General features: G+C 67.6%; 51 protein-coding genes and 1 pseudogene (2 of these 52 running past the window's edge). 23 read left to right on the top strand and 29 right to left on the bottom strand.

Features of this window, described 5'->3' with window-relative positions; genetic code table 11:
* The 9 genes in view from H2037_RS03200 to H2037_RS03160 are tightly spaced (at most 11 nt apart) and all read left to right on the top strand, a layout consistent with a single transcriptional unit that may run on beyond the window.
* On the top strand, positions 1-3557 hold the 3' portion of the coding sequence (locus H2037_RS03200; protein ID WP_292117616.1) for a nitrate reductase subunit alpha. It extends 175 nt beyond the left edge of the window; the window shows 3557 of its 3732 coding nt (coding positions 176-3732); the start codon falls outside the window, past its left edge; it ends in the stop codon at positions 3555-3557.
* Positions 3554-5080 carry a nitrate reductase subunit beta gene (narH, locus tag H2037_RS03195; RefSeq protein ID WP_292117613.1) on the top strand — a complete coding sequence of 509 codons (1527 nt, stop codon included), beginning with the start codon at positions 3554-3556 and terminating at the stop codon, positions 5078-5080. Before H2037_RS03200 ends, narH begins: the two co-directional genes overlap by 4 nt.
* A 2-nt stretch (positions 5081-5082) precedes the next feature.
* Complete coding sequence (gene narJ / locus H2037_RS03190) at positions 5083-5793, top strand: nitrate reductase molybdenum cofactor assembly chaperone (RefSeq protein WP_008262296.1); 711 nt, start codon at positions 5083-5085, stop codon at positions 5791-5793.
* Between the two features lie 11 nt (positions 5794-5804).
* Positions 5805-6524, top strand: coding sequence for a respiratory nitrate reductase subunit gamma (gene narI / locus H2037_RS03185; protein ID WP_008263174.1), 720 nt, complete (start codon positions 5805-5807; stop codon positions 6522-6524).
* A complete protein-coding gene (locus H2037_RS03180) occupies positions 6521-7633 on the top strand; it encodes a peptidylprolyl isomerase (protein WP_292117608.1) in 1113 nt (370 codons plus the stop codon). The genes narI and H2037_RS03180 overlap by 4 nt, the downstream gene beginning before the upstream one ends.
* 1 nt (position 7634) lies before the next feature.
* Positions 7635-8858, top strand: coding sequence for a hypothetical protein (locus tag H2037_RS03175; protein ID WP_292117606.1), 1224 nt, complete (start codon positions 7635-7637; stop codon positions 8856-8858).
* A gap of 4 nt (positions 8859-8862) precedes the next feature.
* Positions 8863-9444, top strand: coding sequence for a hemerythrin domain-containing protein (locus H2037_RS03170; RefSeq protein WP_287926171.1), 582 nt, complete (start codon positions 8863-8865; stop codon positions 9442-9444).
* Positions 9441-10124: a carbonic anhydrase gene (locus H2037_RS03165; RefSeq protein ID WP_008258838.1), complete on the top strand. Its 684-nt coding sequence runs from the start codon at positions 9441-9443 to the stop codon at positions 10122-10124. The genes H2037_RS03170 and H2037_RS03165 overlap by 4 nt, the downstream gene beginning before the upstream one ends.
* Positions 10121-10714, top strand: coding sequence for a molybdenum cofactor guanylyltransferase (locus H2037_RS03160; protein ID WP_292117604.1), 594 nt, complete (start codon positions 10121-10123; stop codon positions 10712-10714). The genes H2037_RS03165 and H2037_RS03160 overlap by 4 nt, the downstream gene beginning before the upstream one ends.
* A gap of 21 nt (positions 10715-10735) precedes the next feature.
* Here the strand turns inward: H2037_RS03160 and cobA are convergent, their stop codons facing one another.
* The 10 genes from cobA to H2037_RS03110 all read right to left on the bottom strand — a co-directional run bounded on the left by cobA (position 10736) and on the right by H2037_RS03110 (position 24202).
* Entirely contained in the window at positions 10736-11584 is an 849-nt protein-coding gene (gene cobA, locus H2037_RS03155; protein WP_292117601.1) for a uroporphyrinogen-III C-methyltransferase, read from the bottom strand.
* 14 nt (positions 11585-11598) lie between these two features.
* Complete coding sequence (locus tag H2037_RS03150) at positions 11599-14199, bottom strand: nitrate reductase (RefSeq protein ID WP_292117599.1); 2601 nt, start codon at positions 14197-14199, stop codon at positions 11599-11601.
* Complete coding sequence (nirD, locus tag H2037_RS03145; RefSeq protein ID WP_008260425.1) at positions 14171-14485, bottom strand: nitrite reductase small subunit NirD; 315 nt, start codon at positions 14483-14485, stop codon at positions 14171-14173. Before nirD ends, H2037_RS03150 begins: the two co-directional genes overlap by 29 nt.
* Positions 14486-14502: 17 nt before the next feature.
* Positions 14503-16992, bottom strand: a complete 2490-nt coding sequence (gene nirB / locus H2037_RS03140; RefSeq protein WP_050771652.1) for a nitrite reductase large subunit NirB — start codon at positions 16990-16992, stop codon at positions 14503-14505.
* Between the two features lie 241 nt (positions 16993-17233).
* Entirely contained in the window at positions 17234-18370 is a 1137-nt protein-coding gene (locus H2037_RS03135; protein WP_008259029.1) for a CmpA/NrtA family ABC transporter substrate-binding protein, read from the bottom strand.
* Positions 18367-18960: an ANTAR domain-containing protein gene (locus H2037_RS03130; RefSeq protein WP_008262932.1), complete on the bottom strand. Its 594-nt coding sequence runs from the start codon at positions 18958-18960 to the stop codon at positions 18367-18369. The genes H2037_RS03135 and H2037_RS03130 overlap by 4 nt, the downstream gene beginning before the upstream one ends.
* Positions 18961-18998: 38 nt before the next feature.
* Positions 18999-19991, bottom strand: coding sequence for an SAM-dependent methyltransferase (locus H2037_RS03125; RefSeq protein ID WP_292117590.1), 993 nt, complete (start codon positions 19989-19991; stop codon positions 18999-19001).
* Positions 19991-21676 (bottom strand): nitrate ABC transporter ATP-binding protein, encoded by a 1686-nt coding sequence (locus H2037_RS03120; protein WP_287926152.1) that lies wholly within the window; start codon positions 21674-21676, stop codon positions 19991-19993. Before H2037_RS03120 ends, H2037_RS03125 begins: the two co-directional genes overlap by 1 nt.
* Entirely contained in the window at positions 21673-22770 is a 1098-nt protein-coding gene (locus H2037_RS03115; RefSeq protein WP_287926149.1) for an ABC transporter permease, read from the bottom strand. Before H2037_RS03115 ends, H2037_RS03120 begins: the two co-directional genes overlap by 4 nt.
* A gap of 22 nt (positions 22771-22792) precedes the next feature.
* On the bottom strand, positions 22793-24202 hold the full coding sequence (locus H2037_RS03110) for a CmpA/NrtA family ABC transporter substrate-binding protein (RefSeq protein WP_292117585.1): 1410 nt from the start codon (positions 24200-24202) through the stop codon (positions 22793-22795).
* Between the two features lie 380 nt (positions 24203-24582).
* Here H2037_RS03110 and H2037_RS03105 point away from each other — a divergent pair, with 380 nt between their 5' ends.
* Positions 24583-24990 (top strand): ribonucleotide reductase subunit alpha, encoded by a 408-nt coding sequence (locus tag H2037_RS03105; protein ID WP_292117582.1) that lies wholly within the window; start codon positions 24583-24585, stop codon positions 24988-24990.
* An 11-nt stretch (positions 24991-25001) separates the two neighbouring features.
* On the opposite strand, the gene H2037_RS03100 is transcribed toward H2037_RS03105, so the two are convergent.
* On the bottom strand, positions 25002-25736 hold the full coding sequence (locus tag H2037_RS03100) for a Crp/Fnr family transcriptional regulator (RefSeq protein ID WP_292117581.1): 735 nt from the start codon (positions 25734-25736) through the stop codon (positions 25002-25004).
* A gap of 137 nt (positions 25737-25873) precedes the next feature.
* Here H2037_RS03100 and H2037_RS03095 point away from each other — a divergent pair, with 137 nt between their 5' ends.
* From H2037_RS03095 to H2037_RS03085, 3 genes are read left to right on the top strand one after another with little or no spacing between them, the layout of a single operon-like run.
* Positions 25874-28126: a TonB-dependent receptor gene (locus tag H2037_RS03095; protein ID WP_292117579.1), complete on the top strand. Its 2253-nt coding sequence runs from the start codon at positions 25874-25876 to the stop codon at positions 28124-28126.
* Positions 28127-28147: 21 nt separating this feature from the next.
* Positions 28148-28591, top strand: coding sequence for a hypothetical protein (locus H2037_RS03090; RefSeq protein WP_287926132.1), 444 nt, complete (start codon positions 28148-28150; stop codon positions 28589-28591).
* Between the two features lie 50 nt (positions 28592-28641).
* Positions 28642-29115, top strand: a complete 474-nt coding sequence (locus H2037_RS03085) for a hypothetical protein (protein ID WP_287926129.1) — start codon at positions 28642-28644, stop codon at positions 29113-29115.
* 72 nt (positions 29116-29187) lie between these two features.
* Here H2037_RS03085 and H2037_RS17395 read toward each other — a convergent pair.
* The 5 genes and pseudogenes from H2037_RS17395 to H2037_RS03065 all read right to left on the bottom strand — a co-directional run.
* A pseudogene (locus tag H2037_RS17395) lies at positions 29188-29406 on the bottom strand (chorismate mutase); the annotation flags it as partial.
* Between the two features lie 31 nt (positions 29407-29437).
* Complete coding sequence (locus tag H2037_RS03080) at positions 29438-30319, bottom strand: U32 family peptidase (protein WP_292117572.1); 882 nt, start codon at positions 30317-30319, stop codon at positions 29438-29440.
* Between the two features lie 5 nt (positions 30320-30324).
* A complete protein-coding gene (locus tag H2037_RS03075) occupies positions 30325-31320 on the bottom strand; it encodes a peptidase U32 family protein (RefSeq protein ID WP_292117570.1) in 996 nt (331 codons plus the stop codon).
* Positions 31317-31832 carry an SCP2 sterol-binding domain-containing protein gene (locus tag H2037_RS03070; RefSeq protein ID WP_166619152.1) on the bottom strand — a complete coding sequence of 172 codons (516 nt, stop codon included), beginning with the start codon at positions 31830-31832 and terminating at the stop codon, positions 31317-31319. The genes H2037_RS03075 and H2037_RS03070 overlap by 4 nt, the downstream gene beginning before the upstream one ends.
* Positions 31829-32341 carry a 6-carboxytetrahydropterin synthase gene (locus H2037_RS03065; RefSeq protein WP_040349654.1) on the bottom strand — a complete coding sequence of 171 codons (513 nt, stop codon included), beginning with the start codon at positions 32339-32341 and terminating at the stop codon, positions 31829-31831. The genes H2037_RS03070 and H2037_RS03065 overlap by 4 nt, the downstream gene beginning before the upstream one ends.
* Positions 32342-32504: 163 nt before the next feature.
* Between H2037_RS03065 and H2037_RS03060 the strand changes: the two genes are divergently transcribed.
* The gene (locus tag H2037_RS03060; RefSeq protein WP_292117565.1) at positions 32505-33605 is read left to right on the top strand and encodes an FAD-binding oxidoreductase; all 1101 of its coding nucleotides are present in this window, start codon (positions 32505-32507) and stop codon (positions 33603-33605) included.
* On the opposite strand, the gene nirK is transcribed toward H2037_RS03060, so the two are convergent.
* The 5 genes from nirK to H2037_RS03035 form a co-directional block, all read right to left on the bottom strand.
* The gene (gene nirK / locus H2037_RS03055) at positions 33599-34600 is read right to left on the bottom strand and encodes a copper-containing nitrite reductase (RefSeq protein ID WP_292117563.1); all 1002 of its coding nucleotides are present in this window, start codon (positions 34598-34600) and stop codon (positions 33599-33601) included. The genes H2037_RS03060 and nirK overlap by 7 nt on opposite strands.
* 94 nt (positions 34601-34694) lie before the next feature.
* Positions 34695-36050, bottom strand: coding sequence for an oxygen-independent coproporphyrinogen III oxidase (gene hemN / locus H2037_RS03050; RefSeq protein ID WP_154725577.1), 1356 nt, complete (start codon positions 36048-36050; stop codon positions 34695-34697).
* 14 nt (positions 36051-36064) lie between these two features.
* The gene (locus tag H2037_RS03045; protein ID WP_154725596.1) at positions 36065-36751 is read right to left on the bottom strand and encodes an alternative oxidase; all 687 of its coding nucleotides are present in this window, start codon (positions 36749-36751) and stop codon (positions 36065-36067) included.
* A gap of 39 nt (positions 36752-36790) precedes the next feature.
* The gene (locus tag H2037_RS03040) at positions 36791-37480 is read right to left on the bottom strand and encodes a helix-turn-helix domain-containing protein (protein WP_154725576.1); all 690 of its coding nucleotides are present in this window, start codon (positions 37478-37480) and stop codon (positions 36791-36793) included.
* Between the two features lie 102 nt (positions 37481-37582).
* Entirely contained in the window at positions 37583-38026 is a 444-nt protein-coding gene (locus tag H2037_RS03035; RefSeq protein ID WP_292117559.1) for a pseudoazurin, read from the bottom strand.
* 170 nt (positions 38027-38196) lie between these two features.
* Here H2037_RS03035 and H2037_RS03030 point away from each other — a divergent pair, with 170 nt between their 5' ends.
* Together H2037_RS03030 and fixJ are read left to right on the top strand one after the other, a co-directional pair.
* A complete protein-coding gene (locus H2037_RS03030) occupies positions 38197-39714 on the top strand; it encodes a PAS domain-containing sensor histidine kinase (RefSeq protein ID WP_008258641.1) in 1518 nt (505 codons plus the stop codon).
* On the top strand, positions 39677-40315 hold the full coding sequence (fixJ, locus tag H2037_RS03025; RefSeq protein ID WP_232216245.1) for a response regulator FixJ: 639 nt from the start codon (positions 39677-39679) through the stop codon (positions 40313-40315). Before H2037_RS03030 ends, fixJ begins: the two co-directional genes overlap by 38 nt.
* Here fixJ and H2037_RS03020 read toward each other — a convergent pair.
* On the bottom strand, positions 40290-40700 hold the full coding sequence (locus H2037_RS03020) for a response regulator (RefSeq protein WP_008262946.1): 411 nt from the start codon (positions 40698-40700) through the stop codon (positions 40290-40292). The two genes, fixJ and H2037_RS03020, sit on opposite strands and share 26 nt — an antisense overlap.
* A gap of 587 nt (positions 40701-41287) precedes the next feature.
* Here H2037_RS03020 and H2037_RS03015 point away from each other — a divergent pair.
* The gene (locus tag H2037_RS03015) at positions 41288-42115 is read left to right on the top strand and encodes a cyclic nucleotide-binding domain-containing protein (RefSeq protein WP_008259927.1); all 828 of its coding nucleotides are present in this window, start codon (positions 41288-41290) and stop codon (positions 42113-42115) included.
* A 38-nt stretch (positions 42116-42153) separates the two neighbouring features.
* On the opposite strand, the gene H2037_RS03010 is transcribed toward H2037_RS03015, so the two are convergent.
* Positions 42154-43332: an NnrS family protein gene (locus H2037_RS03010; protein ID WP_292117551.1), complete on the bottom strand. Its 1179-nt coding sequence runs from the start codon at positions 43330-43332 to the stop codon at positions 42154-42156.
* A 271-nt stretch (positions 43333-43603) separates the two neighbouring features.
* Between H2037_RS03010 and H2037_RS03005 the strand changes: the two genes are divergently transcribed.
* Genes H2037_RS03005 through H2037_RS02990 form a run of 4 tightly spaced genes read left to right on the top strand, consistent with a single transcriptional unit; the run spans position 43604 to position 46908 of the window.
* Positions 43604-45328, top strand: a complete 1725-nt coding sequence (locus tag H2037_RS03005) for a ribonucleoside triphosphate reductase (protein WP_292117549.1) — start codon at positions 43604-43606, stop codon at positions 45326-45328.
* 31 nt (positions 45329-45359) lie between these two features.
* A complete protein-coding gene (gene nrdD, locus H2037_RS03000) occupies positions 45360-45539 on the top strand; it encodes an anaerobic ribonucleoside-triphosphate reductase (protein ID WP_008261541.1) in 180 nt (59 codons plus the stop codon).
* Positions 45532-46179, top strand: coding sequence for an anaerobic ribonucleoside-triphosphate reductase activating protein (locus H2037_RS02995; RefSeq protein ID WP_292117544.1), 648 nt, complete (start codon positions 45532-45534; stop codon positions 46177-46179). The genes nrdD and H2037_RS02995 overlap by 8 nt, the downstream gene beginning before the upstream one ends.
* A gap of 51 nt (positions 46180-46230) precedes the next feature.
* Positions 46231-46908: an NnrU family protein gene (locus tag H2037_RS02990; protein ID WP_292117541.1), complete on the top strand. Its 678-nt coding sequence runs from the start codon at positions 46231-46233 to the stop codon at positions 46906-46908.
* A 482-nt stretch (positions 46909-47390) separates the two neighbouring features.
* Here the strand turns inward: H2037_RS02990 and H2037_RS02985 are convergent, their stop codons facing one another.
* The gene (locus H2037_RS02985; protein ID WP_292117538.1) at positions 47391-47531 is read right to left on the bottom strand and encodes a hypothetical protein; all 141 of its coding nucleotides are present in this window, start codon (positions 47529-47531) and stop codon (positions 47391-47393) included.
* 263 nt (positions 47532-47794) lie between these two features.
* On the opposite strand from H2037_RS02985, the gene H2037_RS02980 reads away from it, so the two are divergent.
* Positions 47795-47983 carry a hypothetical protein gene (locus H2037_RS02980; RefSeq protein ID WP_292117536.1) on the top strand — a complete coding sequence of 63 codons (189 nt, stop codon included), beginning with the start codon at positions 47795-47797 and terminating at the stop codon, positions 47981-47983.
* Here H2037_RS02980 and H2037_RS02975 read toward each other — a convergent pair.
* Genes H2037_RS02975 through H2037_RS02960 form a run of 4 tightly spaced genes read right to left on the bottom strand, consistent with a single transcriptional unit; the run spans position 47972 to position 54983 of the window.
* Positions 47972-50497, bottom strand: coding sequence for a prolyl oligopeptidase family serine peptidase (locus tag H2037_RS02975; RefSeq protein ID WP_292117533.1), 2526 nt, complete (start codon positions 50495-50497; stop codon positions 47972-47974). The genes H2037_RS02980 and H2037_RS02975 overlap by 12 nt on opposite strands.
* A 6-nt stretch (positions 50498-50503) precedes the next feature.
* A complete protein-coding gene (locus tag H2037_RS02970) occupies positions 50504-53437 on the bottom strand; it encodes a TonB-dependent receptor (protein WP_292117530.1) in 2934 nt (977 codons plus the stop codon).
* Between the two features lie 57 nt (positions 53438-53494).
* Positions 53495-54478: a FecR domain-containing protein gene (locus H2037_RS02965; RefSeq protein ID WP_292117527.1), complete on the bottom strand. Its 984-nt coding sequence runs from the start codon at positions 54476-54478 to the stop codon at positions 53495-53497.
* 13 nt (positions 54479-54491) lie between these two features.
* On the bottom strand, positions 54492-54983 hold the full coding sequence (locus tag H2037_RS02960; protein ID WP_292117525.1) for an RNA polymerase sigma factor: 492 nt from the start codon (positions 54981-54983) through the stop codon (positions 54492-54494).
* Positions 54984-55444: 461 nt separating this feature from the next.
* Here H2037_RS02960 and H2037_RS02955 point away from each other — a divergent pair, with 461 nt between their 5' ends.
* The gene (locus H2037_RS02955) at positions 55445-56359 is read left to right on the top strand and encodes a HEPN domain-containing protein (RefSeq protein WP_292117523.1); all 915 of its coding nucleotides are present in this window, start codon (positions 55445-55447) and stop codon (positions 56357-56359) included.
* Between the two features lie 110 nt (positions 56360-56469).
* On the opposite strand, the gene H2037_RS02950 is transcribed toward H2037_RS02955, so the two are convergent.
* Positions 56470-56935 carry the 3' portion of a hypothetical protein gene (locus H2037_RS02950; RefSeq protein ID WP_292117522.1) on the bottom strand. The gene runs 20 nt beyond the window's last position, so only the last 466 of its 486 coding nucleotides appear in the window; its start codon lies off the right edge, out of view — the gene reads right to left on this strand; the stop codon is at positions 56470-56472.

The following is a 56935-nucleotide window of genomic DNA, read 5'->3' as shown; positions in this document are numbered from 1 at the left end:
CCTGGAAGATCTACGTCAAGGGCGGGATCGTCACCTGGGAGACCCAGCAGACCGACTATCCTCGCACCCGACCGGGCCTGCCCAATCACGAACCCCGGGGCTGCGCGCGCGGCGCCAGCTACAGCTGGTATCTCTATTCGGCCAACCGGGTGAAATATCCGCTGATCCGCTCACGCCTGCTGCGGGTATGGCGCAAGGCCCGCCGGACGATGGAACCGGTCGCGGCCTGGGCCTCGATTCAGAACGATCCCGCCGCGCGCAAATCCTACACCAGCATGCGCGGGGCCGGCGGCTTCGTGCGGGCCGACTGGGAAGAAGTCACCGAGATCATCGCCGCCGCCAACGCCTATACGGCCAAGCGCTGGGGTCCCGACCGGGTGTTCGGCTTCTCGCCCATCCCGGCCATGTCCATGGTGTCCTACGCCGCCGGCGCCCGCTATCTGCAACTGCTGGGCGGGGTCACCGGCTCCTTCTATGACTGGTACTGCGATCTGCCGCCGGCTTCGCCTCAAACCTGGGGCGAGCAGACCGACGTGGCCGAAAGCGCCGACTGGTACAACTCCAGCTTCATGCTGCTGTGGGGGTCGAACGTCCCCCAGACCCGCACCCCGGACGCCCACTTTTATACCGAGGCCCGCTATCGCGGCGCCAAGTCCGTCGTCATCTGCCCCGACTATTCCGAAGCGTCGAAATTCTCCGACCTGTGGCTTCCCGTCAAACAGGGCACCGACGCAGCCTTGGCCATGGCCTTCGGCCACGTGATCCTCAAGGAGTATCATATCGATAAGCAGGTACCGTATTTCCGCGACTATCTGCGCAAATACAGCGACCTGCCGATGCTGGTCCGCCTGGTCCCCCAGGCGGGCGGCTATGTGCCGGAACGCCTGGTGCGGGCGTCGGACTTCGTCGGCGATCTCGATCAGGCCAATAACCCGGACTGGAAAACGGTCGCCATAGACGAGGCTACCGGCGAGATCGTGGTCCCGAACGGCTCGATCGGCTTCCGCTGGGGCGAGGACGGGCGCTGGAACCTTGAAGAGCGGGAGGCCGCTGGGCGCGAGACCACGCTGAAGCTGGGTCTTAAGAACGCGCACGATGAAATCGCCGGCGTGCGCTTCCCCTATTTCGCCAACACCGCCAGCAACGGCTTTGCCTCCACCGACCACCCTGACGTCCTGACGCGCAACGTCCCGGTCCGCCGGGTCAAGCTGAAGGACGGCGAGGCGCTGGTCGCCTGCGTCTATGACCTGTTCCTGGCCAACTACGGCGTCGACCAGGGCTTCGGCGGCGATTGCATGCCGCGCTCCTACGACGACCTGGAGCCCTATTCCCCGGCCTGGGCCGAGGCCATCACCTCGGTCCCGCGGGATCAGATCATCGCCACGGCGCGCGGCTTCGCCACCAACGCCGAAAAGACCAACGGCAAGTCAATGGTGATCATCGGCGCGGCGATGAATCACTGGTTCCACATGGACATGAACTACCGCGGCGTCATCAACATGCTGGTGATGTGCGGCTGCGTCGGTCAATCCGGCGGCGGCTGGGCCCACTATGTCGGTCAGGAAAAGCTGCGGCCGCAGACCGGCTGGGCGCCGCTGGCCTTCGCCACGGACTGGATCCGTCCGCCGCGTCAGCAGAACTCGACCTCCTTCTTCTACGCCCACTCCGATCAGTGGCGCTACGAAACCGTGGGGGTCGACGAACTGCTGTCGCCGACGGCGCCGGAGGGGCCGTGGAAGGCCTCGATGATCGACTTCAACGTCCGGGCTGAACGCATGGGCTGGCTGCCCTCGGCGCCGGCGCTGAAGACCAACTCGTTGGACCTGGTCAAGGCCGCCGAGGCGGCGGGCGTCGATCCCAAGACCTACACGGTGAATGGCCTCAAGGACCGCTCGATCGAGCTCTCCTGCATGGATCCGGACGACCCGGCGAACTGGCCGCGCAACATGTTCATCTGGCGCTCCAACCTGCTGGGCTCGTCGGGCAAGGGGCACGAGTATTTCCTCAAACACCTGCTCGGCGCCTCGCATGGCGTTCAGGGCAAGGATCTGGGCGAGGCCGGACAGGTCAAGCCTGTCGACGTGGTCTGGCATGACGCGGCGCCCGAGGGGAAACTGGACCTCCTTGTCACGCTCGATTTCCGCATGTCGACCACGGCGGTCTATTCCGACATCGTTCTGCCGACGGCCACCTGGTACGAGAAGAACGACCTCAACACCTCCGACATGCACCCGTTCATCCACCCGCTGTCGGCGGCGGTGGACCCGGCCTGGGAATCGAAATCGGACTGGGACATCTTCAAGACGATCGCCAAGAAATTTTCGGCGGTCGCGCCTGAGGTGCTGGGCCGCGAGCATGACGTGGTGCTCACCCCGATCCAGCACGACAGCCCCGGGGAAATGGCTCAGCCCTTCGAGGTCCAGGATTGGTACCTCGGCGAGTGCGAGGCCATTCCGGGCAAGACCATGCCCCAGATCACCGTCGTCGAGCGGGACTATCCGAACCTCTACAAGCAGTTCACCGCCCTCGGCCCGCTGCTGGAGACGCTCGGGAACGGCGGCAAGGGCCTGGGTTGGAAGACCGGTCACGAGGTCGACGAACTGCGCGCCCTCAACGGCGCCGTGCTTGAACCGGGACTGACCGAGGGCATGCCGGGGATCGACAGCGCGATAGACGCTTGCGAGACCATTCTGATGCTGGCGCCGGAGACGAACGGCGAGGTGGCGGTCAAGGCCTGGGCGGCGCTCGAGAAACAGACGGGGCGACAACACGCTCACCTGGCGCTCGCCAAGGAGGACGAGAAGATCCGCTTCCGCGATCTGCTCGCCCAGCCTCGCAAGATCATCTCTTCGCCCATCTGGTCGGGCATCGAGAGCGAGACGGTCTGCTACAACGCCGGCTACACCAATGTGCATGAGTTGATCCCCTGGCGGACGCTCACCGGCCGCCAGCAGCTCTATCAGGATCACCTCTGGATGCGGGCCTTCGGCGAAGCGCTGTGCGTTTACAAGCCGCCGGTCGATCTGAAGACGACGCATGTGAAGGGTCTCAAGCCCAACGGCGAGACCGAGATCGTGCTCAACTTCATCACCCCGCACCAGAAATGGGGCATCCACTCGACCTATTCAGACAATCTGCTGATGCTGACGCTCAATCGCGGCGGCCCAGTGGTGTGGATTTCTGAAGTCGACGCCCGCAAGGCCGGGATCGTCGACAACGACTGGATCGAAGTGTTCAACGCCAATGGCGCCCTGACGGCCCGGGCCGTGGTGTCCCAGCGGATCCGCGAAGGCACCACCTTCATGTACCACGCTCAGGAAAAGATCGTGAACACGCCCGGTTCGGAGATCACCGGCCGGCGCGGCGGCATCCACAACTCCGTGACCCGCACCGTCCTCAAGCCGACCCACATGATCGGCGGTTACGCTCAACTCGCCTACGGCTTCAACTACTACGGCACCGTCGGCTCCAACCGGGACGAGTTCATCGTGCTGCGCAAGATGAAGAAGGTGGACTGGCTCGATGAGCCTCTGAAATCCAAGGAGTTCGGCCAATGAAGATCCGCGCACAGATCGGCATGGTGCTGAACCTGGACAAATGCATCGGCTGTCATACCTGTTCCGTCACCTGCAAGAACGTCTGGACCAGCCGCAAGGGCGTGGAATACGCTTGGTTCAACAACGTCGAGACCAAGCCGGGCATCGGTTATCCCAAGGAATGGGAAAACCAGAAGAAGTGGAACGGCGGCTGGCGGCGCAAGCCCAACGGCAAGATCGAGCCCCGCATGGGCGCCAAATGGCGCATCCTGGCCAAGATCTTCGCCAACCCCGACCTGCCCGAGATCGACGACTATTACGAGCCGTTCGACTTTGACTACGGTCATCTCCAGACGGCGCCGGAAATGAAGCATTTCCCCACCGCCCGGCCCCGGTCGCAGATCACCGGCAAACGGATGGAGAAGATCGAATGGGGCCCCAACTGGGAGGAAATCCTGGGGGGCGAGTTCTCCAAGCGCTCGCAGGACGTCAATTTCGAAGACGTCCAGAAGGAGATCTACGGCCAGTTCGAAAACACCTTCATGATGTATCTGCCGAGGCTGTGCGAACACTGCCTCAACCCCGCGTGCGTAGCCGCCTGCCCTTCCGGCGCCATCTACAAGCGCGAGGAGGACGGTATAGTTCTGATCGATCAGGACAAATGCCGCGGCTGGCGGATGTGCGTCTCGGCCTGCCCCTACAAGAAGATCTATTACAACTGGGACTCGGGAAAATCCGAGAAATGCACCTTCTGCTTCCCCCGGATCGAAGTGGGCCAGCCGACGGTCTGTTCGGAGACCTGCGTCGGCCGGATCCGTTATCTGGGCGTCTTGCTCTATGATGCGGACCGCATCGAGGCGGCTGCTTCAACCCCGGACGAGAAGGATCTGTACCAAGCCCAGCTCGACCTCTTCCTGGATCCGCACGATCCGGGGGTGATCGCCCAGGCGCGGGCGGACGGCGTGCCCGAGGCCTGGCTCGAGGGCGCGCGGCGCAGCCCGGTCTACAAGATGGCCATTGACTGGAAGGTGGCCCTGCCGCTGCACCCCGAATACCGGACCCTGCCGATGGTCTGGTACGTGCCGCCCCTCTCCCCGATCCAGAACGCGGCCGCTGTCGGCGCCCTGGAGATGGACGGCGACATGCCGGACGTGGAGGCGCTTCGCATCCCGGTCAAATATCTCGCCAACCTGCTGACCGCAGGCGTCGAGGAACCGGTGACCCTGGCGCTTCGCCGCATGCTGACCATGCGCGCCTATATGCGCGCCCGGACGGTGGACGGCCGCATCGACCACGGGCTCGCCGAGACGGTCGGCCTAACGGCGGCCCAGATCGACGACATGTACAAGATCATGGCCATCGCCGACTACGAGGACCGGTTCGTCATTCCCTCGACGCACCGCGAGACGGTCGAAGACGCCTATGACCTGCGGGGCAACTGCGGCTTCACCTTCGGCAACGGCTGTTCCGGCGGCCGCACCGAACTGGGGCTATTCGGGCCCGACAAACGCTCACGCGCCAAACCCACAGCAGAGGTGGCCTGACCATGGCTTTGACCTATCGCGCCCTCGCCCTTCTGCTGACCTATCCGACGGCGGATATCCAGACCGCCGCCCCGGCGATCATGGCCGCCATCCGCTCGGAAGGCCTGGTCCCGCCGCCCATCGTCAGCGCCCTGGACAAGCTGGCCCGCAAGCTGGAGCACGAGGATCTGTACGAGCTTCAGGAGGGGTTTGTTCACCTCTTCGACCGAACGCGCTCCCTGTCGCTCAATCTCTATGAGCATATTCACGGCGAGAGCCGCGACCGGGGCCAAGCGATGGCGGCTCTGATCGAGCTCTACGGCTCTTACGGCCTGGAGCTGACCGCCAATGAGCTGCCGGACCATCTGCCGGTGTTCCTGGACTTCCTGTCCACCCTGCCGGACGAGGACGCCGCATCTCTGCTCGGCGAAGGCGCCCATGTCCTGGCGGCGCTGGCCGAGCGGCTTCACAAGCGCGAAAGCCCCTATCGCGCCGTGTTCGGTGCGCTGGCGGCCATGACGGGCGCCGTGCCGGATTCCGACGCGGTGGCCGCCTTGATGCAGGAGCCGGACGACGATCCGGACGATCTGGAGACCCTCGACAAGGCCTGGGAGGAGACCGCCGTCACCTTCGGCCCCGCCGAGGCCGGGTGTCCGAAGGCCGACGCCATCCTGTCCGCCATGAACGCCGCCCCGTCCCCTGACAATAGTCGCCGCGCCGACGCTGCGGCCTGAGGATCGAGACCATGGACCTGAATTTCATCGCCTTCGGCGTCTATCCCTATATCGCTCTGGCCGTGCTGGTGATCGGCTCGGTGCTGCGGTTCGATCGTGAACAATACACCTGGCGCACCGGCTCCTCCCAGCTTCTGCGGCGCAGACAGCTGATGGTGGGCTCGGTTCTCTTTCACGTCGGAATCCTGGCCATCTTCGCGGGCCATTTCGTGGGTCTGCTGACCCCGATCGCCGTCTGGGACTTCCTGGGCGTCAGCCATGGCTTCAAGCAGATGCTGGCGATCGTGGCCGGCGGCCTGGCCGGCTCGGCCTGTCTGGTGGGCGGCCTGTTGCTGCTCCACCGGCGCCTGTTCGATCCGCGAATCCGCCAGACATCCAGCTTCGGCGACATGGCCATACTGATCATCCTCATGACCCAGCTCTGCCTCGGGCTGGCGACCATTCCCTTGTCGCTGGGCCACCGCGACGGGCATGAGATGGTCAAGTTCATGAGCTGGGCCCAGGGCATCTTCACCCTTAATCCGAACAGCGCGAACTTCATCGCCGATGTCCACTGGATCTTCCGGGCGCATCTGACGCTGGGTCTGACGATCCTGCTGGTCTTCCCTTTCACACGGCTCGTCCACATGCTGTCCGCGCCGGTCTGGTATCTCAACCGCCGCGGTTGGCAGCTTGTTCGCAGCAAACGCCGCATGCCCGTGACGCGCCGCATCGGAGGCTCCGCACGATGAGCGCTATGATCGTCATCGACGGCGTGGCCCTGCCAGAGCGTCTGGTCGCCGAGGAGGCCCAGCACCATCCTGCGCCGAACGCCGAGGAGGCGCGCAAGGCGGCGGCCCACGCCCTGGCCATCAAGGCCCTGCTGCTGGACCGGGCCGATCAACTGGGTCTGACCCCGGCCCCGGAGTGCGATGAAGACGGCCGCGAGGAGACGCCCGAGGAAGCCCTGATCCGCGCGGTCCTGGAGGCTGAAATCCTGGTGGACGCGCCCAGCCGTGACGAATGCCGTCGCGTCTATGACCATGCGCCGAAACGGTTTTGCACACCGGCCCTGACCGAGGCCTCCCACATCCTGTTGGCGCCCCGGACTCAGGACGAGGCCGCCTGGGCCGAAGCGCAGGCGGCGGCCAAGGCTGCGATCACGGAGTTGGCCGCTTATCCGCATCGGTTCGCCGACCTGGCCCAGCGCCTGTCCGACTGCCCGTCCAAGGGTGTTGGCGGATCCTTGGGTCAGATCTCGTCGGGCGATCTCGCCGCCGAGGTCGAAGCGGGTCTCGATGCGCTTCAGGACGGCGAAACAGCGTCCGAACCGGTCAGGTCGCGCTTCGGCTGGCATGTCCTGCGCCTGGATCGGCGCATAGAGGGCCGCCAGTTGCCGTTCGAGCACGTCCTGCCGCGCATCGCCCTGCACCTGGAAAGCCGCGCCTGGACGGCGGCCGCCGCCCGCTATGTCTCCGGTCTGGCCGCTGAGGCCCGCGAAGGCGGTGTGAGGCTGAGCGTGACCGAGGACGGCGCCGTCGCTTCAGCGGCCCTGTCCTTGGGCGACCTTCTGAACGACCAGTCCGCCGTGACGGCGCGGCTGGAAGCCTGGCTCGTCGAAGCGGATCCGGGCCTGGCCGCCCGAGCCCGCGACACGGCGGCCCAGGCGGGCGTGGCGACCGCCGAGTTCGTCCAGGGGGAAATCACCAACTTCATCCGCGAGGCCGACGACGAGGGATGGACCCGGTTGATCTCCGCCGCCCAGGGCGCCGATGACCCGGCCCTGGCCTGCGTCCGCGCCATTCTGAAATCGAAACTGGTGGAGCCTGCACGCACCTTCACCCTGATCCGGAGACATTGACATGGCTTTGACCGGACGCGCCTGGGCCGTCGGCCTGCTGATGACGGCGGCGCCCGCCGTGGCGCAGGCCCAGTCCCCCGCAGCAGCGGCGGCCGCCTCCAGTCCGGCGGGCGACATCCTGTTCGATAGCCGCCTGCGCTATGAAGACGTCGGCCAAGACGGGCTCGACGACGCCACGGCCTTGACCCTGCGCGCGCGCCTCGGCTGGCGAAGTCCGGTCTATTCGGGCTTTCGCCTGTTGGTCGAGGGCGAGGCGGTCACCGCCTTGGTCGACGACTATAACGACACGATCCACGGCCCTGCGCACCGAGCGGTCGTGGGCGATCCGGAGGCCCTTGAGCTGAACCGGCTGCAGATCGCCTGGACCGGCCTGCCCGACACCGAGGTGGTCTTCGGCCGCCAGCGGATCGTGCTCGGCGCCGCCCGCTTCGTCGGGAATGTCGGTTTCCGCCAGAACGAACAGACATTCGACGCCGTCAAGGTGACGACCAAGGCGTTCGAGCCCCTGACCGTCACCTGGGCCTGGATCGACAAGGTTCATCGCGTCTTCGGCGACGACAGCCCTGTCGGGGAATGGCGCTCGGACAGTCATTTGATCAATATCGAGGCCCCCACTCCGGCGGGACGGCTCACGACCTATGGCTATCTACTGGACTTCGCCGACGCGCCCGCTCAATCCTCGGCGACCTGGGGCGCACGACTGGAAGGGAGCCGGCCCCTGTCTCCTGAATGGTCTGCCCTTTACGCCCTCGAATACGCCCGCCAGTCGGAATACGGCGCCAATCCAGCCCGGTTCGATCTCGATTACGGGCAGATCTCCGCAGGACTAAAGCGCGGCCCTGTGACGGGAACGCTGGCGCTCGAGCGGTTGGATGGCGACGGCGTCCAGGCCTTCCAGACGCCCCTGGCCACCCTGCACGCCTTCCAGGGCTGGGCCGACGTCTTTCTGACCACGCCTCCCAACGGTCTGCGCGACGTTTCCGCCACCATCAGCTACACAGTGGCCCGACCGCCGCTGGGACGCAGCGCCGTCTTGACCGCCGCCTGGCGCGACTTCCAGGACGCAGACGCCTCGGTCCGCTACGGCCGGGAGCTCGACGTATCGGCCAGACTGACGCTGGACGCGCGGTGGGCGCTGGAGGTGAAGGCCGCCCATTTCGATGGAAGCCAGGTCGCCTTCGCCGACCGCGACAAGGTCTGGGCCGCCGTCGACTACCGGTTCTAGATCCATGACGGGACAGGACGCGCGGACAAGCCAGACCTCTCTGATCGAACGGCTGCCTCCCGAGCTGGTCCATGAACCGTTGAACTGGTTGTTCGCCGAACACTATCGCCATCGCCAGCTCTGCCAACTGATCGAGCGCGTCGGAACCGCGACCGTCCTGCTGGGCGACGAGGCGCAGGAAATCCTGGACTTCCTGCGCCACGACATGCCGCTGCACGTCATCGACGAGGAGGACGACCTTTTTCCGCTGCTGCGTCGGCGGTGTCAGCCCGCCGACGAACTCGACGCGGTCCTGGGCGCCCTGTCCGCCGAACATCGCGACGACCTGACCCACGCGCAGACCTTGATCGACCGGCTGCAAAAGGCCTTGATGGACGGTCGGGCGCCTGGCCATGATTTGCAGACGCGACAGCTGTTCGTCGATTTCGCCGCGCGTGAACGTCGCCATATTGCGCTGGAGAACGCCGTGGTCCTGCCCATTGCCCGCCTGCGGCTGACGGCGGCGGACCTCCGATCGCTCAGCATCCGTATTGCGGCGCGCCGGGGCGTCCTGCTGGAGACGCCCATGGGCGAGACCGCATCATGATCGAGGATCTGCTTCGCAACAATCTGGCTTGGGCGGCGACGCGAACCCGACTGGATCCAGAGTATTTCCGTCGCCTGTCGGCGCAACAGTCGCCGGAATATCTTTGGATCGGCTGCTCCGACAGCCGGGTGCCCGCCAATGAGGTGGTCGGACTGCAGCCGGGCGAACTGTTCGTCCATCGCAATGTCGCCAATCTGGCGCCGGCCCAGGACATGAACCTGCTCGCCGTACTCCAGTTCGCCCTGGAGTCCCTGAAGGTCCGGCATATCATCGTCTGCGGCCATTACGGGTGCGGCGGGGTTCGCGCCGTACTCGACGGCCAGAGGCACGGGGTGCTCGATCATTGGATGCAACGCGTCCAGAGACTGTGCGAGGACCACGCCACAGACCTAGAGGCCATCCATGACGCCGAGACCCGCGTGAACTTCATCTGCGAGAAGAACGTCCTGGCTCAGGTCCGTGCTCTGTCGCGCAATCCCTTCGTCACCGACGCCTGGCGACGCGGCCAGGTCTTGTCGATTCACGGCTGGATCTATTCCATACGCGACGGACTGGTGCGCGATCTCGAGACGACGGTCAGCAGTCCCGCCGAGGCCGCAAGTCTGACCGCGCCGCCGGCGCTCGTGCCTCGCACCCGGCGCGCCAAGCCGCCCCGGCCCCGTCCGCGCGAGGTCCCATGAGCCCCGTCGTTGTCGCGGTCCTGGCCGGCGGGGCCGGCCGAAGAATGGGGGGCGACAAGCCGCGTCGGCGGCTGAACGGGCTGCGCCTGCTCGACCATGCGCTGAACAAGGCTCACGCCCTGGCCGGGACGGTGATCCTGGTGGTGCGCGATCCCGCTCAGGCGGACGGTTTCGTCGAGACGATCGTGCTCGACGCGCCGGATATCGACGGCCCCCTGGCGGGCCTGTTCGCGGCCCTGGTCTGGGCGGCGGACGCCGGCTTCGACCAGGTTCTGACCCTGGCTTGCGACATGCCCCGCGTGCCGGGCGATCTGCTATCGCGGCTCCAGTCCGCCCTGACGGCCGAGTCGGGCGTGGCCGTGGCCGCAAGCGGGGGCCGGCTTCATCCGGTCTGTGCTCTGTGGCGCACCACCGCCGTCACGGTCCTAAGGCGCCGGGCCGACGAGGGCCGGCTGTCCCTGCAGGGCCTCAGCGAGGCCGTGGGCCGCGTCATCGTGGACTGGCCTGCGGAGGACGACGACGCCTTCGTGAACATCAATACGATTGACGACCTGGCCCTGGCTGAAGCCGCCCTGCCCGAACACGGCTGATCCAGACGGACACACGGTCGGTCACCACGGCCGCGCCGAACCGGCTGCGGCGACGTCGGCGCCGACGGGCGTTTCCGCCACAGCGGCTTGCCGACCAACGGCCTGGCCGATCAGCATCAGGGTCGGCGCGTCCTCCGCCAGGGCGCCGACGGTCAGGGGCAACAGGTCCAACCGCGTGAACAGCAGTTTCTCGTCCGCCAGGCTGACATTGACGGCGACCAGCACGGGCGTATCTCCCGCCATGCCCTCCGCCATCAGGCGCCGCTTCAGTTCCGGCGCGGCGGCTCGTCCCATATAGACGGCCAGGGTGGCGCTGGGATCGGCGAGCGCGGCCCAGTCCATGTCGAGGGCTTCTCCGGCGCGGGCATGGGCTGTGACGAACTGAACCCGCCGCGCCACGCCCCTCAAGGTCAGAGAGACGCCGGCGCGGGCGGCGGCGGCGCTGGCCGTCGTAACCCCCGGCGCCACATGGACGCGCACCCCATGCGCCTGAAGATGAGCCATTTCCTCGGCGGACCGGCCGAACATCGACGGGTCGCCGCCCTTCAGCCGCACCACCCGTCGGCCTGCCAGGGCGGCCGCCAGCAGCAGATCGTTGATGCCGCCCTGGGGCTTGGAATGGGCGCCGGCCCGCTTGCCCACGCAAACGCGTTCGACCGCATCGGGAATGAGCGCCAGAACCCCCGGCCCGACCAGGGCGTCATAAAAGACGACGTCGGCGGCGCGGATCAGGCGTTCGGCCTGTCGGGTGATCAGGTCGGGATCGCCCGGCCCGGCTCCGACCAGCCAGACCTCGCCCCCGATGGACCCGCCGGCCTTGATAGAGGTTCGACGGGGAAAGGCGGCGTGAGACGGATCTGTGCGGGTCATGGACGGTCGCCCTCCTAGGCGGCAAGCAGTCTGGCGATGGCGGGGCGGCACGAGCCGCAGTTGGAGCCGGCGGACAGGGCCGCGCCGACCTCGGCCACGCTCGTCAGCCCCTGTTCGGCGATGGCGGTCAGGATGGTCCGGGCGCCCACGTCGAAACAGGCGCAGACGACCGGCCCGCGATCCACGGCCGCCCCCGGCGCTCGCCCGGCCAGGAGCCCGGCGGTCTCAACCGTCTCCGACAGCTGGGCCAGCAGCCAGTCCCGCGCCGGAAGTCGCCCGTCGCGCGCGACAAACAGCGCGCCCTGAAGCCGCCCGTCCTTCAGGACGCCGATCCGCAAGGTCCCGCGCGCCGGGTCCACGGCCGTCATCCGCTCCCCGTCCGGCAGCAGGGCCTCCAGGGCGTGCGGATCGCCGTTCCCCGCCAGTTCGAACAGTCGGCCGCCGGGGGCCGTCACCGCCGCCCACCAGACACAGTCCGGCTGAACCCCGGTCTCCCCCCGCAGGATCAAGAAGGCGCGCCAGTCGGTGTGAAGCCGGGTCACGGTCATGGCCGTTCGTTTGAACCCCGGCTGGCCCGACACGGGGTCCGCCGCAGGATCGGCCAGCCGCCCCGTCCGCCCCCCCGACGCCGTCCGGTCCGTCCAGTGGATCGGCGCGAAGGCCTCGCCCGGTCTCTGGGCGTCGGTGATTGCAAGACGGAAGACGCTCTCGCCCTGCGCCGTCCGCACGACGGCCAGATCCCCGTCAGCCAGGCCGAACCGCGCCGCGTCGTCGGGGTGTAGCTCGACCAGGGGTTCGCGACGGTGCTGGGACAGGCGCGGCGACAATCCGGTGCGGCTCATCGTATGCCACTGATCCCGATAGCGTCCGGTGTTCAGGATCAGGTCGTGGTTCACCAGCGGCTGTTGGCGCACCGCCACCAGACGGGCCCGGCCGTCCGGCGTCGAAAAAGAACCGTCCGCGAAGACGCGATCGGCGCCCCAACGGACGGGCGTCATCCGGTCATAGGCCGCCGCCTCCAGGCCGATCAGCGGCGACAGGTCCAGACGCCGACGCCCGTCGTTCTCGAAGGCGGTCAGTCGGCAATGTTCGTCGAACACCTCGGCCGGCGTGGTCCAGGCGAAACCGGACCCGTGCCCCATCCGACGCCCCACGTCCGCGAGGGTCCGCCAGTCGGGCCGCGCCTCGCCCGGCGGAGGGAAGAAAGGTCTCTGGCGGCTGATCATGCGCTCGGAGTTGGTGACCGTCCCGTCTTTCTCCCCCCAGGCCGCCGCAGGGAACCGCACATGGGCCAGGCGGCCGGTGTCGGTGTCGGCCATCACGTCCGAGACGACGACGAAGGGACAGGCCGCCAGGGCGTCGCGGACCGCGCCGGCGTCGGGCATGCTGACGGCCGGATTGGTGGCCATAATCCACAGGGCCTTGAGCCGACCGTCGCCGGCGGCCCGGAACAGATCCACGGCCTTCAATCCGGGGACGGCCGCCAGGGCCGGGGCGCCCCAGAACCGCCCGACGCGATCCCGATGGTCCTCGGCGAAATCCATATGGGCGGCCAGGGTGGAGGCCAGCCCCCCGACCTCGCGCCCGCCCATGGCGTTCGGTTGTCCGGTGATGGAGAAGGGCGCCGCGCCGGGCTTTCCGATCCGACCGGTCGCCAGATGAAAATTGATGATGGCGTTGGCCTTGTCGGCGCCCTGGGTCGACTGGTTCACGCCCTGACTGAACAGGGTGACGGTGCGGGGATGACGGGCCGCCAGATCGAAGAAGGCGTCGAGGACGACAGGATCGAGACCGCAGGCCGCCGCGGCGGCGCCCGGGTCCGCGTCCTCCGCAATCCCCTCCCAAAAGCCTTCAGCGGTGAGGACATGGGCCGCGATATAGGCCTCATCGACCTGCCCTCGTGCACGAAGCGCCGCCAGAAGACTGTTGAAAAGTCTGACGTCTGTTCCGGCGCGAAGGGGCAGATGCAGATCCGCCATCTCAGCGGTCTCGGTGCGGCGCGGATCGATGACGACAAGCTTGACGCCGCTTCGCGACCGGGCCGCCTCGATCCTTTGCCAGACCACGGGATGGCACCAGGCGGTGTTGGAGCCGACCAGCACGATCAGATCGGCCGCCTCCAGGTCCTCGTAACAGGCCGGCACGACGTCCTCGCCGAAGGCCCGCAGATGAGCCGACACCGCGCTGGACATGCAAAGTCTTGAATTGGTGTCGATATTGGCCGAGCCGATAAACCCCTTCATCAGCTTGTTGGCCACATAATAGTCCTCGGTCAGAAGCTGGCCCGAGACATAGAAGCCGACGCTGTCAGGGCCGTGCTCGGCGACGGCGGTCGCGAAACGGTCCGCCACCAGATCCAGCGCCTCGTCCCAGGCGGCGCGCCGGTCGCCGATCATCGGGTGCAGCAGCCTGCCGTTCAGTCCGACCGTCTCGCCCAGATGTGTGCCCTTGGAACACAGCCGCCCCCTATTGGCGGGGTGGTCGCGGTCGCCCGCGATGTCCACCGTGCGCTCGCCCGTGACGCGCGCGACCACGCCGCAGCCGACGCCGCAATAGGGACAGGTGGTGCAGACGGGCCGGGTCACCTCAGGCGAGGACCGGGCTGGACGTCGCAATCAGCACCCGCCCGGCTTCGATCCTGACCGGGATCGTCGGGGTGCAGCCGCGATCCGGCGCCTGCGCTTCGCCGGTGGCCAGGGCGATGCTCCAGTTGTGCAGCGGGCAGGCGACGCTGTGGCCGTGGACGATACCCTGGCTCAGCGGGCCACCCTTGTGGGGGCAACGATCGATCAGGGCGAAGACGGCGCCGTCGCCTGTGCGGAACACCGCGATCGCGTCTTCACCCACCGTAACCGTGCGGGCGCCGCGCAGGGGGATCTCCTCGACGGCCCCCGCATCCATCCATCGCTCCGCCCGCATCACGCCGTCTCCGCCAGGACCAGGGGTTGGTGAAGTTCGCGATCGACCCCGCTCACTCGTGCGGCCCAGGGATCCTCCTGGCTGAAGCTCTGGGCGTAGAGGAAGCGTGCGGCCAGGGCGTCGCGCCCCTCGGCGTCCTCGACGATCCGGGCCTTGATCCACTCCAGTCCGACGCGTTCGATCCAGGGCGCGGTGCGCTCGAGATAGCGGGCCTGTTCGCGGTAAAGCTGGATGAAGGCGGCGCAATAGTGCAGCGCCTCGGCCTCGGTCGCGACCTTGCACAACAGATCGGTGACCCGAACATGGATGCCGCCGTTGCCCCCGACATGGAGTTCATAACCGCTGTCGACGCAGATGACGCCGAAATCCTTGATGGTGGCCTCGGCGCAGTTGCGGGGGCAGCCCGACACCGCGATCTTGAACTTGTGGGGCATCCAGCTGCCCCAGGTCATGCGCTCGGCCTGGATGCCCAGACCGGTGGAGTCCTGGGTGCCGAACCGGCACCAGTCCGACCCGACGCAGGTCTTCACCGTGCGGAGTGATTTGCCGTAGGCGTGGCCCGACACCATGCCTGCGGCGTTCAGATCCGCCCAGACCGCCGGCAGATCCTCCTTCTTGATGCCAAAGATATCCAGCCTCTGGCCGCCGGTGACCTTGACCAGGGGGGCGTCGTATTTCTCGACCACATCGGCGATGGCGCGCAGTTCGCGCGGATTGGTGACCCCGCCCCACATCCGCGGCACCACCGAATAGGTCCCGTCCTTCTGGATATTGGCGTGCAGACGTTCGTTGACGAACCGGCTTTGCTGGTCGTCCACATAGTCTCCGGGCAGGGCGCACAGCAGATAATAATTCAAGGCCGGACGGCACGACGAACAGCCGTCGGGCGTCGTCCAATGGAGTCTTTGCATGACCTCAGGGATTGTCCGCATCCCTTGGGCCACGATCTCCCGACGCACGTCGTCGTGACCGAAGCTGGTGCATTTGCACAGGGTCCGAACGGCGCGCTCGCCCGCATAGTCGTCGCCCAGGGTCACCGCCAGCAGGGTTTCCACCAGACCGGTGCAGGAGCCGCAGGAGGCCGACGCCTTGCAGCCGCCGCGAATGGCGTCCAGCGTCGCCGCGCCGCCCTCGATTGCGGCGACAACCGTCTTCTTGGACACGCCGTTGCAGCCGCAGATCTCGGCTTCGTCCGAGAGGGCTGCAACGGCCGCCCTAGGGTCCGGCGGCCCTCCTCCCAGGGCGAAGGCCTGACCGAAGATCAGCATGTCGCGGACCGACGAGATGTCCTCGCCCCGTTTCATCAGGTCGAAATACCAGCCGCCATCGGCGGTGTCGCCGTACAGGACCGCGCCCGCGATCCGGTCCTCGCGCACCACCACCCGCTTGTAGACGCCGCGCGACGCGTCCCTCAGGACGATGTCCTGCGCCCCCTCGCCGCCCGAAAAATCCCCAGCGGAAAACACGTCAATGCCGGACACCTTGAGCTTGGTCGAGGTCACCGAGCCACGATAGCCCGTATGACGATCCGTCAGTCCATCGGCCAGGGCGCGACACATGTCCCACAGGGGGGCGACCAGGCCATAGACCTGACCGGCGTGTTCGACGCATTCTCCGACGGCCAAAACCGCCGGGTCGGAGGTGACCATATGGTCGTCCACATGAATGCCGCGCCCCACGGCCAGTCCGGCCGCACGCGCTAGACTTATATTGGGTCGGATGCCGACCGCCATGACGACGAGGGACGCCGGGATCAGCCGACCGTCCTTCAGTCGCACCCCCTCGACGCCGACGTCGCCGACGATCTCCGCCGTATCGCCGCCGGTCAGGATGGTCTGCCCCCGGGCCTCCAGCGCCGACTTCAGCAGCCAGCCGGCGGCCTCGTCCAGCTGCCGTTCCATCAGGTTCGGCATCAGATGGATGACCGTCACCTTCATGCCCCGCAGGCTCAAGCCGTGCGCCGCCTCCAGGCCCAGAAGGCCGCCGCCGATGACAACCGCGTCCCCGCCCTGCTGCGCGGCGGCGACCATCCGGTCGACGTCGGCCATGTCGCGGAAGCTGATGACGCCGTCGAGGTCGTGACCCGGCACGGGGATGATGAAGGGGTCCGATCCGGTGGCGATCAGCAGACGATCATAGCCGACGGTGCGGCCTGACTTCGCGGTCACGGTCCGGGCGGCGCGATCGATCGCCTCGACGGGATCCGACACGATCAGTTCGATGTCATTGTCGGCGTACCAGGCGCGGTCGTTGATGACGATCTGATCGAAGGTCTTCTCGCCCGCCAGCACGGGGGACAACATGATCCTGTTGTAGTTCACATGGGGTTCGGCCCCGAAGATGGTCACCCGGTATCGGTCTGCGTCGCGCGCGAGAATTTCCTCCACCGCCCGGCAGCCGGCCATGCCATTGCCGACGACGACCAGATGCTCCCGGGTGTCCCGGGTCGCGCCCGTGGACCGCGCCAAGACCTTTGCAAAACCGTCCATTCGACGCCCCAAACGAAAAAAGCCGCCATGCAGACGCTGGTTTCCCAGCGCCTGCATGGCGGCTTTGCCAAATCTCGATCACCCCCACCGATCCGGTCAGGGCGCGAAAACCGGGACTCCCCATCGATGGAGGGTTCCGACCAATCCGAGGCGTCCTTGCCTCAGTTCGATGAGGTTGACTCGTTTCTCCCTGCTCGGCAAGGGGTCATTTTGCATCGCACAAAGAGGTTTTTGTCCGCGATCAGGCGGCGGCCTCGGCGAAGCTTTCGACATAGGCCTCGATCCGGTCGGGATCGAAGGGCCGGCCGTCGAAGAAGTTCCCGACCGCTCCGGCCCCGTCCCCGCCTGGAACGGCGCGACGATACAGGTCCGGACGGAAGACGGCCGCAGAGGCCGCGCGCGCCGTTTCGGACGCCTCGATCATGCCCCAACGCACGAACTGCGAGTAGATCCACAGGCCATGATCGATCGCCGGCGCGGTGGCGGCTTCGCGGTGCAGCATGAGGAAGTCCGCCTCGGCCACGGGCGCTTCCCCCTGGCCGAGCACCAGTCGCCCGGCCAAGGCGCGCTCGATCACCGCCGCCGACTGGTTCACATAATTGGGCGCCGCCAGCAGTCGGGCCAGGGCGGGGCGATTTTCCGGCGCGTCGCACCAGGCGGCGGAGCGGTCCAAGGCGATCAAGAGCCGGTTCAGAACCTCCGGATTGGCCTCGGCCCAGTCGGCGCGCGCGGCCAGGACCTTTTCCACCCCCCGGCGCCAGAGCCGTGATCCGAAGGCGGCGATCTGGCCCAGGCCTTCGTCCACGGCGAGACTGCTCCAGGGTTCGCCCGCCATGAAGCCGTCGATCTCGCCGGTCCGCAACGCCTCCACCATCAAGGACGGCGGCGCCACCCGCAGGGTCAAGTCCCGATCGGGATCCACCCCCGCGAACGCCAGCCAGTAGCGCAGCATGAGGGCGTGGCTGGAAAACCGATGAACCACGCCAATGATCGGCTTGCGACGGTGCATGCCGATGGCCGAAGCGAAGTCATGGGCGGTCGCGACAGGATCCTCGACCCGATGCGCCAGCACCGGGTCCAGGGCTGCGGCGAACTCATGCGACAGGGTCAAGGCGTTGCCGTTCATCCCCAGCCGGAAGGGCGCCACCAGCCGGGTCGGCTGTTGGCTGAGCCCCAAGGTCACCGCCACGGCCAGAGGCGCCAACATGTGCGCCGCCTGAACCTGGCCGTAGACCAGACGGTCTCGAACTGTGGCCCAGGAGGTGTTGCGGACCAGCGTCAGGTCCAGCCCGGCCGCTTCCGCGAAACCCATCTCCTTGGCCGCGACCAGCACCGCGCTGTCGGTCAGGGGCAGAAAGGCGATTGAAAGCGGCGTCATCGTCCGGTTCCCTTGGGTGGGTCGATCAGGGCGTAGGCGGTGATCAAGGCTTCGGCAACCTCGACGATGCGGCGGCTCTGGTTCATGGCGGTGGAGCGCAGCAAGGCGTGGGCGTCGGGCTCGGACAGACCGCGACCCTGCATCAGCAGGGTCTTGGCCTTATCGATGGTCTTGCGGTCGGCCAGGGCCGTGACCGCGTCGTCCCGCTCCGCCCTCAGGATGTTGAAGGCGTTGAACCGGCGGATCGCCAGCTCCAGGATCGGCTTCACCCTTTCCTTCCTGAGACCATCGACGACATAGGCCGATACCCCTGCGTCAATGGCGGCGCCGATCATCGCATCGTCCGACCGGTCGACGAACATGGCGATGGGTCGAGCCAGGGCGCGGCTGACGGTCAGCATTTCCTCGAGCGTGTCGCGGCTGGGATCGCCCAGATCCATCAGCACGATGTCGGGCGCCATCCGTTCCAGACGCGCGACGAAACCGCCGTGGGGCGCCACGACCTCGATATCGATGTAGCCCGCCTCGGCCAGCCCCTCTTTCAGGATGGTCGCGCGCAGGCCGGTGTCGTCGACGATGGCGATACGCAATTGTGATGTTCCCCGACGCGAGTAAGCGGCGCCCTCCGTCAAGAGTCTAGACGGGCCGCGTCGAGCGCGACCGGGACGACGATCATTTCGCAACCTGTTGCATTCAGGGCATCCTGCTCGCGCCTCGCCCGCTCAGACGCCGCAGGATTGCCGGCATACAGTCTCACGACGCGTTCGCCTTGAGTCCAATGTTCGACCATCAGACGGCAGGCTTCGGCGGGGCCGGCGTCCGCCAGGTTTCGCCGAGGCGCATCACGTCGCGCCCGCGCCAGGACGAGCTCCGAGACCTCCGGGTCGTAAAGGATGACATCGGCGTCCTGCATGATCCGCAGCGCCTTGAGCGTCAAAAGTTCCGGATCGCCCGATCCGGCCCCCAGACCATACAGACTCCCCGCCTCCGGCGCCGCCGCCTCTATAAGCCGCATCATCTCGGCGCGGGCGGCCGATATCCGCCCTTGTCCGACCAGATCAACGGCCAGACCGCGAAACGCCCGTTCCCAGAACCGTCGCCGCGCCATGAAGTCCGGAATGCCCGTCTTGACCTGGTCACGAATCTCGCCGGCGATCTCGGCGAGGGGGCCGAGCGCTTGGGGCAGTATGGCTTCGATACGGCTGCGCAGGTCCCGCGCCAGGATCGGCGCGGCGCCGCCGGTCGCGATGGCGACGACGATCGTATCCCGGTCGATCAGGGCCGGCGTCTGGAAATCGCTCAAGGCCGGCCGGTCCACCACATTGACCTGGGCGCCCGCCGCCCGCGCATCGCGGGCGACCGCCTCGGCCTCCTCCTCCTGCTCCAGAGCGATGAAGACCAGCCGCGCCTCCTGAAAATCCGCCCGCGTCGGCGCGCGAGCCCTGGGCGTGGGCGCGTTCGCCGGCCGGCGATCCCCGTCAGGGGGGCCGCCGGGGGTGAACCAGACCAGTCGGGCGGGCGAGCCGACGAACAGCCGCAGTTTCGCCAGCGCCGCCTCCCCGTCGCCGACCACGACGACAAGCGCGTCATGCAAGGGTATGCCGGCCAGAAAGACCCGCATCAGGCGGCGTCGGCGTGAGCGCCGTGCTCGTAGTCCGCCAGGAACTGAAGCACTTCCTCACGATAGGCGTAGAATTGCGGATGATCCAGCAGGGCGCGGCGGTCGCGCGGACGCGGCAGATCGACCTCCAGCACCTTGCCGATGGTGGCGTTCGGCCCGTTGGTCATCATCACCACCCGATCAGCCAGCAGGATCGCCTCGTCCACGTCATGAGTGACCATGACGGTCGTGACCTTGGTGCGGTTCCAGACCTCGACCAGCACGTCCTGCAGATCCCAGCGCGTCAGGCTGTCCAGCATGCCGAACGGCTCGTCCAGCAGCAGCAGTCGGGGCGACAGGGCGAAGGCGCGGGCGATGCCCACCCTCTGGCGCATGCCGTTGGACATATCGGCGGCCATCTTGTTCATGGCGTCGCCCAGGCCGACCCGTTCCAGATAATAGGCGACGATGTCGGCTCTCTCGGCGCGGGTGGCGTGGGGATAGACACGCTCGACCCCCAGGGCCACGTTCTGGCGCGCCGTCAACCAGGGCATCAGGGACGGCGATTGGAACACCACCGCCTTGTCCGGTCCCGCGATCTCGATCTCCCGACCGTTCAACACGATGCCGCCGTCAGAGATCGGATTGAGACCGGCGGCCATGGTCAGAACCGTGGACTTGCCGCACCCCGAATGCCCGATCAGCGAGATGAACTCGCCGCGGTCCATCAGCAGATTGACCTTCTCGACCACCGTCAGCGGGCCCTTGGGCGTCGGATAGACCTTGGACAGGTTGTAGAACTCGAGATAGCGGCGATGGATCGGACTATAGGCGGCGTCCTGATAGGCCTTGGGCGGCGCCAAGAGATCGAGCGGCGCCACCGTCGGCAGGTCGATCACGTTCGAAGCCGCCGCCTCGCGCGCCCCGCCGGCGAGACGCCCCAGATAGCCGACGATCTCGTTTCTCAGCGTCTTATAGGCCTCGTCATGGTTCAGCTCGGTGCGGTCCCGCGGCCGCGCCAGGGCCACCTCGAAGATTCGGCCGATATGGGCGTGGGGCGCCGGCGTCAGGACCGCGACCCGGTCGGCCAGCAACAGGGCCTCGTCCACGTCGTTGGTCACCAGGACGATGGTGCGTTTCTCCTGGCGCCGGATCCGCTCGATCTCGTCCTGGAGCTTGGCGCGGGTCAGGGCGTCCAGCGCCGACAGGGGTTCGTCCAGCAGCAGGATCTCGGGTTTTGTCGCCAGAGCCCGCGCCACCGCCACGCGTTGGCGCATGCCGCCCGACAACTGCGCCGGCTTGCGATCCAGCGCATGGGCCAGTCCCACCAGGGCGACCGTCGCGCGCACCAGTTCGACCCGCTCCGTCTTGGGCATCGTCAGGTGAACGGCGTCGACCGCCAGCCTGACATTCTGTTCCACAGTCAGCCAGGGAAACAGCGAATAGCTCTGAAAGACGACCCCGCGATCCGGTCCGGGGCCGGCGCAGGGCCGGCCCTTGATCAGGATGTCGCCGCTGTCCGCCTCGATCAGCCCGGCGATGGCGGACACCAGGGTCGTCTTGCCCGCGCCCGAGAAGCCGAGAACGGCGACGAACTCGCCTTCCTGAACGTCCAGTTCCACGCCGGACAGGACGTCGGTGCGTATACCGTCGGCCCCCAGATAGGATTTGCTCAGTCCCCGCAAGGACAGGATCGGCGCGCTCATTTGGCGTGGTTCCGCGAGGCGAGGGCTTGCAGGGCCATCATCAACCGATCCAGCAAGAAGCCGATCAGGCCGATGACGATGACCGCGAACATGATGCGGGCCAGCGACTGCTCGCTGCCGTTCTGGAACTCGTCCCATACGAACTTGCCCAGTCCGGGGTTCTGCGCCAGCATCTCAGCGGCGATCAACACCATCCAGCCGACGCCCAGCGACAGCCGCATGCCCGTGAAGATATAGGGCAGGGCCGAAGGCAGGATCAGGCGTCTCAGCCGGGCGAAGGGGCTGAGGCGAAGCACCCGTCCGACATTGAGCAGATCCCGGTCGATCGAGGCGGCGCCGACGGCCGTATTGATCAGGGTCGGCCACAGCGAACACAGCATCACCACGACCGCCGAAATGACGAAGCTCTTGGGCAGGGCCGGATCCGGGCGGGTCATGGTCGCCGACACCACCATGGTCACGATCGGCAGCCAGGCCAGCGGACTGATCGGCTTGAAGATCTGCACCAGGGGATTGAAGGCGGCGTTGAACCCCTTGGATAGGCCGCAGACCAGGCCGAGCGGCACGGCGACCACCGTCGCCAAGCCGAACCCGAAGGCCACCGTGAACAGGGAGGTGAAGATCTGATCGATGAAACTGGGCGATCCGGCGTAACGGAAATCGCGAACCTCGCCCCCCCGTCCGGCGGCTTCCAGTCCGGCATTACGCTCGGACTGGGCCGCATAGAAGGCGGCCCGATCGGCCTGGCCGGCCTGCCACTCCTCGGCCAGGGCGACGCCCTGCGCCGCGACCGCCACGGGCCCGGGAAGGGCGCCCAACGAGGTCTTCACCATAGGAGCCGCCATGGCCCACAACAGGATGAAAATCCCGATGCCCGCCAGGGGCGGAACCAGGGCGCGCAATCTGGCCCCCAGCTTGACTCCAAGCCCGGCGGCGAAACGGACGAGCCTGGACGCTCTCCCCTCCTCCGACGCCGAACGGGTGTCGGACGCGGCGTCCTCGGACGGCGTCCGACGCGGCGCCGTCTCGGACGGTATGCGACCGATGACCTTGGCGGGCGTTTCACCGTCGGGCGCGACCTGGTTCGTCAGCATCAATCTTCTCCCCTTTGCGCGATCAGGCCGGCGAGACGCCGGAGGCGGCGACCCGCTGACCCTGTTTCAGACCGATGGCGAACTTGGCCAGATAGGCGTTGGGCGCGCGCCCGTCGTAGGCGACGCCGTCGATGAAGCCGGTCTGCACCTCTTTGAAGCCGTCCGTCTCCGGGACGGACTCGGCCGGGATCACCCCCTCGGCGACCAGCGCGCGCGCGGCGGCCAGATAGAGGTCGGCGCGATAGACCGCCTGAGCGGTTTCCAGGTACCAGGCGTCGGGACGATCCTCGGCGATCTGGCCCCACCGGCGCATCTGAGTCAGTTGCCAGACCGCGTCGGAAGCGAACGGATAGCCGGCGAAGCTTCCGAAGAAGATGTTGAACTCCGGGGCGGGGCGGACATCGCCGGGCGCATAGGTGAACCGCCCCGTCATGGAGGCGGCGATCACGTCGGCGTCGGCCCCGACATAGTTGGAGCGGGCCAGGATCTGCACCGCCTCCGGGCGATTGGCGCCCTGGTCGGCGTCCAGCCACTGCTGGGCCTTGATCAGGGCGCGGATCAGGGCGGTGGTGGTGGCGGGATAGGTCTCGGCGAAGGCCCGGGTCATGCCCAGGACCTTCTCGGGATTGCGGGGCCAGATGTCGTGATCGGCGATGAGGGGCACGCCGATCTTCTTCTTGACGGCCGCCTGGTTCCAAGGCTCGCCGACGCTATAGCCCTCGATGGTGCCGGCTTCGAGGGTGGCGGGCATCTGGGGCGGCGGCGTGACCGACAGCTGGATGTCCGCGCCGGTCGTGCCCGCCACGTCGCGCGGCAGATAGAAGCCGGGATGGATCCCGCCGGCCGCCAGCCAATAGCGAAGCTCGTAATTGTGGGTGGAGACCGGGAAGACCATGCCGAACTTGAGCGGACGCCCCTCGGACCGGAAACGCTCGACGACCGGCTTCAGGACGGCGGCCGAGATCGGATGCAAGGGCTTGCCGTCGGCGCCCTTGGGCAGGGTCGGCGCGATCTGCGCCCAGATCCGGTTCGACACCGTGATGGCGTTTCCATTCAGGTCCAGGCTGAGCGGCGCGATCAGGTCGGCCTTGGTGCCCAGACCGATGGTCGCCGCGATCGGCTGCCCCGCCAGCATGTGGGCGGCGTCCAACTGACCGCCGATCACGCCGTCCAGCAGGACCTTCCAGTTGGCCTGAGGTTCAAGGGCGACGTTCAGGCCCTCCTCAAGAAAGAAGCCCTTTTCCTTGGCGATCGCCAGGGGCGCCATATCCGTCAGCTTGATGAAGCCGAGTTTGAGGTTGGGCTTTTCGACCGCCCCCGCCGGCGTCGTGGCGCCGTTCGAACGCGGCTCGCTCTCGCCACATCCGGCGAGGCCCGCTGCGGCGCCGGCCAGCAGCGCGCCGCCGGCCATCAGGAATCTGCGCTTGTCCATCACCTTCATCCCCCGCCATGTTTGGTGGCTTGTTCAAACCCGGTGCGGATCGCGGACGCACGAAAGCCGCCTCGACACGCTCATGTCAGAGCGCCCCGGGCGGCTTCATTGCCGAAATCTGCTGAATGTCCGGCGCGTCTCCCCTCATTGAGGACGCCCCGTTACGCGCAGCGCTTTAGGACGCCGCCCGACATTGCTGGCATGGAATGTTGCATCGCACAAGGGGTCAGCGAGATTTGTCGGGGCGCGCTGGCCGAAGCGCGAAAACCGGGGCTCGGGTTCGCCAACGGGACAGACCCCGCCATGGAGCTGAGGATCAAATCGAACGTGATTTGTTCAGGCGCAAGCCCAGCGCGGGGATCAGGCGGCATTCTGCTCGGATGACCCAGACCTCTCATTTTCAGCAACTCGTCGCCGCCGCCTTGGCCCAGCAGACCCCGCACCGCCTGCTTTTCGTCTTCGCCGCCGTGGCCTTGCCGGACGCCCCGACGCCCGAGCAGCGCGAGCGTCATCGCCTGGGTCGGGGTGGAACCCTGACCCCCTTGATGTGCGTGGACAAGGCGCCAGAGGACCTGGCGGGCTTCGACGTTTTCGCCGCCGAAGCGGCGACGGCCGGACCGCCCTGGGGCCTGGTGTTCGCCGCGGCCCTTGCCGGGCGCGACGGATACGCCCCTGTCAAGCCCGACATAGACCGGGCGCTCGAAAACATGGTCGAGGCTGTCAACACCGGGGCCATCCAGCGCTTCCTCGCCTTCGACACCGCCGGCGACCCCGTGGTTTTCGACTGAATCGGATGCGGCTATCGGCTCGCCGCAGCGTGCGTTGCGGCGCTGGACCCGTTCACGCCGTCCTCGGCGAGGCGTCTCAGCGCGGCGGGATCCAGCACCATGAGACGGCGTCCTGTCGTCTTTAGCCAACGGGACTTTTCCCATCCGGCGATGATGCGGCTCGCCGTATACAGGGTCGTACCGGCGAACTCGGCGACGTCCTGGCGGCGCAGCGGGATCGTGATGGCGGCGGCGTCTTGAGGACGACCGGACGGGTCCAGAAGCCGCAGAAGGGCCAGGGCGATGCGCTGGTCAGCACGCAAGAAGGACTTCTCCCTTATCCGCTCCTGCAATTGCGCCAAGCGCGTCCCCAGAATACGAATGACGTTCACCGCAACCACGGGGTCGCGTTCCATAATGCGGAACAGCACCTCGCGGGGCCAACTCAGAACCACGACCGCCTCCAGAGCCACAATGTCCGCCGGAAAGCGCCCTTGCGCAAAGAGCGCGGCCGTTGCGAACATGTCGCCGGGTCCCAGAAATCGGATCAGCGCCTGCCCGCCGTCGGCGCCGGTCTGGATCAGACGGGCGCTGCCGCGGCTCAGCGCATAGGCCCGCTCCACCTTCGCGCCCTGTTCGCCGACATAGGCTCCGGCTCGATGATGATCGACCCGGACAGCCTCGGCGAGATCGGCGCACGTCGCCGAAGCGGCGCCCCGGAACAGATCCAAACCGGCGATGGTCTCGCTCCGGACGGGGTCGGACATGGGCCTGTTCCTCTCCTGCGGGCCCGGATCGACACCGGACCGGGCGGACTTCTCGCCGCAGTTTGCGCTGGCGCAATAAAGCGCCGTTCGGCATGCTTTAGATGAAAACGGGTCGCATTAGCAAATCGAGACCCGCCGTGCCCCTCCCCGTTCCGCTCTCCCAGCCGTTCTTACCGCACGGCGTCGCTCGTCTCGCTCTGACCTGCAGCGCTCTCGCGCTCGGCTTCGCTCCGGGCCTTGTCACCGCGCCCGCCCAGGCGCAGTCCGCCACGCCGGGCTTTGTGGAAGATGTGGTCGTCATCGGCCGCCGCGCCTCGGCCGCCGAACGCTTGAACGCCACGGGCGGCGCAACAGGGCTGATCGAGGCGGATGACCTGCCGCAAAGCGCCAATCTGACGATTTCACGCGCCCTCGCCTTCGCGCCGGGCGTTGTCGTGCAGGACTTCTTCGGCGGAAACGATCAGCCCCGCATCCAGATTCGCGGATCCGGCCTGCAGCAGAACCCCGTCGAGCGCGGGGTGCTGATGCTGCGCAACGGCCTGCCGGTCAATCGCGCCGACGGCTCCTATATCGTCGGTTTCGCCAACCCCGCCGAGGCCCAGTCGATCGAGATCTTTCGCGGTCACGCCGCGAACCGGCTCGGCGCGACGGTGCTCGGCGGCGCCTTGAACCTCATCTCTCCGACGGGACGAAGCGCGCCCGGGCTGCGCCTCAAGGCCTCCGCCGGCGACTTCGGCCAGATCGGGACGGGCGCCTCGGCCGGTTATGTCCACGACACGATCGACGCTCTGCTGCGCGTTGACCACACCGAGCGGGACGGTTCCCGGACTTATAACGGCTCGAGTCGATCGGCTGTGGGCGCCAACTTCGGCGTGAGACTGTCGGATCGGGTGACAGTGCGCGCCTTCGCCAGCTACGCCGACCTCGGCTTCGACGTCGCCGGTCCCTTGACCCGCGCCCTGCTCGACAGCGGCTCGCGCAGCGTCTTCACCGGCCCGACCGTGACGCCGACGGGCGCCGTCAATCCAGGCCCCAATGTGGTGCGCGACCAGCCCCGTCGCGAAGCCACGCAATTCCATGCGGGGGTTCGGGCCACGGGCGTGATGGACGCCCATCTGATCGACGTCGCCTTGGGTTATGCCCAGACCGACGACATGTTCCGGTTTCCGATCTCGGCGGGCGTGCGCGACACCCGCGGCGACGACGCCACCGTCGTCGGCCGTTACGCCTATGCGCCCGATCCTGCGCGCGCCATCCCCTTGTTCGAGGGCACGCTGCAATGGGTGACCGGAACCGCCGACCGCGACTATTATCTCAATCTCTCAGGACTCCGAGGCGCGCAGTTCGGCCGCAATCGACTGAAGGCGGACACCCTGTCCATGAACGGCGGCTTCAACCTCCCGCTCGGACGGACGCTCACCCTGTCGCCTTCGGCGGCCTGGTCGCGCGCCACGCGCGACAACCAGGACCGCTACGCGCCGTCCACGCGGCCGACGGCGGCCTATAGTCCCGCCAATCCCGGCCTGGCTCTGCCGTTCGGCGCCGTCCCCACGGTCGGGTCCAGCTATGAACGAACCTACGAGGGTTGGAGCCCGGCCCTCGGCCTGACCTGGCGGCCGGACCACCGGCAAACCGTCTTCGTCTCGGCCAATCAGACCTTCGAACCGCCGACGCACGATGATCTGTTCGCCACCGTCAACGGCACGCCCAACAGCAGTCCGGGACGCCCCAATCCCGCCGCGCCCAATCAGGCCGCAGCCGTCTTCGCCACCCCCGCGCTCAAGCCGCAGCGAGCGACGACCGTAGAAATGGGCTGGCGCGGTCGAGCCGGCGCCTGGACCTGGGACGCCGTCGCCTATCACGCCTGGGTGCGCAACGAGCTCCTCAGCCTGCGCGACGAAACCGGCGTGTCATTGGGCGCGGTCAATGCGCCTCACACCCGTCACCTGGGGCTGGAGCTGGGACTGAGCTTACGGATGACGCCGGACCTGACCGGACGCCTCGCCTATACCTGGCAGGACTTCCGCTTCCACGACGATCCTCTGCGCGGCGACAATCATCTGGCCGGCACGCCGCCGCATTGGGTCCAGGCCGGTCTGGACTGGCGGCCTGGGCCGGGTTGGCTGCTGCAAGGCGGGGTGCGCTGGGTTCCGGAAAAAACGCCGATCGACAACCTTAACACCCTCTACAGCGACCCTTACGCCGTCTTCGACCTGCGGGCCGAGCGCGAGATCCGCGACGGCCTGGTCGTCTTTGCCGAAGGCCTGAACCTGTTCGACGAAACCTACGCCGCCTCCACCCTCGTCGTCGACCAGGCGCGCGCCGATCAGGCGGTTTTCCTTCCCGGCGACGGTCGCGCCTTCGGCGCGGGCGTGAGCCTCAAATTCTAACCTCGCAAGAAAGACCCTATCATGAAGCGCTTGTCTTTGTTCGCCTTCGCCGCCGTCGCATCGGCCGCCCTGCCCCTTTCCGCCGCCGCCCAGGCCCGGCGGCTGGACGTGGATCGCCTGCCGTCTTCGGATGTCGCCGGCGCACGCCGCACCCTCGTCGCCCTCGACGCGCAGGGCCGTCCCGCCGTCATGCTCCTTCGGATCGAAAAAGGTCAACTTCTGCCGCCGCACGGCGGCGAAGGGGGACTGCGGCTCATCACGGTCGTGTCCGGCCATCTGTCCTGGGGCGACGGCGGGATCGTCGATCCGGCGGCGGAGCGGGTGTTTGGTCCCGGCAGCCTGATCGTGCTGCCTGTGGTCGGGGGCGAACACTGGGCCGCTGCGCGCCAAGACGATGTGCTGCTCCAGATCACGCCCCTGCGCGACGGGTCCATTGCCCCTGACTCCGCCAGAGAAGCGCCTTGACCAGAGGCGCGCCCGACCGAGCTTGACGATCAGAACAAGGACAAACTCTCATGGACGAGCTGGCTCTCGCGCGCGTGATTCACGTGCTGGGCGTGGTGATCTGGATCGGCGGCGTATCGATGGCCACCACCGTTGCGCTTCCCGCCATTCGCAGGGGGCTTCTCGGCGCCGACCGCCTGGCGGCTTTCGAAGCCTTCGAGCGTCGCTTCATCTGGCAGGCGCGCACGGCCGTGGCGCTTGTCGGCCTGTCGGGCGTCTATCTCGTTGAGCGGATGGCGCTGTGGGACCGATTCAGCGACCTACGCTTCTGGTGGATGCACGCCATGGTGTGCGTCTGGGCCGTGTTTGTCCTGCTGCTGTTTGTGGTGGAGCCCTTTCTGCTCCACCGCTTCTTTCCGGCCTGGGCCAAGCGCGCGCCGGATCAGGCGTTCCGCCTGCTGCACGCCGCCCATATGGTGCTGCTGGTCCTGGCCTTGACGACGGTGTTCGGGGCGGTCGCCGGCAGTCATGGCTGGCTGTTCTGATGCACAGGAAGGCCGGCGGCGGCGTCGCCGGCTTTTTCGGTGCAAGGCCACAAGCCGCGCCTGGCGCACGGCGCTGGCTTCCATCAATTGCCGCCATAGAGCCTCGACCAAGTCCGGCGACAGGTCGACCGTCTCGGCCAGCTGACGGACATGATCGATCACCGCCGCGATACGGGCGGGATCGCGCACCGTCCCGGGCGACTTGAACGCGGCCATGGCGTCGGCGATCTTCAGGCGCAGGGCCAGCAGGATCACCAGGCGACGGTCGATCCGGTCAAGGATTGCGCGCACGCCGGGCGGGTCAAGCCCGGCCGTTCCCGGATCAGCGGGTCCCGGCGACACCGGCGAGACCGTGCAGATAGCCGCTGACGAAGGCGACGGAGGGGTTCAATTCCTGCAGTCGCTGGAGGAGCCCATCGGGATCGCACAGGCCGTCGGCATAGGCGCGAAACGCCCGCGCGACGGCCGGCATATCGCCGGAATGGGGCGACAGGCGCAACGCTCCGACGCCGGCGGCACGCAGGGCGGGGACCGGCGCATCGACGCATTGCATCGCCCAAGACAGGGTCTGCACGCCGTTGACCGCGAGGAAGGGCTGGCCCTCCAGGGTCCTCAGATCCATCCCGTCGGGATCGCGATCACAGACAAACTGGCAGGCGTCCTTGTGCAGGCCGTGGCTGCGCGCGTGGTAGCAGCGCCCTGACAGGGCGAGCGGCAGCCGACCGAAGGCGAACAGCTCGATCTCGACCTGTGGCTGCGCCGCCGAAAGATGCGAAATCGCCTCCAGCGAAAGCTCCACATTGGGACACAGGCGCACACAGCCGCGTCGCGCCAGCGCCCCAAGCGCCCCCTCGTTGTAGATGTTCAACAAAGGTCCGGCGACGAAGGGGTCGCGCCGCTCCGACAGACCGGAGACGTCGTTGACCTCAATGAGGTCCGGCATGGCGGCGAGCGCCGCCAGTCCCTTGCGATCCCGGATCGTCGCCGGCAGGGCCAGGCCCGACCAGACGATGTCCTTGCCTGCGGCGCTCAAGGTCTCCGCCGCCGCCGCGAGCGCATATTGGGTCAGGGGCGAACGTTTGCCGCAGACCACCTCGCCCAGATAGACCCGGTCGATCGACGGCTCGTCGGCCACCTCGGCATAGAAGGCTTCAATCCGATCCGGCGCCCAGTGAAACAGCAAGGGCCCCAGCGCGATCCGCATAGCCGTCATCTCCACAGCTTTCTATAGGCGCCGGCCGTCTCCCGCCCGCCTTCGGCGAGATCCGTCAGCAGAGGGGCGAAGGCCTGGGGATCGGCGCCCGAATCCAGGGCGTCGATCGCTTGGCGAAAGGCCCCGGCCACACGGGCGACATAGGCCTTGCCCCTCTGGCGGCCCTCGATCTTCACGGCCGTGACCCCCGCCGCCTTCAATCCGGCGAGAAGGCTCATGGCGTTCAGACTGACGGGGTCTTCGAACAGATAGGAGCGCAGGCCGCGCGCCTCGAACCGTCCCTTGCACAGGGTGGGATATCCGGCCTTCTCGCCCGGGGCGTACTGGTCCAGGGCGAAGCCCGCCAGTCTCGAAACCAGGCCTTCGTCCTCTTCGGTATAGGACACCGCCTCGGGCGGCGAGCAGACGCCGCACAGATTGGGGGAGCGACGGGCGGCGTAAGACGACAGGGCGCAGCGCCCTTCAGCCATCACGCACAGGCCGCCGAACACGAAGGCTTCGGTTTCGGCTTCTGTCTCGCGAACGAGAGCGGCGACTTCCTGAACGCTCAGGACGCGCGGCAAGACGATGCGGCGGACGCCATAGGCCTGGGCGTAAAACCGGACCGCTTCAGGGGATCCGGCCGCGGCCTGAACAGACAGGTGCAGTCGCAAATCCGGCCATCGCTCCCGCGCATAGGCCAAAAGCCCCAGATCGGCGAGGATCACTGCATCGGCGCCCGAGGTCGCGGCGGCGTCGACGGAGGCGCGCCACCGGGCGCTTTGTCCCGCCCGCGCAAAGGTGTTGACCGCCACGAGGAGTTTTCGCCCGCGCGCGTGGGCCCAAGTCGCAGCCTGGCCCAGTTCCTCGGGCGAGAAATTCAGTCCGGGGAAATTGCGGGCGTTGGTTTCGTCACGCAGCCCGCAATAGACGCTGTCAGCGCCGGCCTCGACGGCCGCTTTCAACATCGCCGGCGAACCGGCGGGACAGACGAGTTCGATGGACCCCATCATGATGTCCTTCGCGCCTGACCCCAAGAGAGCGCCCCGCGCGCCGCCGCATCGGCGACGCCGCGCAGCCAGGCGGGCGCGCCGAGCAGATCCGACGGCGACAGCGCAGCCGCCTCCAGGGTGTTGTGCAGAGAGACCACGGTCTCCGTGTCGCCCGAAACGCGGATCTCGCGCGAGAAGAAGGCCGCATCGGCGTCAAGCCCGCCGTCCAGAACCCCCAGCAACAGCACGAGCGGCCCGCTGATCCGGGCCGCGCTGGGGCGATCATCGTCCCGGCGCGCCACGCGAACAGGACGCTCGGCGTCCGGGGTCAGTCGAAACAGGACCGGCAGGTCCGTGGGCGCCAGGACGACGGTCGCGGACGCGGCCGTCCCGAGGCGTTCGAACACATCCGGTCGTCGCTGCCGAAGACGGCGAATGGCCGTTCCGAGCACCGCCTCGGGGATCGCGCGCAGGGCCATCAGAGCCGCTTCCGCCGCCGCGCTTTCGACAATCCGTTTCAGGCGCGGGCTCATTTCATCTCCCGCAGCACCGCCTGCAGGACGTCCGCGACCGTCTGGCGCTGGACCGCATCAGGCGCCTCGAACAGAGCGCTGTTCGCACTGTGCTCGAAACATTCCACCGAACTCAGCCAGCAACGTCCCTGGGTGGCGTCGTGAAGAATCTCCTGAGCGGCGTCGTGGACATGCTGCGCCAGCCGCTCGCAACTGGTGCTGGGCACGGTGCGCAGGTCCGCCAGCCCGGCCGCAGCGAGCGATTCGAATACGTCGCGAGCCGGGTCGTCGACCGCCACCAGAAGGGTGTGATCGAACATCTTGTGCAGCCAACGCCGGATCTTGCCGAAACCGCCGTCGCCGAAATCGACGACCCAGCCGCGCCGATCGAGTTGCTCGGCGGCAAAGACGAACCGAAACCCCAGCGCATAGCCGTGCAGCAGTTGGCAATCGGTTCCGGCGTCCCATTGACGATAGGCGCACGACAGGCCGCGCTCGGGGCCATAGGTCTTGGTGGAATAGAAGGGCATGGGGCGTCCTGCGTCGCGGATGCCCCGGCTCCTAACCCAGCCGGGTCTGATCGGGCTGAACCGGTCTCAATCGCCGTCCTGCCCGGCGTCATTTCGGGGCTTGATCCGCCTCAATCCTTGCGGCCGCCGTCGCCGATAGGCTGTCCCGGCCACGGGAGCCGCCATGCAAGACAGATTCGAGTTTCTGATCCTGGGCGGGGGCCTTGCGGGTTTGGCCGTCGCCGCCGCCCTGGCGCCGCACCGCCGGCTCTGCCTGGTCGAGCGCGAGGCCTGGCTCTGTCGCCACGCCAGCGGCCGGGCGGCCGCCATGTTCATCCCCACCTATGGCGGCCCCGTCGTCTCGAGGCTGGCGCGCGCGTCTCGGGGCCTTCTGGCTCCTGATCTGCTGGAGCCGCGCGCGGCCCTCCATCTGGCGTCCGAAGAGACGGATCTCGCCGCCGTCCAGCAATGGGGACGGGGACGACGGATCGACGCCGCCGAGATCGCGAAGCTCGCGCCCGGCCTCCGGGCAGGGACGACCACCCTGGGCTTCCTGGAGACGGACGCCGGCCTGATCGACCTGGCCGGCCTGGTCGATCGCTTGCGCCGGGCCGTCTTGCGGCACGGCCCGATCGTCACCGGCTTCGAGTCCGAGACGATCGAACGGCGTCAGGGCTGTTGGCGGCTTCGATCGGCGGAGCGGACCCTTGCCGGCGCGGTCCTGGTCAACGCCGCTGGCCCCTGGGCCGACGAGATGGCGCGTCTCGCCGGGGTCCAGCCCCTGGGGCTGCAGTCGTACCGGCGGACCCTGATCGAAGCCGCGCCCCCGCCTGCCGTGGAAGTGCGGACCTGGCCGATCCTCAAACAGGCGAACGGACAGGGCTATCTGCGTCCTGCCGGGGACGCCGTCTGGGCGAGCGCCTGCGAGGAGACGCCGTCCCCGCCCTGCGACGCCCAGTCCGATCCCCTCTCCGTCGCTCTGGCCAGCGAAAGCCTGAACGATCTGACCGGGCGGACCGAGTGGACGCCGACGGCGCACTGGGCGGGTCTGAGGAGCTTCGCGGCGGATCGCGATCCGGTGGCGGGCTGGGCGACCGATGCGGCGGATTATTTCTGGATCGCGGGCTTGGGCGGGTCCGGGGTCCAGAGCGCGCCCGCGCTCGGTCAGGCGGCCGCCGCGATGCTGGGCGGCGCCCCCTGGCCAGAGGCGCTCGTCGCCGAGGATTTGACCGCCGCCCTCCTGTCTCCGCAAAGGCTCCGACGCGCCCCTATCGGGGATCAGTGACTGTGAGGGCCGTGCGGCTCTCGCCCGTCGAACACCTCGGGCGACGCCGGACCTTCGGCTTGGATGACCGCCAGGGCGCCGAGATCGACCCGGGTCAGGGCGTGGTCGACCAGGGCGTAGTCTCCGGGTACCTGGAAGGTGAACTCGACGACGGTCGCGCCGCCAGGCGGCACGCTGACGGTTTGGACATTGTGCAAGGGGGCGTCCGTCAAGGCGGCGTTGGGATAGACGCGATCCATGATCTCGCCGATCAGATGCAGGCTGGCGGTCTTGTTGGGACCGCCGACCCCGAAATAGAGGCGGGCGGTGTCGCCCACCCGCACCCGCATGCGACGCTCGCCCGTCAGGCCGCGCACCGCGCCGTTCATCACATAATGCGACGGCCGCTCCTCCAGAAGCCGATCCAGATCCTCGATCAGACGGCCCTCGCCGTCCGCCTCGGCGTAGATTTCGCCCTGCATGACATAGAATTCATGATCGACCGGCGGCAGTCCGCCTTCGGGCTCCACCAGGATCAGGCCGTACATGCCGTTGGCGATGTGCTGGGCCGCCATCGCCTCGGCGCAATGATAGACATAGAGGCCCGGCGCCAGGGCCTTGAAGCGGAAGCTGGCGCTCTCGCCGGGATAGACCCGCGTGACCCCGCCCCCGCCTCCCGGCCCGGTCACGGCGTGCAGATCGATATTGTGCATCATCTGACTGTCGGCGGCGTTGGCGAGGGTCAGTTCGATCCTGTCGCCGACGCGCACCCTTAAAAAGGGGCCGGGCGTACGACCGTTGAAGGTCCAATAGCGATAGGTCTGTCCGTCCGACAGCGCGCCGTCACGCTCAATCGCCTCCAACCGCACCTGATGCGTCCGCGGGGATTTGGCCGTGAGCGGGGCCGGCAGGTCGTCGGCGCGACGGACGATGTCCGCGGCGGGCGTCTGGGCTGCGGCCTGCCCCGCCGCTAGGGCGACGAGCGCGGCCAGTCGAGCCAGGGAATGAGGGCGCATGGGGTCTCCTTTGTCAGGAATTTAGGCCCGCCCGACCGCGAGCGCCTTGACCCCTCGCGCTCAATGGCTTGACGCCCCTCAAGCCCCGGCGTCGTCAAACCGCCGGCGCATGGCGTTGCGGCGGCTCGCCCGCCGCGTCGAACGCCGCCGCGACGGTGCGAACCAGCCGCCGCGCCGCGTCCGGGATCCAGACGCGCCGCCCGTCGATCCGGCACAAGCCCGCGTCCGCCGCCTCCCGAAGCCGGTCCAGACAGGCGTCGAGGTGATCGGAAGACTGCCCGTGGTTCTGGGAAATCTGATCGACATCCGCCGACAGCCCGGTCATCAGGGCTTCGATCACCGCCCCCCGAAGCCGATCCTCGGATGTCAGGGGCAGGATCCGTGCGACCGGCAGCCGGCCATCGGAGATCGCCTGCCGCCAGACCCGCGCATCCGCGGCGTTTTGCACCAGTCCCGTCGGCCACTGACCGATGGCCGACGGCCCCAGCGGCACGAGCACCCGCGCGGGATCGTCGGTATAGCCTTGGAAATTGCGCCGCAGCCCGCCCTGCGCCAGGGCGCGCGACAGACGATCGTCGGGACGCGCGTAGTGGTCCAGACCGATCGCCTCGTAACCGGCCGAGACCAGTCGGTCGTGGGCCGCCCCGGCTTGGGCCCAACGTCCGGCGGCGTCGGCGAGTTCGGTCTCGGCGATCATGCTCTGGTGCTTCTTCAACCAGGGCACATGCGCATAGCCGAAGACGGCGAGTCGGTCGGGCGCGAGCCCCGCCGCCAGGTCCGCCGTCTCGGCCACATTGTCCGGCGTCTGACCGGGCAGGCCATACATCAGATCGAAATTGACGCCCGCGATCCCTGCGCGCCGCAATTCCTCGACGGCCTCAGCCACCTGAGCATAGGGCTGCGGTCGATTGACCCGCGCCTGGACCGCCGGGTCGAAGGTCTGAACCCCAAGGCTTACCCGCGTGACCCCGGCTTGCGCGAGGCCCGCGATGAAACCGATCTCCAGTCGGGCCGGGTCGAGTTCGACCGCCACCTCCGCGTCGGGCGCGAAGCGGAAGATCGACCTCAGCCGGTCCACGACGGCGACGAAATCCGCAGGCCGCAGGATGTTGGGGCTGCCGCCGCCGAAATGCAGATGGCGCACGACCCCGCGCCGCACCCCGGGCCGTTCGGCCCAGAGCGCGATCTCCCGCAACAACTGGGCCTGGAAGGCCGCCACCCGCTCATAGTCCGAGACAATGCTGGTGTGGCAGCCGCAGTACCAGCACAGTCGATCGCAGAAGGGGATGTGGACATAGACCGAGAGGCTCTCCCCCTCATCCGCGATCAACCAGGTCTCGACCTCTTCGAGCGTCCCGGGCCGCAGAGCGACGGCGGTGGGATAGCTGGTGTAGCGTGGCAGGGTCCGACGGGCATGCGTCATCCAGGCCTGAGGCAGGGAGGTCGGCATCGCGATCCCCCGCCTCAGGCAACCGTCCAATGCGGTTGAAGCGGAACATGCGCAGGACCCGGCCGCACGGCCTTGACCGGTCCGCCGGCCAGTTCATCGGCGAAGCCATGGTTGACGTCACGGTGATGCGCCTCGTCGGCGCGCACCACCAGGACCACGTCACGCAGCGTTGCGGACGCGGGCAGACCCCAGTAGTCGCGGGCGATCTTTGGCGCAGGGACGTTCTCGCTACGCCCTTCGTCGATCTCAGCAAGATAATGGGTGTAGCTGATCACCGCCTCTTCTTCGAAATAGCCGACGACCCGATGGGCGGTGCGGGGCGAGACCAGATAGAGGCCGAAGAAGAAGAGATAGAACAGCCATTGCACGGCCATGACGATGAAACGTTCGAACAGGGTCGGCTGGCACACCTCGATGAAGGTCATCAGGTGCATGCGCTCGTTTTCTGCCTCGTCCATCAGGGTGCGGATCCAGCCGCGGTCGTCGCTCATGCGCCGCAGGGCTTTCAGGTGGGTCAGGGTGGCTCCGACCATGCCGGGCACGGCCGCCACCGTCTCCAGCACCACGGCCCGGTGGCCGTAACGCTTGGCGAAGAAGGTGTCCGCGCAGAAGCGGAGCGACTTCACAAAACCCCAGGCGATGCGATCAGACACCGAACGCGGCGCATGATGGACGTCGATATCACTCAGAAGGTCAGTCATATTCATCAGCTTTCTCGTTTCAGGTCTTCACAGACCGGATTAGGAACAAAGGGCTTCAAGCCGGTCGCGGCGGACCAGCCGGACGTGCCGACTGGAGCGCGCCGAGATCAGGCCGGAGCCTTCCATTTGGGTCAGGGTGCGCGAGACGGTGTGGATCGCCAGACCCAGGAAGTCCGCCATGTCCTGGCGGCTCATCGGCAAGATCATGTCGTCGAGCGATCCGACTCGTCGGGCGTAGGCGAGAAGAAAGGCGGCGACCCGTTCGGTGGCGCTTTGGCGAGCGAGAATGGCGGCGTGATCCTGACTGCGTTGGCAGACCCTCACCGAGGCCGCCCACAGGGCGCCGGTCAGGCGGACATCGGTCGCCGCCAAGGCCGAAAGACGCCGACGCCGCATCCCGGCTACGACGGCCGGCGTGATGGCTTGCACAGCGGTCGTATAGTCCACGCCCGCCTCAAGCCCGAGAAATTCGCCAGGCAGATGGAAGTCCACGACTTGGCGACGACCGTCCCGCAGCAGGCGATAGCTCATCAAGACGCCCGCCTCCACGCGATAGGCGTAGTCGGCGGCCGCGCCGGCGAGAAACAGGTCGTCGCCCAGATCGACGGTGGTGCGAAGAGCCTGACTGTCGGCGAAGGCGGCGTTGAGCGGGCACATGGCTTCGGGCTCTGGCGTCGGGAGCGGACGCTCGAGCGGCTCGGGGGTCATCGCGAGAAGGGCTGCGGACATGGCGACCTCGGGTTTATTCAACGCCGTGACGCTACGGGGGACAGGCCGATTTCGGTACTCGGGTGTGTCGCCTAGGGGAAAGACCCGAGTTGCCGTCTCGGATCAACCCAGTCTCGCCAGCGCCTCGATCATGCGTCGTCGGGCCAGCCCTGGAAGGCGCGCCACACCGGCTTCAAACCCGGAGCGGCTGGCGCGGACATCGCCAACGGCGATCAGAGCCACCATGCCCATGCCGAAATGAGGCGCGCACTTGACGCCGTAGAGGCCGGGTCGTTCGAGACGAAGGTCGAACACCGCCCCCATGGCGCCGCGCGTCGGCGGCGTTCCCGTCGGCGCAAGCCCGACGATGACCTCCGCATTATGTCCGGGATCGGTCGGCACGAAGCGAACGAGATCTCCGATTTCGGCGCGCAGAAAGGCCGGGTCGAACACCATGGCTCCGCCCGGCCCGCGGTTCAGCATCTGAACGCGGTGGACGCGCGCGGCGGACGCGCCGCCGAGCCCCCATCCCGCCGCCGCCGTCAGCAGCGCCCGTCGCGTGGTCATCGAAATCTCCCGTCGCAGGCGGCGGCCCGGTCCCGTCCGCAGCCGGTCTCTTAGCAACCGGCGCCCTTGGCGCCTTTGCGCGCGCGCAAAGGACAAGGCTCCCTCCTCCCCCCGGATGGTTCTTCGTCGGCGGACGTGCCAGACTCGCCTGAACAGGCGGATGGAGGCCGATGAAAACCAGCCGAATCAGCGCGCCGCTCTTTTGGGCCGAACGGGTGCGACCGCACCGGCATCTGGTCGGCGCCGCGATCGCTCTGGGCGGAGTGGGCCTGGCCTATGCCGCGCGGTGGGCGATGGCGCCCATGCTGGGCGAGCGGATCGCTTTTCTCTTCTTCGTCCCTGCCGTCGCGGCCGCCGCCGCCGTGGGCGGATTCGGCGCCGGCGCCCTCGCCGCCTTGCTCGGCGCCGCCGGGGGTTTGCTGATCACCTGGCAGGCTGGGCCAAGGACCGGCGGCGACATCGCCACCGCCCTGGTCTTTCTGGCTGTCGGAATCGGCTTGAGCGTGGGCGGGGAACTTCTTCACCGGGGCCGCCGCGGCGTCGTCGCGGCCAACGCTCACCTACGCGCGCGCGAGGCGCATCTGCAGTCCATCCTGGACACGGTCCCTGACGCCATGGTCGTGATCAGCGAAAGGGGCGTCATAAGGTCCTTCAGCCCGGCGGCCGAGCGGATGTTCGGCTGGACGGCCAGCGAGGTCGTCGGGGAGAATGTCAAACGGCTGATGCCCGAGCCCTACAAGGCGCAACACGACGATTATCTCGAGCGCTATCGGCGGACAGGCGAAAGACGGATTATCGGCCAGGGTCGGGTCGTGGTCGGTCAAAGGCGCGATGGGGCGACCTTTCCCCTCGAACTGGCGGTCGGCGAGATGCAGTCCGGCGAGGAACGCTACTTCACCGGCTTTATTCGCGACCTGACGGACCGCCAGGCCACGGAGACCCGGCTACAGGAGTTGCAGACCGAGCTGATCCATATCTCGCGCTTGACCGCCATGGGCGAAATGGCCTCGGCCCTCGCCCACGAACTGAACCAGCCCCTGACCGCCATGGCCAACTATCTCAACGGCTCGGCGCGTCTGCTCGATCGTGAGGAACTGCCGCGCGAGGTGCTCAAGGACGCGCTTCGCAAGGCCGGAGCCCAGGCCTTGCGCGCGGGCGACATCATTCGCCGGCTGCGCGACTTCGTCGCGCGCGGCGAGGTGGAACGCCGCGTCGAAAGCCTGCCCAAGCTGATCGAGGAGGCCGGCGCCCTGGCGCTGGTCGGCGCCAAAGAGCATGGCGTGCGCGTCACGCTCGATTTCCCGCCCGACGTCGATCTGGTGTTGGCGGATCGTGTCCAGATCCAGCAGGTCGTGCTCAATCTGATCCGCAACGCCATCGAGGCCATGGAAGACCAGCCCCGGCGGGATCTGACCATATCGCTCACGCGATGCGCCGACGAGGCCTGCGTCACCGTCGCCGATACGGGATCGGGACTGGACCCGTCGGTGGCGGATATGCTTTTCCAGCCCTTTGTGACCACCAAGCGAACGGGAATGGGCGTGGGTCTGTCGATCTGCCGAACCATCGTCGAAGCGCATGGCGGACGCATCTGGGCGACCCCGCGTCCGGAGGGCGGCGCGCAGTTCGCCTTTACCTTGAAGACCGCAGATGAAGACGACACCGATGGCGACGATGATCCAGGCTGACACGACAGTGCACGTGGTCGATGACGATGCGGCCCTGCGCGACTCCCTCGCCTTTCTGATCTCGACGAACGACCTGGAGCCGCGGCTTTACGCCTCACCGCTCGAACTGCTGGAGGCGGCGCGCCGCGAACCCCTGTCGGGCTGCATCCTCACTGATGTGCGCATGCCCGAGATGAGCGGTATCGATCTGGCGCGGCGTCTGCGCGCGAGCGGCGCGACCACTCCGATCGTGGTGATGACGGGACACGCCGACCTGGCCTTGGCCGTGGAGGCGATGCGCGCCGGCGTCCAGGACTTCATCGAAAAGCCGTTCGACGACGCCGTCTTGATCGAGGCGCTCCAGCGCGCGCTCGCGGAACCCGACGGCGCCCGCACCGCCGCACGGGACCCTCTCGTCGCCGAGCGCCTCGCTTCGCTGTCCCAACGCGAGCTAGAGGTTCTGGAGGGGCTCGTCGCCGGCCATGCCAACAAGGTGATCGCCTATGATCTCGGCATCAGTCCGCGCACCGTCGAGGTCTACCGGGCCAATGTGATGACCAAGATGCAGGTGCGCAGCCTGTCCGAGCTGGTTCGCGTCACGGTTCTGACGCGAGGCGGCTGAGGCCGCAGGCGTCCCTGACGGCCTCGAGCAGGGCGCCTCCGATGAGGGGCTTCTCAAGCAGGACCGCGCCGACGCGGGCGGCGTCTTCGCAGACCCCGCGGCGCGGGTGGGTGGTGATCAGTATGGCGCCGCCGGCGAGCGACGCGGCTCTCAGTCGATTCAGAAGCGCCAGCCCGTCCAGACCCGGCAGATGATAGTCGAGGACGAGGCAGCGCGCCGCCCGCAATCCCGCCCCCTCCCCGACGCGATCTTCCACGGCCTCGAGCAGCGCCTCGGCGCTGCCATATCGTCGGACCCTGAAGCCTTCGGTTTCGAGCGCAAAGGCGACGGATTGCGCCACCGCAGGGTCGTCATCGACCAGAAGGACGAGGGGCGCGACCATCATGCCGCCTCAGCGCAAGCGCAGCCGCCGCTCGGCCTTTCGAACGCCCAGCAATCGCGCAGAGCGCGCGTAACGACCCGGCAGCTCGCCTGAAGACGAAGCCAGTCTGCGGGTGCGGAGGCGGACGCCGAGAGTTGCTCCAGGGCGCGCTCGACCGCCCCCAGAGCTCGAGCGCGGCGAAGGATCTCAGCGCGACGCCGCGTCTGAGAGGCCGGGGCCTGATCCTGTGCGAACCGCCCAGTCTCGCGCGCCTGACAAAGGTCCAGGCCGTCCTGCAATTCGGCGAGTAGATCGCCCAGCCCATGGGGCCAGTTGTCGTCGGCCGCATGAACCGGCTCCAGCCGATCCGCCAGGCGAACGGCTTGGGACAGGGCCCACGCGGCCGCGCGGATCCCGGTCTTTCCCGTCTTCTCCGCTCGTGGGGCCATGGCCATCCGGTCCGCCGCAACATCTCGTGCGCGTCAGAATGACCGGTCTCGGCGTCGCCCGCCTTGCCTTTGCGCAAATCGGACGCCTTTGAACACCGACGGGCGGAGTCTTCACCCCTTTGAAGGCGATTTGATCGGGATCAATCGGAAATCTCGTCCGACGTGATCCTGTGGGTCATGTCCATTCGTCAGACAGACCTTGACCGCATCCGCACCCTGCCCCTGTTCGCGGACATGACCCCGAGCGTCTTCCGCGACGCCACGGCCGGGGCTTTTCTGCAACGGTTTCCCGCCGGCACCACTCTGCTGATGGAGGGCGATCCGGTCGACTTTCTATATGTCTTGCTGGACGGCGCTGTGGAGCTCCAGGGGAGTTGGAAAGAGAAAGAGGCGGTTCTCGCCGTTCTGCGCCCCGTCTCGACCTTTATTCTGGCGGCCGTGATGCTCGAGGCGCCGGCCTTGATGTCCGCACGGACCCTGGAGCGGTCGGAGGTGCTGATGCTGTCCGGCGAGGCGTTGCGCCGGACCACGCGGCAAGACCCCGCCTTCGGTTTCGCCGTAGTGCAGGAATTGGCCGGCTGCTACCGCGGCGTGGTGCGTATGGTGAAGGCTCACAAGCTGCGCGGCTGCCTGGAACGCGTGGCCAACTATCTTCTGGCGCAAAGCGCCCGGCAGGGCGACCCTCATCATATCGTCTTGCCGTATGGGAAACGCGTCCTGGCCTCTCTCCTCGGCATGACGCCCGAGAATCTGTCGCGCGCCTTCGCCCAACTGGCGGACTACGGGGTTCAGGTGCGAGGCCCGGAAATTCACCTGGCGCGCCCTCGCGCGCTCGAGCGCCTGGCCCGCCCCTCGCCGCTCATCGACAACCACGTCAAGGCCGGCCCGCTTCCGATCGGACGGGCGGGGACCGAAAGCCTGACCACGACGCCCGGCGCGCCTCCGCCGCCCGCCCCCTCCGGCGTCTCCGCCGCGCCGCGCACGGCCTGAGTTCAGGCCGAACGATCCACCGGTCAAGCCGCGGCGCCTCACCTCAAGCGCGGTCCTAGCAACATCGGCCCGTAGACAAGGGCGTAGCCGAGCAAAGACGCCGCCCAAAGGCCGCCCGCGACGATCAGGGCCGCGCCATAGACCTCCGGCCACAGCCCGCCCGCCACCCGCACCACGGCGGCGAGATTGGCGAGCCCATACAAGACCACCGTGGCCCGGTCCGCCTCCAGCGGCCGTCCCGTATGGCCGCGCGTGGCCCGGGTCATCACCGCCAGGATCATCACCCCCATGGCCCCGGTCGTCAGGGCGTGGACGCCCGCCGAAGGCGCAAAGCTCGCCCCCATGGCGGCCAGCCCCAGCAGGACCAGGCCGACGGCGAGCCAGGCGTAGCCGAGGTGCAGAATCCAGACCAGCGGCTCGCCGACGGTGCGCCAGCCGCACCACCGGGCCAGCCGCACGCCGTTCAAGAGCCCCGCCAAGGCCAGGACCACTCCGACCGCCGGATGGTCGGCCCGCCACACCCAGGCGACGAGAGCCGTCAGGGTAAACGCCATGACCCCCAGATCGAACCGCGAGGCAGGGGCGGGCAGCCGCCCTCTTCCCTGGCGCGCCAGCCAATTGCGGGTGAAGTTCGGCGTCACACGGCCGCCGATCAGGACCAGAAGCATGACGATCAGGCCTAGACCGGCGCGCACCACGGCGTCCAGACCGCCGGCCTCTCCTGACCTGAGGTGGAAGGCCAGATTGGCGGCGGCCAGTCCGGTTACGGCCAGGGCGACGCCGAGATTGCGCCAGTTGCGCGCCGCCAGGACGTCGCGCCAGACGACCAGGCTCAGCCCTGTCAGATAGAGGCCGTCGAGGATCAGCAGGGTGAAGGCGTCGGCTCCGGGGGTCGACAGGGCCAGACGTCCGACGGCCCAGAGCCCGAACAACACCGCCAGCGGCGTTCCCGCGAGTGGCGCGCGACCGGTCCAGTTCGGCACGGCGGTCAGAAGAAAACCACCGATGACGGCGCCGACATAGCCGAACAGCATCTCGTGGATATGCCAGTCCATCCCCGCGCGACCGGCGATCCGTCCGTCGCCATGCGCCAGAACATAGACCCAGAGCGGCGCCGCCATCGCTCCCCACAGGGCGCCGAACAGGAAGAAGGGCCGAAGCCCTAAGCTGAACAGGACGGGCGTTGAAAGAGCGCGAAGGGGGCGATCGGTGGTCATGACGGAACTCCTTGCTCTCCCTTCTGGCGCCGCCCGGCGACGGGCGCCTTGCCTTGGCGCAAACTCCTGTTCTCTGATCGATGTTTCGGCGCGTCACAGCGCCCGTCGTGCGCGGTCGCCGTCCTCGTCTTGATGGCGATCAATCCCGGGAACGACATCTGAATTCGGCTTATCGGTCGGCGCCGCGCGGCCCGATGCCGCACCGCGCCGCATTGACCCGGGCCTAAGAAAAAACCCAACATGTAGTCATTCACCAGGAACGACATACCATATGTTGACCGCCACCCGCCCAGCCGCCCCATCCATCGACGTCGTTCAGACGGTTCGCGAATATGTGGACCGGCAGGACTGGCGGGTGAACGCGAACGCCAACCAGGGCTATTCCCTGGGGGGTCTGATTCTGAATGTCTCCGGCAAGGTGATCGCCAACTACTGGCTGTCCCACCTCTATCCGCCCGCCGTCGGCGCCGCCCACCGCGAGGGCGACCTGCACATCCACGATCTGGACATGCTGAGCGGCTATTGCGCGGGCTGGTCGCTCAGAACCCTGCTCACAGAAGGCTTGAACGGGGTGGCCAACAAGATCGAGTCGGCGCCGCCTCGCCACCTGTCCAGCGCAGTCGGTCAGGTCGTCAACTTCCTGGGCGCCCTGCAGAACGAATGGGCGGGCGCCCAGGCCTTCAGCTCGTTCGACACCTATATGGCGCCGTTCGTCCGCAAAGACGCCATGCCCTATGAAGCGGTGCGTCAGTGTCTTCAGGAGATGGTGTTCAATCTCAATGTGCCCTCCCGGTGGGGCACGCAGACGCCCTTCACCAATCTGACCTTCGACTGGACCTGCCCTGATGATCTGAAGGCGCAGATTCCAATGATCGGGGGTGACGCCATGCCCTTCGCCTATGGCGACCTCCAGCCGGAGATGGACATGATCAACCGCGCCTTCATCGAGGTCATGAGCGAAGGCGACGCCCTGGGCCGCGCCTTCACCTTCCCCATCCCGACCTACAACATCACGCCGGACTTTCCCTGGGATCACGAGAACGCGGAACGGCTATTCGCCATGACGGCCAAATACGGCCTGCCCTATTTTCAGAATTTCCTGAACTCCGATCTCAAGCCGCACATGGTCCGGTCCATGTGCTGCCGGCTTCAGCTCGACCTGACGGAACTGCTCAAGCGCGGCAACGGTCTGTTCGGGAGCGCCGAACAGACCGGGTCGCTCGGGGTCGTCACCATCAACTGCGCCCGGCTCGGCTACAGGCGCAAGGGCGACGAGGCCGCGCTTCTGGCTGATCTCGACCGGCTGCTGGACCTGGGCCGCGACAGTCTGGAGATCAAGCGCACGGAGATCCAGCGCCTGATGGACGACGGCCTGTTTCCCTACACGCGGCGTTATCTGGGCACGCTGCGAAACCACTTCTCCACCCTGGGGGTGAACGGGATCAACGAGATGATCCGAAACTTCACCGACGACGAGGAGGACGTCACCACCCCGGCGGGCCACGCCCTGGCCGAGCGGCTTTTGGATCATGTGCGCGCCCGGATCCTCGCCTTCCAGGACGAGACCGGCCACATGTACAATCTGGAAGCCACGCCGGCCGAAGGCGCCACCTATCGTTTCGCCAAGGAAGACCGGAGTCGTTGGCCCGACATCCTCCAGGCCGGAACGCCCGAAAACCCCTATTACACCAACTCGAGCCAGCTTCCGGTCGGCTACACCGACGACCCGTTCGAGGCTCTGGATCGCCAACAGATCCTGCAGTCCAAATACACCGGCGGCACGGTGCTCCATCTGTATATGGGCGCGCGCCTTTCCAGCGCCGAGGCCTGTCGCAAACTCGTCCAGCGCGCCCTGGCCAATTTCCGCCTGCCTTACATCACCGTCACCCCGACCTATTCCATCTGCCCCACGCACGGCTACCTCGCCGGCGAGCACCCGTTCTGCCCCAAATGCGACGAAGTGATCTTGGCCCGTCGCGCCCGCGCGGCCGCCTGACACTGTCCCCTTCGAAACCCAGGAGCTTATCATGTCTCAGAACCGTCCCGCCTCAGCTGCGGACCGTATTCCCCAGAGCGAGCGTCAACCCTGCGAAGTGTGGACGCGGGTGATGGGCTATCACCGCCCCGTTTCGTCGTTCAATCTCGGCAAGAAGGGCGAGTTCCGCGAGCGTCTCTATTTCAGCGAACGGGCCGCCGGTCTTGAGTGAGCTGCTCGTCGGCGGGTTCGAGCCTCTGTCGGTCTGCGACTGGCCCGGTCAGTTGGCGGCGACCGTCTTTTGCCAGGGGTGTCCCTGGCGCTGCGGCTACTGCCACAATCCCCACCTCCTGCCCGTCAGGGGCGCCGCCCTTCTGTCCTGGCCGACGACGCTCGATTTTCTGCATCGTCGGCGCGGCCTGCTGGACGCCGTCGTCTTCAGCGGCGGCGAACCCACATTGCAGAAGGGCTTGATCGATGCCGTCGTCCAGGTTCGATCCCTGGGCTTCCGCATCGGCCTGCACACCGGCGGCGCCTATCCGTCGCGGTTGGCGCGGGTTCTGCCGCTGGTGGATTGGGTGGGTTTCGACGTCAAGACCGCCTTCGACGACTATGACGACCTGACCCGCGCCCGCGGCAGCGGCCGTCGCGCCCGCGCCAGCCTGCGGCTGCTGTTGGATAGTGGAAAACCCCACGATCTGCGCACCACGATCCACCCTCGGCTGCATCCGGCGTCGCGTCTCGACCGTCTGCACGAGGACCTGGAACAGGAAGGCGCCGGCCCGTCGCGGCTTCAGGCTTTTCGGTCCACAGGTTGTCTGGACTCCGGGCTGCAGGTGACGGATGAGGAGATGGAATGGGGCCCGGCCTGACCCGTACGGGCCGGACCGAGCCCGATCCCGGACTTCGATCAGGAGCCTGTCGTGGATTGGATTGAGTTCATCGCCGCCCTGGCGGCGTTCTTCATCGCGCACTGGGCCCCGCTTCGACCGGGGCTTCGGGCGCCTCTGAAGCGGATGCTAGGACAGACGGGGTTCACTTGGATCTATTCGGTTCTGTCTCTGGGCCTTCTGGCCTGGTTGATTATGGCGACGAACCGGGCGCCGCGCCTGATGATCTGGCCCTGGGCCCCCTGGCAGAACCTCTTGGTCCTCGGGGCGATGGCCGCGGCGGTTCTGATCCTCGCCTTGACGCTCGGACGGCCCAATCCCTTCTCCTTCGGAGGCGGAGGCGGCCCAGCGCCTTTCGACCCGACCCGCCCCGGCCTGACCCGGTGGATCCGCCACCCCATCCTGACGGCCCTGGCCTTGTGGGCCCTGGCCCATCTGGTCGCCAATGGCGATCTGGCCCATGTCGTGCTCTTCGGGCTGCTCGGCGCCATGGCGCTAATCGGCCAGACCATGATTGATCGTCGCGAGGGCGCAAGACGCCTAAACCTGTGGCGCGACATGCGAAGAGCGACCCGGGACACCCCCTTCGTGAGCCTTTTTCGACCCTCGGATCTGTGGCGCGGTCTGGCCGGCCTGGTCTGTTACGGGACCCTGATCCTGCTCCATCCCCGGCTGATCGGCGTCGACCCTCTCGCCGGCCTGTCGGGCTGAGCGTCGCGCGCCCCTGGAGCCGGCGCCGAGGTCCAGACCGACGGCGGGCTTCAGGCGCGACTGTCGTCAAGACCGGCGCCGTCGTGGGCGCGAATCGACATTCCTGAGGTTCGGTCCCAAGACGCCGGCGGCGGGTTCCATCGGGTGCCTCAATGGGCGTGGGCCGAGGACGCGGATGCCGGTGTCCCACCATAGGCCCGCATCTGGCGGATCTTCTGCTGCTGGGTCTCCACACTATGCTGCGCCATCGGCGCAGTTCCGGATCGGGGCCGCTTTCCAAATAGGCAAACGCTTCTTGGCGTGCCGACGATGAGGCCGTCCACGGCGTCTTGCTCTGGCTTGGAGAGGCTGAGAGTCGTCGCTACATCCCGCACGTCCGACGGCGAAGCCAACACTTAGCGTTTAAAATTCGTCAGTCGGACAGCGTCCAGTGCCCGGCCTGTAAATGCCTTCAAGGAACTCCGACTGGCAGCTTAGGCGGCCTAGGCTTCCCATCCGCTGTGCTGCCAGAACAGTTGCACATTGGCGATGGCCTCGGGCGTCTCCATCAGCGGCAGGGTGTAGCCCGCCGGGTGCCAGGAGATTCCAGTCTCGGCTTCCGGGCGCTGCAGCGTCACGTTCACGCTGGCGCCCAGGCCCCGACAGGGCGCCCGGCAACCCGTAGAAGATCTGCTGGGCGCTCATCTCGGCGCCGTAAACCTCGGCCCATTTGCCGTTGTTGGGCATGGAGATGGTGACGCCGTCCGGCCCCATGTTCGCCCCCGCCGTACCGTCGCGGATGTTGCTGGAGGCCGAACGGAACAGGAAGTTCTCGGTATCCTTCTAGAACAGGCCCAGCGAATAGGCGCCGGTGTCGCCGTTGTAGCGCTCGATTGACAGATCGTAGTTGATCGCCTTCATCGGCTTCGGCGGCTTTCTGACGGAGGCGCAGTCGTTGACTCATGTCCAGCATTTCCAATGGGGACGCGGCGTCGTCGGCTTGGCGTTCCGCGCCGCCGAAATCATCAAAGGGCGTGGAGTCCGACCGGCGCGCGCGATCGATTGCCATGAAACGACATCAGGATTACGGCTCTAAAAGCCTGGGTCCGGCGCGGGTCGTTGCGACCGACGACCCAGTGAAGGCCTCATCGAACCAGCTGTCGATCTCTCGGTAGATGTCGCGGATATTGGCCGGGCTCCAGTTGAAATGCCCCTCCCCCCAATAGGTCACGAGCCGCGCCCGACCGCCTTCCCGGTTGATCGCGCTGAAAATCCGCTCGGACTGCGATATCGGCACGAAATCGCGGTCCGCGGTGATCAGCAGCACCGGCGCCTGGATCCGGTCGGCCTCATAATAGGGGCTGGCCGCCACATAGGCGTCCGGATCCCGATAAGGCGGCCCATCGATCTCGCCCTGGCCGGTCTCGACCCAGCCGCTCTGCTGGCGCAGGGTCGCGAATTCGGCCGGCGCGGTGCGGCTGACGGGGGTGAACTCGCCCCACTCCCCGGCCAGATCGCTCATGCCGGCCCAGGAGATGATCGCCCGGTAGCGTGAGGATCGCGCGGCCATACCGAGCACCAGATAGCCGCCATGGCTGTGACCCAGCAGACCGACCCGATCGGCCGGCAGGGCTGGATAGGCCGCCAGCGCCGCATCCAGCGCCAGGCCGACGCCTCGCCCGATCTCTTCGATCGACAGGCCCTCGGGCGCATCGATCGGCAGAAATGGCGATAGGACCGCGAAACCTTGCGACGCCAGCAGCGCCGCGCGGGCCCCATAGACGAGACTGAAGGGGTCCTGGATGCGGCCGCTGTCCAGGGCGCCGGGATAGGGCATGACGATCAGGCCGCGCGCGCGATCCAGCGGCCGGTCCGCAGGGACAAAGAGCCAGCTCCGCGCCGGGCGATCCAGGCGGTCCCGATGCTCCACCGCGACGGGCTGCGGCAAGGTTCGCGACGCGAATCCTGTGTTCAGCGTCGCCAGCCGGCGGCTCTGACCATCCCGCAGGAGGTCCAGGGCGGCGACGCCCTGTCGCGCCGTAAGGACCAGGGCCGAGCGATCCCCGACGGCCGCCACCCGGCCGCCCTCGCCGATCGGACCGATCACATGAGGACCGTCCGGCTCCACCGACGTCAGCACCCCCGCGGCCTCGACCCAGGCCGCCGCCCGGCGCGGGGTTTCGTTTGACCGCAGCCGGACCGGCTTCTGCAGATCATTGAAGCCGGCGTCGACATAGCCGCCGCGCTCGCCGACAAGCTCGGCGACGCCCCCGTCCCGTATCCGCCACACCGATCCGTCGCCGACGAGCAGGACCTGTCCGTCCGGGGCCGCCGACAGGCGACCGGGCGGCCGCCGCAGGGCGGCGGTCAGGATCCGGGGCCCGCCCGGCTCGAGCGCGAACCAGTCGAACCGGTCCCCGGCCCCGTCGCGGGCATACAGCAACGGCGTCTCGCCCAGCCAGTCGGCTGTGACGCCGCGGAGCTGATCGATCGTCACTCCGGCCGGCAGGGGATCGAGCGCGCCCCGTCCGCGCCAGGCGACCCGTCCGTCCCGCGTCACCGACGCCAAGCCGCCGGCCTGCCAGTCCTCGCCGTCAGTCCGCGCCCAGATCAAGAGGCGCGCGCCGTCAGCCGACCACCGCAGCAGATGCGGCGCCACGTCCAAGGGCGCGTCGAGGGCGGTCGTCGGCCCGCCGGCGAGGTCAACGAGTGTAAGACGACCGCGTCGGGCCAGATCCATCTGCACCACGTGATCATGCGATACGGGAATGGGCGCGGCGCCGGTCACGACGGCGGCGATAGCCCCGTCCGGCGACAGGGCGAAGTCCTGGACGGCGCCGTGGAACAGGGGGCGGACCGCGCCCGTCAGCGTGTCGAGTTCGATCAGTCGCCGGTCCGGGGCGTCCGCGCCGGAGAGCACGCCCGCCTGGGTGTCGAACGCCACCTTCGACAATCGACCGGCCTCGGCCTCGCGCCAGAGCGCCACGGTCTTGATCTGGCTGTCCCCGTCATAGGCGAGGGGCCAGGGCAGCCCCCCGTCCGGCCGTGTGGTCAGCAGCAGCCGACGCTCGTCGCGCCAGGCGAAGGCCGCCCCGGTCAGCGGCAGATCCGGGGTCAGGCCGGTCCAGCGCACCGATCGATCCGCCAGCCGCACCACGCCGGCCTCCCAGGTTCGGCCGCGAAGCCGAAAGACCAGCAGCTGCGTCCCCGACGGCGACCAGCCGCCCAGAGTGATGCCTGTTCCCTCCCCTTCCGGCAGCAGAGGCGCCGCCGGCGCCTGCGCGTTCAGGTCTGCGATCCAGAGCCGGCTGCCCGCCCAGACCGACCTGTGGCCAAGATCATAGCGCGGCAGGTCCTCATACGGGGTGCGGCGTTCGAACACGGCCCAACGCCCGTCCTGCGACAGACTCGCCGCCCCGAAGGACTCCATCCGCAGGACGTCGTCCAGGGTCAGCGGTCGAGCCGGTTCGGCCGTGGCCCCCGTCGCGCCGGCTGCAGTCGCGCAGTCCCCGGTCGCGCAGTCCCCGGTCGCGTAAGCCCCGGTCGCGTAAGCCCAAGGCGCGCAGGCCAGCACGGACGCCAAAAGCGCCCGCAGCAGGAATTTCAGCATGACCGCCTACCAGCGCCGGATCAGCTGAAGCGCGACCATGCGCCCATAGGGATTGGCCTGTCCCGGATCGAACCCGAACCCGCCGGCGGCGTCGTAGAAGGGCGGCGCCCGATCGAACAGATTCTGGATGGACAGGGCCGCCTCTAGGCCGCCCAGGGATGACGCGGACGGCGACCAGGCGAGACGGGCGTCCGCCGTCGTCCAAGACTCCACCGCCCGGTTCGAGACGTCGCGGCCGGCTGAGACGTGATTGGCGAAGAGGCCGGCGGACCAGGCCCCGCGGCTCCAGGTCGCCCCCGCCCGCGCGCGAAGCCGTTGGGGCCGCCCGACCCGCCCCAGGGCGTCGACCGAGGGGGCCGCCCCGGTGGTCCGCGTCTCGTAGTCGAGCAGATAGGAGGCGGAGGCTTCGGCGGCGATCCGCTGATCGCCGCGCGTGATCGTCGTACGGCCGCTGACGTCCAGGCCCCTCACGATCACCGAGGCCGCATTGACCCAACGGCCGTCGACGAGCGCCTGATAACTCTCGACGGGAAACTGGCCGCCCAAGGGGAAATCGGGGGCGGTGATATAGGCGGTGACCAGGGCGCGGTCGTCGGCGTTTCCGGCCGGATCGAGGAAGCGGACGAAGGGCGACAGCGTCGGGTCGATCAGGGCCGTCGACAGGTTTTCCGTGACCGGCTGGCTGATGCGATCCTCGAACCGGGTGTCGAAATAGGTCAGGCTCAGCGTCGTCGCCGACCCGGGGCGCCATTCCACCCCGGTCGTCCAGGTGTCCGCCGTCTCCGGCTTCAGCGCGGGATTGCCGCCGTAGAGATAGAGGACGAGCGCCTGCCCCCCGCCTTCCCGCGCCAGGAAGGTTCCGCTCGTGACCGAGGGCGCGCTCCTTTGCTGAAGCGAGGGCGCCCGATACGAGGAGCCGTAGGACGCGCGCACCCGCACCGTCTCGCTCGGCGACCAGACCAGGCCCAGCTTCGGATTGGTTGTCGAACCGAAGTCGTCATAGTCCTCGAACCGCGCAGCGAGCGACAGCTCCAGCCGTTCGACGCCGGGGCGGCGGTTGTCCTCGCCGATCAGCGGAATCCGCACTTCGCCGAACAGGGCGGCGATGGCGCGCTCCGCATCCGGCGAAACGGAAAGAACCGGTTGCGCGCCCGTCAGGCTTTCGGTGCGGCTGGCGAAGGTCTCGTGGCGCAGCTGGCCGCCGACGGCGATTTGCACCTCCCCGCCCGGCAGACGCGCGATCGGTCCGTCGATCATCAGATTGAGCGTGTGATGGCGGCTACGGTCGAGCCCGGCGACAGAACCGGAGCCGATGAAGGCGAGGACGTCGTCCGTATTGGCCGCCCCGTCGCCGAACGGGTTGAAATAGCCGTCGACGGCGGCCCGGAAGGCCGTGGCCGGATTGTCGGCGGTCACGCCCAGGGCCTCGTTCAGGAAGGCGGTGTTGAGGCGGTTCGTCACCCCGCTTTCGCCGCGCTCCTCCGCATAGGCCAGATAACCGTCCAGCGACCACCCGCCGCCCAGGTCGTAGGCGCCGCCCAGTGAGGCCCCGAGGCTGCGGGACGCGCCGAACTGCCGGGTCGGCCCCAGATCGCCCTCGAACGAATAGGCGATGGTGTGCGCCGCCGCGCCGCTCGGCGAGACGAAATAAGGATTGGCGGCGGTCACGGTGAAGACCCCGAGGCTCGCCGCTCCGGCCAGCTCATAGTCGCGGCGGCTGAACCGCAGATCCCCGGTCAGATCGAGACGTCCGACCGACTGGCGCAGGCGGCCGTAGAGGCTGTGCCGCTCCACACTGGGCGTCAGGTCGGCGCCCAGGGACACGGCCTGGAGATTGGTCTCGCCCGCCGCGAAGTCGGCCGGCGAGGTCGCCGCGCCGCCGGCGGGCGGGCGAATGGCCCATTGCGACCGATAGGCCCGGGCGACCGGATCATAGACGACGATATTGCCGGGCGAACTGAACAGATTGCGTCGATCCGAGCCGCCGAACGGCCGCAGGTCGCCGTCGCGCGTATAGGAGCGGTCCAGCGACGACAGCCCCTGGGCGTGCTGATATTCGTAGGCCAGCAGCGCCGAACCGCCGTCCCAGGTTCGGCCTGCGGCGTGCGACACGATCAGATCCTCGCCGCCGCCTTCCACGGCGCCCAGGCGCAGCCGGCTCTCCTGACCGTCGAAGGCGCGCCGCATGATGACATTGACCACCCCCGCCACGGCGTCCGAGCCGTAGATGGCGGAGGCGCCGTCGAGGAGGACATCGACGCGCTCGACGGCGCCGGATGGAACGGCGGACAGATCGTTCAGCTCGCCGCGGAAGCCGGAGCCGGCCAGACGCCGGCCGTCGATCAGCAGAAGGGTCGATTGCGGCCCCAGGCCCCGCAGGTTCACGCTCGAGGCATAGGCGCCGTTGGAGCCGCCCCGGTCCGCGCCCGTGGTCGTCGCGATCGGCGTGCCTGCCCCTGCGTAGTTCTGGGGCAGTTCGGCCAGAACCTCGGCCACCGTGCCCAGGCCTCTCCGGTCCAGCGCGTCGCGATCCAGCATCGTCACGGGAGACGACGGCGGCCCTGAGGATCGCAACAGGGTGCCGGTGACGACGATCTCGGACAGCTGCGCCGCCGCCGGCGGACGCACGTCGGTCTCGATCCGGCGCAGATAGATGAGGCCCGGACGCGTGGTCGACCAGGTCAGACCCGTCCCGGCCAGAAGGCGGTCCAGCGCCGCGTCCGGCCCGTAGCGCCCGGTCAGCCCGTCCGAGGAAAGACCCTCGACCAGGGCGCTCGAAAAGAAGATCTGCCGATCCGACTGGGACGCGTAGAGGTTCAGGGCGTCGGCCAGGCGTCCGGCCGGGATGGCGTAGGTCTGCGCCGCCTCCGCCCCGGCCGGCCCGGCCGCGAACGTCGCTGTCGCCAAGGCGCAGCCGCACAACAAGCTCACTCGATTCATCACTTCTCTCCCCACGACGCGAATGACGTCGGGGAGAGAGACCGCCTGGACCCCGGCCTACCCCGGAGCCCCCGGCGAATTATTTTCAGCCGTCAGACGAAGCCGGCCGTCCGGATCCCGAGAAGACCTCAGACCGAAGGTCGCGGACACGACCTCCACGAAGGCGGCCCTGTCGCCGGTCCGGATCACGCCGTTGACGGACGCCTGGGCGAGCCCCGGGGCGTCGAGCACGATCGGATCCTCCAGATAGCGGTTGGCCTCGGCCACCGCCTCGGCCAGCGGCGTGTCGCGAAAGACGAGACGGCCCTGGCTCCACGCGGTGACGCTGCGGACGTCCACGGCGCGCACGACGGGCCCGGCGTGCGACAGGGTCGCCTGCTGACCCGCCGTCAGCCGCCGCTGAGAACCGCCGACCGGACCTCGAACCTCAACCACGCCGGAGACGAGGGTGACCCGCGCGGCCGCCCCCGTGCGTCGGACGTCGAAGACCGTCCCCACCGCCGTCACCGCCGTGTCGCCGGCGAGGACGACGAAAGGCCGCGTCGGATCATGAGCGACGGTGAACAGCGCCTGGCCGCGCTCGAGCCGCACGTCCCGGCGACCCTGTGCGAAGCGCACCCGAACGACCGAATCCGTGTCGAGGCGGACCGACGACCCGTCCGCGAGCGTGACGACGCGTTGCTCGCCGATCTCGGTGCGATAGAGGTTGCGCTGCGAGGCCCAGAGCCCGGTGCCCGCAACGGCCACAACCACGGCCAGGGCGCCGGCGAGCGCAGCGACGCCTCGGGGCGACCAAGGCCGCCGGGGGCTGCGCGCCATGGCCGCCGCGACCGCCTCGCCGACGGCGGGCGCGCCCGACAGCGCCCGCGCGCCCGTCCAGACGGATTCGACGCGGCCATAGGCGGCGGCGTTCTCGGGGTTTTGCCGCCATTCGAAGAAGTCTTGAACGGTCTGGGTGCTCACGCGCGGCGCCCCGAGGCGGAGATGCCACTCCGCCGCTTCACGCTCGGCCGTTCGCACCCGATTGGTCGGGCTTTTCATCGTCCGCCCCATTCTAGCGGAGCTGGGCCGCGCAATGCGCCAGGGCCTTGGTCATCCGCCATTCAACGGTCTTCTGGGCGATGCCCAGGCGCTCGGCGATCTCGGCGTTGCTGAGACCGACAAAACGCGACATCACAAAGACATCGCGCAGCGGTTCTGGCAACCCAAGGATGATCTGCTGCAGAAGAAGCGCCTCGTCCTGAGCGGCGGCGGCGCCTTGATCGCCCCAGTCGAGACCACTGCGGGTCTCGTCGCCACGTGTCCGACGGCGGCCCAGGTCCGCCGCGCATCGTCGGGCGATCGTCAGCAGGAGCGCGCGAGGCGACCGGACCTCCGCAGCGTCTCCATAGAAAGCCACCATCCGTTTCCAGGTCTCGTGGGCGATATCGTCGCTCTCGTCGCCGAAGCGCCGGCGCAGGGACCGGGTCAGCCAGCCGCCGTGATCGCGATAGAGTCCGGCCAGACGGCCGTCTCGCCTTCCGATGCGCTGGCTCTGATCCGACACGGGTCCGCCTCCTTTCGCAAAGAGGCGGACCCGGCCGATGCCGGATGTTGAGAACGTGGATTGAGACACGCGCGAGCGCCTTTAGCCTCGCCCCAAAGGGCAAGGCCTGGACATACGCGCACGCCACCCGAGCACGGAGCGTAATATCAGGTCGAACAGTTCAATCGAGGTTCTCACGCCTCGGCGTCCCTACGAACGCACCAGGAGTCTCATCCAGAAATCGCCGCCTGACAAGAGGCCGGGTTGCGACCGGGCGAACCCCGCGTAGAATGCCGCGGTCCGACCGGATTGCCGCCGCCCTGTCCAAGCGCCCCCCGCGCCAAAGGCGTCGGCCATGCCGACAGTCATGTTCTCACACTTCCGGTCGGACGCCTCCGCCTGATTCCTTTCGTCGCAGGACAACCCCGACGACGGGTCCAAGCGCTGCCGTCACCCCCATCCCGTGTTAGACTCGAATCATCATGAAGGACGCCCTCGACCATCTGCCCGAGCGCCAGCAGCGCGAGCTGGAGCGGATCAAGACCATCCTGCTGGACGAATTCGACCGCGCCATCCAGTCCGGCGGCGGCCCGACCCAGTCCTGGCGGCGCGACGGCAAGATCCTCAAGCTGATCCTGTTCGGCTCCTATTCGCGCGACGACTGGGTCGATGCGCCCGAGACCGGTTACCAGTCCGACTTCGACATCCTCGCGATCGTCAGCCATCCCAACCTGACCGACATCTCCCACTACTGGTATGTCGCCGAGGACAAGATCGCCCGCGACCCAGCCATCGGCCGCATCGTCAACCTCATCGTCCACACCATGGGCGAGGTGAACCAGGGTCTGAGCCAGGGCCAGTATTTCTGGACCAGCGTCATCCAGGACGGCGTCGAACTCTACGCCCTGCCCGGCCACGCCTTCGCGACCCCCAAGCCGCTATCACCGCAAGAAGCGGTCGAGATGGCGGAGCGGTATTTCGTTGAATGGTCCGCCAAGATCACAGAAGCCTTGGCTGGCAGCGAGTTCTACGCTTCACGAGGAAACATCAAAGACGCCGCCTTCCTACTTCATCAAGCCGTAGAGCGCTCTTACGCCTGCTTCCTTCTCGTCCACACCTTCTATTTCCCGCGCTCTCACAACATCAAATTCCTCCGGTCTCAAGCGGAGGCGATCGATCAAGCGCTGGTGGCCGCGTGGCCGCGCGAGCAGCGCGCCGACCGCCGCCGGTTCGAAATGCTGAAGCGCGCCTATGTGGAGGCGCGTTACGCCGACAACTACGATCTCTCGGCCGAGGATCTATTTTGGCTGTCTTCGGCGGCGCGGAACCTAGAAAGGCTTGTTAGCGCCGCTTGCCGCGCTCGAATCGAAACGCTGCGGCGCAACGCCGCCAGCTGAGCCTTGCTCCCACCGAACGTCGCCGATGCGCCAACTGCGGACGCTCGCTCCTCGCCGAGAAGTAGACACTAAAATCTCGGGGCCGAAGATTCGGCGAGCAAGATCAGATTCTAAGGTGTGTAGCGCTCCCAGTTGATCCGGACATATTCCGCCATCCCGCGGGCGGGGTTGTAGGGCGGGTACAGGTCTCTGAACCTGGCGAGCGCGGCGTCGAGCGTCAGGCCACGAAAAGATTCCGTGTGCTTGACCAAGTAGAGAAAAGCGATTGTGGGCGACCTGGAGGCACCTTGGTTGCAGTGCACGAGGACCTTGTCGAAGCCGATCCTTTCGTGAATGGCGGCCAAGGCTGCATCGACTAGTTCGGCGCCGATGTAGTTGACGTTGTCGACGTCGATGAGGTTCAAAATCAACCGGCCAGGTCGATGCGCAATCAGATATTCAGGGTGATCCTTGGATGCCGCCCTTCCCGAATAGCCAAGCGCTTGGCGATGGTAAGGCTCTTTGCACGCATGGATGATGAACCAGCCCGGTGCCCCCCGAACCAGATGCTCGTCGTGCTCTGAGCCAATATAAAGG

This window comes from Brevundimonas sp. (genome assembly GCF_013912065.1).
In the GTDB taxonomy this organism is placed as follows: Bacteria; Pseudomonadota; Alphaproteobacteria; order Caulobacterales; family Caulobacteraceae; genus Brevundimonas.
This window is presented reverse-complemented; position numbering and strand designations above follow the sequence as displayed.

Excerpts from the sequence above, each read along its gene's own strand:
- narH (WP_292117613.1), top strand. The coding sequence starts at position 3,554 with ATGAAGATCCGCGCACAGATCGGCATGGTGCTGAACCTGGACAAATGC.
- narJ (WP_008262296.1), top strand. The coding sequence starts at position 5,083 with ATGGCTTTGACCTATCGCGCCCTCGCCCTTCTGCTGACCTATCCGACG.
- narI (WP_008263174.1), top strand. The coding sequence starts at position 5,805 with ATGGACCTGAATTTCATCGCCTTCGGCGTCTATCCCTATATCGCTCTG.
- H2037_RS03180 (WP_292117608.1), top strand. The coding sequence starts at position 6,521 with ATGAGCGCTATGATCGTCATCGACGGCGTGGCCCTGCCAGAGCGTCTG.
- H2037_RS03175 (WP_292117606.1), top strand. The coding sequence starts at position 7,635 with ATGGCTTTGACCGGACGCGCCTGGGCCGTCGGCCTGCTGATGACGGCG.
- H2037_RS03170 (WP_287926171.1), top strand. The coding sequence starts at position 8,863 with ATGACGGGACAGGACGCGCGGACAAGCCAGACCTCTCTGATCGAACGG.
- H2037_RS03165 (WP_008258838.1), top strand. The coding sequence starts at position 9,441 with ATGATCGAGGATCTGCTTCGCAACAATCTGGCTTGGGCGGCGACGCGA.
- H2037_RS03160 (WP_292117604.1), top strand. The coding sequence starts at position 10,121 with ATGAGCCCCGTCGTTGTCGCGGTCCTGGCCGGCGGGGCCGGCCGAAGA.
- cobA (WP_292117601.1), bottom strand. The coding sequence starts at position 11,584 with ATGACCCGCACAGATCCGTCTCACGCCGCCTTTCCCCGTCGAACCTCT.
- nirD (WP_008260425.1), bottom strand. The coding sequence starts at position 14,485 with ATGGATGCGGGGGCCGTCGAGGAGATCCCCCTGCGCGGCGCCCGCACG.
- nirB (WP_050771652.1), bottom strand. The coding sequence starts at position 16,992 with ATGGACGGTTTTGCAAAGGTCTTGGCGCGGTCCACGGGCGCGACCCGG.
- H2037_RS03135 (WP_008259029.1), bottom strand. The coding sequence starts at position 18,370 with ATGACGCCGCTTTCAATCGCCTTTCTGCCCCTGACCGACAGCGCGGTG.
- H2037_RS03125 (WP_292117590.1), bottom strand. The coding sequence starts at position 19,991 with ATGCGGGTCTTTCTGGCCGGCATACCCTTGCATGACGCGCTTGTCGTC.
- H2037_RS03120 (WP_287926152.1), bottom strand. The coding sequence starts at position 21,676 with ATGAGCGCGCCGATCCTGTCCTTGCGGGGACTGAGCAAATCCTATCTG.
- H2037_RS03115 (WP_287926149.1), bottom strand. The coding sequence starts at position 22,770 with ATGCTGACGAACCAGGTCGCGCCCGACGGTGAAACGCCCGCCAAGGTC.
- H2037_RS03110 (WP_292117585.1), bottom strand. The coding sequence starts at position 24,202 with ATGGACAAGCGCAGATTCCTGATGGCCGGCGGCGCGCTGCTGGCCGGC.
- H2037_RS03105 (WP_292117582.1), top strand. The coding sequence starts at position 24,583 with ATGACCCAGACCTCTCATTTTCAGCAACTCGTCGCCGCCGCCTTGGCC.
- H2037_RS03100 (WP_292117581.1), bottom strand. The coding sequence starts at position 25,736 with ATGTCCGACCCCGTCCGGAGCGAGACCATCGCCGGTTTGGATCTGTTC.
- H2037_RS03090 (WP_287926132.1), top strand. The coding sequence starts at position 28,148 with ATGAAGCGCTTGTCTTTGTTCGCCTTCGCCGCCGTCGCATCGGCCGCC.
- H2037_RS03085 (WP_287926129.1), top strand. The coding sequence starts at position 28,642 with ATGGACGAGCTGGCTCTCGCGCGCGTGATTCACGTGCTGGGCGTGGTG.
- H2037_RS03080 (WP_292117572.1), bottom strand. The coding sequence starts at position 30,319 with ATGCGGATCGCGCTGGGGCCCTTGCTGTTTCACTGGGCGCCGGATCGG.
- H2037_RS03075 (WP_292117570.1), bottom strand. The coding sequence starts at position 31,320 with ATGATGGGGTCCATCGAACTCGTCTGTCCCGCCGGTTCGCCGGCGATG.
- H2037_RS03070 (WP_166619152.1), bottom strand. The coding sequence starts at position 31,832 with ATGAGCCCGCGCCTGAAACGGATTGTCGAAAGCGCGGCGGCGGAAGCG.
- H2037_RS03065 (WP_040349654.1), bottom strand. The coding sequence starts at position 32,341 with ATGCCCTTCTATTCCACCAAGACCTATGGCCCCGAGCGCGGCCTGTCG.
- H2037_RS03060 (WP_292117565.1), top strand. The coding sequence starts at position 32,505 with ATGCAAGACAGATTCGAGTTTCTGATCCTGGGCGGGGGCCTTGCGGGT.
- nirK (WP_292117563.1), bottom strand. The coding sequence starts at position 34,600 with ATGCGCCCTCATTCCCTGGCTCGACTGGCCGCGCTCGTCGCCCTAGCG.
- hemN (WP_154725577.1), bottom strand. The coding sequence starts at position 36,050 with ATGCCGACCTCCCTGCCTCAGGCCTGGATGACGCATGCCCGTCGGACC.
- H2037_RS03045 (WP_154725596.1), bottom strand. The coding sequence starts at position 36,751 with ATGACTGACCTTCTGAGTGATATCGACGTCCATCATGCGCCGCGTTCG.
- H2037_RS03040 (WP_154725576.1), bottom strand. The coding sequence starts at position 37,480 with ATGTCCGCAGCCCTTCTCGCGATGACCCCCGAGCCGCTCGAGCGTCCG.
- H2037_RS03035 (WP_292117559.1), bottom strand. The coding sequence starts at position 38,026 with ATGACCACGCGACGGGCGCTGCTGACGGCGGCGGCGGGATGGGGGCTC.
- H2037_RS03030 (WP_008258641.1), top strand. The coding sequence starts at position 38,197 with ATGAAAACCAGCCGAATCAGCGCGCCGCTCTTTTGGGCCGAACGGGTG.
- fixJ (WP_232216245.1), top strand. The coding sequence starts at position 39,677 with ATGAAGACGACACCGATGGCGACGATGATCCAGGCTGACACGACAGTG.
- H2037_RS03020 (WP_008262946.1), bottom strand. The coding sequence starts at position 40,700 with ATGATGGTCGCGCCCCTCGTCCTTCTGGTCGATGACGACCCTGCGGTG.
- H2037_RS03010 (WP_292117551.1), bottom strand. The coding sequence starts at position 43,332 with ATGACCACCGATCGCCCCCTTCGCGCTCTTTCAACGCCCGTCCTGTTC.
- H2037_RS03005 (WP_292117549.1), top strand. The coding sequence starts at position 43,604 with ATGTTGACCGCCACCCGCCCAGCCGCCCCATCCATCGACGTCGTTCAG.
- nrdD (WP_008261541.1), top strand. The coding sequence starts at position 45,360 with ATGTCTCAGAACCGTCCCGCCTCAGCTGCGGACCGTATTCCCCAGAGC.
- H2037_RS02975 (WP_292117533.1), bottom strand. The coding sequence starts at position 50,497 with ATGCTGAAATTCCTGCTGCGGGCGCTTTTGGCGTCCGTGCTGGCCTGC.
- H2037_RS02970 (WP_292117530.1), bottom strand. The coding sequence starts at position 53,437 with ATGAATCGAGTGAGCTTGTTGTGCGGCTGCGCCTTGGCGACAGCGACG.
- H2037_RS02965 (WP_292117527.1), bottom strand. The coding sequence starts at position 54,478 with ATGAAAAGCCCGACCAATCGGGTGCGAACGGCCGAGCGTGAAGCGGCG.
- H2037_RS02955 (WP_292117523.1), top strand. The coding sequence starts at position 55,445 with ATGAAGGACGCCCTCGACCATCTGCCCGAGCGCCAGCAGCGCGAGCTG.